The organism is Aliiroseovarius lamellibrachiae (assembly GCF_018599245.1).
Lineage (GTDB): Bacteria > Pseudomonadota > Alphaproteobacteria > Rhodobacterales > Rhodobacteraceae > Aliiroseovarius > Aliiroseovarius lamellibrachiae.
Window position 1 is genome coordinate 166,732 of the sequence record NZ_JAHEVJ010000005.1, and the last position, 57,016, is coordinate 223,747.

The following is a 57,016-nucleotide window of genomic DNA, read 5'->3' on the forward strand; positions in this document are numbered from 1 at the left end:
CGTTCACGCGCGCGGTCATGATGCGGTCAAATTCGCGCATCGCGCCCAGCGCACGGTCAGCGGCCGCCGCCTTTTCGCGGGCTTCTTGCGCCTTAAGATACAGGGTCAGCGCGGTGGACACGCGGTCATTGGTGTCAATCGACAGGTTCACCGCAGCCGCTTCCACGTCCGCACGGGCGAATTCGCGTTCCGCTTTTTTGCGCCCGTTGTCAAAGATCACCTGGTCGATCACCAAGCTCGCAACCAGATCGCCCATGCTGGAGAGGGACACTTTTGGCCCCAAGGTGGGCAACCAGTTTTTATCCGCCGCCCGTGCGCGCAATTTCGCCGCCCTTAAATCCGCTTCTGCCGGACGGGCCGACGCCTCAAGCGTGGAACGCGCCACCTTGTCATAGCTGGTATCCGATTGCAGCACGCTTTGACGCATGAGCAATTTCGTAATTGTTTCAGATGGCTCTTTGCCAACCGGCTGCGCAAAGCTGTGCGGCGCCGATCGTGTGACATCGGGGTCGCCCGAACCATTTGATTGGCCCAGCCTGTCACCGATGTTGCCCATACAGCCTGCCAGGCTGATCGCCATTGCGATCAACAGGGGCACGCGTGAAATATCCCGCCCAAAAACCAAAGTACTGCCTCGACTTTGTGTGTTATGTGCAGGCCGCGGTCGTTTGGCGCCGCGACCTTGCTTTACTCGTATTAGATAACGGTAACGACGTTGACATCCTCTTGGATGTACAGCGTGCCGCCGTCAGTACCCAGGGTATAGACGTGATAGTCCGCCCCATCGATTGCCACGGTTTGTCCGGTTGCGGACGCGCCATCAGCGGTCACCGTGTCGCCGCTTCCGCCATGAATGGTCAACTCGTTTGAGTTGTCCGACAGGTCCAAAAGTTGCTGTTCGGTGATGGTGATCGAATTGTCTTCTGTCACCTCGATCAGATCAATCGCCTCGACATTGTACCCACTTAGCCCAGCGGCTGAGAGGTCAAGGTTTTGCGCGCCGTCATTGGTGATAAAGAGCGTGCTGGTTGCGTTTCCGGCCGCGTCCTCTTCGGTCAACACAAGCTTGGATCCATCCGGAAGCGATCCTGCGTTAAACGCGTTCAGGTCAAAGCCGCTCACCTGCGAGACAGACCCATCTGGGTTCAATTGGTCAAGGGACAGATCCGCTGGATCACTGTCCACAAACAGGCCTTTGATCCCTTGTGAGCCAAGGATCAAAAGATCCCCATCTGGCGCATCCGGGGCCACGGTATCGACATCGAATGTGTCGCTGACCGTGCCCACGTTGCCAGCGGCATCCGTTGCGGTCACCGTCATGGTCACTTCTTTGTCGCCGGTTGGGATTTGGCCTTCAGCAAAGTCCACGGTCCAGTTTCCATTTGCGGCAACCGTTGCCTGCACTGGCGTACCGCCATCCAATGAAACCAACACGGTAGAGCCCGGTTCGGTGGTGCCCGTAAAGGTCAGGCCCGCTTCGATCTCTGTGGCGTTCACAATATCGTCGCCCGCAACCGCCCCTGCCGAGATCCCAAGGTTCGTCACAATCGTGTCGATCTTGATGTCCTTCGAGATGTCCGCCGTGTTGCCAGCCGCATCTGTGGCCGTCACAGCAACTGCGCTGGACAATTCACCACCGGCCACGTCCCCCGCATCCACGGTGATCGTCCAATTGCCAGACGCATCCACGGTTGCGGATTGCGCAGGGTTGGTGCCGATTTTCACTTGTACCGTTGAGCCCGCTTCCACCGTACCCGACAGCACCACGCCATCAGACAATTCCTGGGCGTTGATCACATTGTCGCCCGCCACCGGATCGGTGGTCATGGCGAAATTGGTGACCAGCGTGTCCACTTCGACCGTGTCACTGACGGATTTTGAGTTGCCATGCGCATCGGTGATCGAAGCCGATACATTTGCCGTATATTCGCCAGACGCCACTTCGCTGGACAAGAACGGTGCAGACCATTCGCCGGTTGCCGACGCGGTCACCACTTTCGACACACCATGCAGCGTGACGGTCACATCCATAAACGGTGTCGCGGTGCCCGAGATGATCACACCATCAGATGCTTCTTGGGCGTTGATCACGTCATCCAGCTCAACCGGTTGCGACGACAAGGCCACGTCACCGGCGACCGTATCAACGGTCACGCCTTGCTTCATTTCCTTCACGTTCCCGGCCTGATCGGTTGAAGTGATGGTCATGAAAGTTGCGTATTCACCGGCCGGAATATCCGAAGACGAGAAGTCCACGGTCCAATTTCCGCTGCCATCTACGGTGGCGTCTTTGGTCTCATTGCCAATTTTTACCTGCACGGTTGCGCCCGGTTCGGTTGTCCCGTTCAGGGTCAGGCCGCCGTCAACTTCGCTGCCATTCAAGACGTTGTCGGCAAGTTGGCTGTTGGCATCAAGGCCGAAGGGCTGAACCAATGTGTCCACGTCCAGCGCCAAGGTCGAGGTCGCAACATTGCCCGCCGGGCTGGTCGCCGTCGCGGTGAAGGTTACGTCATATTCACCGGCGTTAAAATCGCCGCCGGGGATGTTTACCGACCAGCTGCCGTCTGCGGCAACGGTTGCGTTATAGCTGCCGCCACCGGACATCGCGATCGACACAGTCGCACCCGGCAGGGCCTGCCCGGTCAGAACCACGCCGTCTGCAACTTCGGTCGCGTTGATAACATTGTCACCTTCCACCGGCGCGGAAGAGAAGGTCACGCCCGCGGTTGTATCCACATCCACCGCGCTGTTGATGGTTTTCGTATTTCCATGTGCGTCCGTGGCTGTGACCGAAATCGCGGCCTCGTATTTGCCCTCTGGAATACCGGTTGAGGACACATTCAGTGTCCAATTGCCGTTCACATCCACTGTCGCGGGCATATCGGTGCCGTGGAAATTGACCATAACGGTTGATCCCGGCTGCGCCGTCCCTGTCAGGGTGATCCCGGCAGAAGCTTCGCCCATATTGATCAGATCGTCACTGCCCGCAAAGCCGCCGTTCAGCGACACTTCGGCCACCGTATCAACCACCAAGGTTTCAGTGACCGTAGACGCATTCCCAAAGCTGTCCTTTGAGGTGATCTTTACGTCGGTTTCATATTCGCCGGTGGTGATTTCAGTTGAAGAGAAGGTCACCGTCCAGCTGCCATTTTCGCCAACGGTGGTCGAATGGGTTGTGCCGTTGATCTCGACATCAATGGACGCGCCCGCTTCGCCGTTTCCGGAAATCTCAACACCGTCGCTGTGATCATCCGCATTCACGGTCACGCCAACAGATTGGGTGCCACCGGTGACTTCAATCACTGGTGGGGTGGTGTCGATTGTTACGCTCGGCGCGTCAGGGTCATGGACCGTGCCGTCTTCATCTGTCACCGTGACGTCGACGTCATAGTTGCCGTCACCGGGGAAATTATCGCCCTCAAAAACCGCTTCCCATGTGCCGTCTTCCCCGACGGTGGTGGTGACGGTCTTGTCGCCAATCGTTACCTCGACAGTCGCACCCGGTGTTCCGGTTCCTGTAATGGTAATGCTTTCGTCGTCTGGACCGCCAACCGATACGGGCGTATCCGGATTGTCGACCGTCGCACCGCTGTCGCCGTCACTGCCGCCAATCAATGCGCCACCCGCAACAACCGCACCAGCAGCAGGCAGGATCCCAGCCGCAGCGCCACCACCGGCCCCCAGCAGGCCCAAGCCCAACGCTTGCGTCACGTCTTCGCCCTCAGCCGCCACGATGGTCTCTGCGACGATCGGGCTTTCAGGGAACACCATCGCGTCCAGGTGGCTCCATTTGCCCCATGTGGCCGCCTCGGTAAAGGTCACATGACCGCTGGCATCCAAGGATGCCTCGATCAACGTTCCGTCCTCGTTCAGGTACAGTTTGTTTTCCTGGACACCGTTTTCGGCAAAAAAGCCATCGAGTACGATTTTCCGGCCATCTGCCAGATAAAGTTCAAGGTTTTCGCCCGCACGCAGATATTCGCGCACGTCCGCCCGTCGCATGTTCAAAGACACCGCGCCGTCGTCACCAAGATTAAGAGTATCAGAAATTCCGGATTCAATCAGTGATCCATGCTGGACAAAACCAGTATGGTCACGGACGATAAAGTCAATCGCCTGCATAGCTACCGCCTACCTCAAAATATACTTCGACCTTGTTTTTTATGGCCGATTTGTTGCTCTAAGCACGTAGCTACCTTATTTTCGCCATAATTTCTAGTCGCAAACCCCCGCCAACACACAAAATGTCGCGTACAACTGGACATGTTGTAAAACAGCACTAATCCTTTCGGCGGGCATTTGGGCGAAGTTTAGGTGCAATTTGCCTGTAGATGCGTCGTTCAAGTTTGATTGAATCAACCTATTTCGGAAGTTTCCCAACTTTTTCGCTTTTCACTCTTGCGCCCCCCTGCCCAACTCGCTAAATCCCCCTCACCGCGCTCTGGTAGCTCAGCTGGATAGAGTACCTGACTACGAATCAGGGGGTCGGGGGTTCGAATCCTCCCCAGAGCGCCATTCCAAACAAATGTCAGACGACACATAGTTCTTCCATTTGGCACTCATAGTCGTTCCATTGGCGATATCTACTTGCCTTTGCGCCGCATAGCTTTGCCTTCGAACATGTGGTGGCGTTGATTATGCTTCCCCTTTCAAAACTGGTTTTGAACGAAGCCCTTCAGGACACTCGTCTCTAAAACCTGCTCCCGGCGAGGGTTGGGGGTAGCAAGTGCAATATAATTCGATGGGGTTGGTGCGGCCCGCAGGCACGCGCCGAGGACACGGTCCCGTCTAATTGTATTGCAGGCGCGTGGGGACAACGCCCCCTAGCTCTTTGGGTTCGGTTGGTCGGGGCGAATTTTGTTGAAAAACTCTTGTTGATTTGATGCTTGGCCATTGATTCAATTGTCCTTAGCAACGGGGGTAATTTCGATGTTAGGACCAAAGCAAGAGGCGCAAGGCACGTTGTTTTATGAGTTCTCGATTGATGGTCACGTGCCTCAAGATCACCTACTGCGCTCGATTGACCGGTTTGTAGATCTCAGCAGCATTCGGCCCCATCTCGCAGAATTTTACAGTCACACAGGCCGTCCCTCGATTGATCCAGAACTACTTATCCGGATGCTGCTAGTTGGGTATTGTCTCGGCATCAGGTCAGAACGCAGGCTTTGTGAAGAGGTGCACTTGAACCTCGCTTATCGTTGGTTCTGTCGCCTCGATTTGTCTGATCCAGTGCCGAACCATTCGACCTTTTCCAAGAACCGTCACGGACGTTTCCGCGATAGCGACCTGCTGCGGCATCTATTTGAAGCGACTGTGGCGCGCTGCATTACGGATGGCCTTGTCAGCGGCCAGCGCTTTGCGGCAGATGCCAGTTTGATCGAGGCAGATGCGAACAAACAGAACTCCACATCGAAGGACGATTGGGACGCCGCTGCCATCTTGCCAAAGGACGCGCCGCGCGCTGTGCGGGAATATCTGGACGTTCTCGATGATGCCGCCTTCGGCGCGGCATCCGAGGTGGAACCCAAGTTCACGTCCCATTCTGATCCTGCAAGCCAGTGCCTCTCGGGACATTGTTTGGCAATGCCCTGCCGGTAACAGACTGCAGCACGCAAAGGCCCAGCTTTCTTTGCCTATTCAACCAATTATCTGATCGATACTGACTATAGTGTCATCGTCGACGTTGAGGCGACAAGGTCGATCCGGCAAGCTGAAGTTGGGTCCGTGCGAACGATGCTGGATCGGGTTAAAGACACGTTCGATCTGCATCCTGAACGCATCATCGCAGACACGGCTTACGGTTCAGGCCCGATTCTGGGTTGGCTGGTGGATCGCAATATCGCGCCACACATCCCGGTGATTGACAAACCGGCCCGCACAGACGGGACCTGGAGCCGAGTTGACTTCGAATGGGATGCCGAGAACGACCAATATGTTTGTCCAGAAGGACAATCACTCAAACAGTTCCACCGCAACTACTCTGACTCCAACAGAGGCCCAGACGGCAAAGGCGTTGCGAAGTATCGTGAATTGAAACTGACGTGTCAGGCGTGCCCATCAAAAGCCAAATGCTGAGAAAGGTGCTCGGCGCGCTTTCAAAGAAGTGCTTTCCGCGCCTGCAACACGTTGTTTTTCCACAGAATCGGCGGAGAGCGGCCCTTCGCTGCAGTTGCGAAGGCACCTCATCAAATCAATGGAAGCTGCCATCTATAGACCACCCATGTTTGACAGCCATACTGCCTCGCACTCCTTGGTCGGGAATGGGCAGAATGAGACTATCTCAAATTCTGATCAGAGGCATATGCAGAATTCCCAGTGCTCGGCTGCTAGCATACTTGCACAATACAATTGGGCCTAAAGCTCATCCCGCCAGGGTGGGTTTGCACCCGCGCGGCCGACATTGATGGCGGCAACGCGCGCACCGAAAGTGATTGCATTTACAAGGTCACTTTCTGACATCTCTTGGATTGCGGTTTTGCTAAGACGTCCTGCATCAGACAGGTTCGCAAGCACACCTGCGTTGAACGTGTCGCCGGCGCCAACCGTATCAACGACGACTGCTTTCTGGCTGGCAACAAAGATCGAGTGCCCATCCGGCAACCACGCCTGGGCACCTGAACTGCCGCGCGTCAAAATGACAACGGATGGCCCAAGCGCTTGGAGTTGGGAAACTTTTTCTTCCAACGCGCGTGTGTCTGGCATGATCCAATTCAGATCTTCATCAGAGACTTTCACAATATCTGCCAAGCTCAGCATGCCATTGATGCGGTCACGGAAGCTGGGTTCGTCGGTGATAAAACTGGGGCGAATGTTGGGGTCAACCATCACAACAGCATCGGGCGCATGGGCTTGAGCAAAATGCATATATGTGTCGGCGCCCGGGGTGCAGGCCAGACTGATGCCGCCGAAGTAAAGCGCGGAAATGCCGTCTATTGTGGTGGGCAAATCAGTGGGGGCGATCATCCGTCCCGCCGAATTTTCATCAAAGAATGAATATGATGCGTGACCATCGGACAGTTTCACAAACGCCAGTGTCGATGGGCGGCCTGATCGTATGACATGGCGGGTGTCCACATTGCTGGCTCTCAGATCGGCCATAAGTTGATGCCCAAACATATCTGTTGAGATGCCGCTCAGAAGGCCCGTTCGACACCCCAACCGCCCAAGGCCGATGGCGGTATTAAAGATCGCGCCACCGGAGCGCGGGACGTATCCTTCCGATCCCTGAACGGTTTGTTCGGGGATCATGTCGATAAGGGCCTCTCCACAGCAAAGGATCATAGGGCTTCCTCAATAAAAAACTGGCGCAAAAGGGCGTTGCATGCTGGGTGGTTTTTGCCTTGTTTCATGGCTCCAGATAAGAGGCGATCGCGGTGTCTAGCCCGTCTGTCCAAATCATGTTGAGCCACCTTGTAAAGCTGCCGGCAAACCGCGGTTCGTCAGCAAGATCTCCGTATATCTGACGCATCTCAAGCCACATTTTCGGGTTTTCGCGGGCTTGTTGCGCCCGGGCATTCAAATCGTCCCAATATGGATCATTGGGGTCAATTTTGCTGCCGTCCTCACGCGTCCCTTCACACATGCGCGCCCAGGCGGCTTCGACCAAGGCAAGCCCCTCGACCGGGGTTCCTTGCGCCAGCCCGTCGCGGATTGAGGGGATGATAAAGCCGGGGTGACGGGACGACCCATCAAAGGCCACGCGGCGCGTTGTGTCGATGATTTTCGGGTTGGAAAACCGGCTGTGGATCCGTGCGATATAGTCCTGAGTTGTCATATCCCTGACAGGTTTGACCAGCGGAGCAATCTCTGTTTCGGCGACTTTTGTGAACAGCCGACCGATCAGGTTATGCCCCATGCAATCTGCTATTGTTTTGACCGAAAGAACCTCGCCCGGCACCGAAATCACCTGATGCCCACCGTTCAGAATGCGGATTTTCATGGCTTCATATCCATGCACATTGTCGGTGAAGGTGGCACCGACTTTGTCCCAGTCAGGTCGCCCCGCACAAAATGTATCTTCGATCACCCACTGGCGAAAGTTTTCATGCGTTACGGGGACCAAATCGTCGATGCCCAATTGATGCGCCAACGCCAGCTCGCTTGGACCGGTTGCCGGAACGATACTGTCGACCATGGAGTTTGGAAAACTGCAGCTGGTGTTGATCCAATCCGCGAGCTCCGGGTCAGACAGTCGCGCCAAAGACACAACTGTTTGCCGCATCACATCCCCGTTGCCCAATAGGTTGTCACAACACAGACAGGTAAAGGGGCCGATCCCGTTTTCGCGACGTGAGCGAAGGGCCGCAACAATCGCGCCGAACGCGGTTCTTGGTGTATTGGGGTTGTGACCGTCATGGACAATATCTGGGTGGGTTTTGTCAAAACCTTTGGTGGCAGGGTCAATGAAATACCCCCCCTCGGTCACGGTCATGGCGACAATGCGAATATCGGGCTGCGCCATCCGGTCGATCAAAGGTTGGTTGCCCTCTTCGATCGGCAGGTAATCTATCATCGAACCGATGACCTCGGCAGATAAAGAGTTTGGGGCCAGTTCAATCAGCGTTGTCAGGCAATCCTGCGTCAGCAGTTTTTCCCGCATGGCGGCGTCATATTGTCGAACACCCGCCCCAATGATCGCCCAATTCTGCGCGTCACCCTGTTGCATCAAGCGGTGCAGATACCATGCCTGATGGGCGCGGTGAAAGTTGCCAAGACCAATGTGAACAATGCCCGCTGTCAGCTGCGCACGATCATAGTTCGGGCGCAAGACCGCTTTGGGAAGTTCATTCAGTGTCGCATTTCTCAGTTTCATTTGCCCGGTTCCTTGCGGCAGATCTTTCATCAACTCATCCAGTTTCCGCCATCAACATTGTAGGTCTGTGCAACAATGTAATCGGCGTCTTGCGAGGCGAGAAAAACCGCCATTCCCGTTAAATCTTCGGCGCTAGCCATCCGCCCAAAAGGGACAGCGTCACCAACTTCTTTTTTCTTTTGACCGGGGGCTTTGCCTTCGTATTTGGCAAAGAACGCATCCACACCGTCCCAATGTGCCCCGTCCACCACACCCGGGGCGATGGCGTTCACGTTGATGCCGTGTGTGATCAGGTTCAGCCCCGCCGATTGGGTCAGGCTGATGACTGCCGCCTTGCTGGCGCAGTACACCCCAACCAAAGGTTCCCCCCGGCGGCCTGCCTGACTGGCCATATTGATGATCTTGCCCTTGATGCCACGCACGATCATATGGCGCGCCACCGCCTGAAGGGTGAACAGGGTTCCGGCAACATTGACATCAAAGGCCCGCGCGTAATCGTCTTGTGTAATGTCCGTGATCGGGGCCGCCGTGAACACAGCCGCGTTGTTGATCAACACGTCAATCTGACCCAGCGTTTCGACCGTTTGCGCAACGGCTGCGTTGATGCTGTCTTGTTTGGTCACGTCGAGTTTCACGGCAATCGCGGCACCGCCAATCGCGGTCGCGGCGTCACAGGCCTGCTCATAATTGATGTCGGCTATGGCAACCCGCGCGCCTTCGGCCACATAGGCCTTGGCAAAGGCCAGCCCGATCCCGCGGGCTGCCCCTGTGATGAGCGCCGATTTGCCCCCCAGACGTTTCATGCGATCCGCTGTCCGTTGGGGTCAAATCTGTGGATTTGATCCGCCTGTGGGGTCAGAAAGATTTTATCCCCGTGTTTCACCGAAATATCGCCGGTGATGCGCACGGTGATCATATCCGCCAACCCGGTGTCATGGACGTGGATAAACGTGTCAGATCCCAGATGCTCAGCGACGCCGACACGGCCTTCCCAAGTCCCCTCAGTCATGCTGACATTGGTGTGCTCTGGACGGATACCAATGGTGTGCGCCCCAAGCTTTTCTGCCTCTGGTCCCGAAAAGATGTTCATCTTAGGCGAGCCAATGAAACCTGCCACAAACACATTCTGCGGCTTGTGATAGAGATCCAGTGGCGACCCCACCTGTTCAATCACGCCCGCCTGAAGCACCACGATTTTGTTGGCCATGGTCATCGCTTCGACCTGATCATGGGTCACATAGATCATGGTGGTCTGCATGCGTTCGTGCATTTCGCTGATCTCAAGCCGCATCCCGACGCGCAATGCCGCATCAAGATTGGACAGGGGTTCATCAAACAAAAAGGCAGACGGATCACGCACAATGGCACGCCCAATGGCCACCCGCTGCCGTTGCCCACCAGAAAGCTGGCCGGGTTTTCGATCGAGATAATCCATCAGGTTCAACGACTGCGCTGCGGTTTCAACACGTTTGTCAATTTCCGCCTGATCCATCTTTTCCATCCGAAGAGGGAAACCAATGTTTTTGCGCACCGTCATATGCGGGTAAAGCGCATAGGATTGGAACACCATCGCCAGACCCCGTTTGGATGGCGAGACCGAAGTCACATCTTCATCATCAATTTCGATGGCGCCCGAGGTCAGCTCTTCAAGCCCGGCAATCATGCGCAACAGCGTGGATTTCCCGCAGCCGGACGGGCCGACAAACACGGCAAATTCACCGTCTTCAATGGTCAGGTCCAGCGGTGGGATAACCTCCACATCACCAAAGCTCTTGGATACTTGATCAAGTACAATACGTCCCATGATCTTTCCTTATTTCACAGCGCCGAAGGTCAAGCCTTGGACAAGTTGTTTCTGACAGAACCAGCCAAGGACAACGATAGGTCCCACGGCTGCGGTTGAGACGGCTGAAAGGCGCCCGAAAAACAGGCCCTCTGGTGCCCGGTTGCCTTCGATAAGTTTAGAAAGTGTCGCCGCATCGATGGTGGTAAGGCGGACCGTCCAATAGGCTTCGTTCCAGCAAAAGATGAAGACCAGAAGCGCGGTTGAGGCGATGCCGCCCCAGGCAAGGGGAATAAGGATCTCTTTGATCTCGCCCCAAGTGTTCACGCCGTCCATCTTGCCCGCTTCGATGATGTCCTTCGGGATCTCTTTGAAATAGGTGAACAGCATCCAAATCGCGATCGGCAGGTTGATCAGGCTCAGCACGGTGATGATCAGAATATGGGTGTCATAAAGCCCGATGCCCTTGGCCAGAAAGATCATCGGATAAAGCACCGCCGCCGCCGGAAGCATCTTGGTCGACAGCATCCACATCAGTACGTCTTTGGTTGCACGGCTTGGGTTGAACGCCATCGCATACGCCGCAGGAACGCCAACAAAAAGCGTAAAGACCGTGGCCGAAACAGCGGTGATGACCGAATTCCGCGCAAACCGCCAATAGTCGTAATTCTCCGTCATATTCAGATAATTATCGAGCGTCGGCGTGAAGAAAAGCAGGTGCTCTGGTTTCACCGCATCGGCATCCGTTTTGAAACTTGTCAGAACCATCCAGAAGATCGGAAAGAAAAAGAGCAGCCCAACACCCCACGCCAGTATAGGCCGCCCATAGGTGCTAAACTTTGAAGATTGTGCAACGATTGCCATGGTATAGCCCCCTTATTCCATCAATGTCTTGCCAACCATACGCAGCAAAAAGATCGCGACGATGTTGGCGAGGATTACGGCGAAGATGCCGGTGGCGCTGGCGGCGCCGATGTTGTTGTTGGCGAATTCACCGATCAAATAGGGCAGGTTTTTATTGCCGTTGCCCCGGCTCACAATCTCAATCTCCGCATAAAGCGACAGGTGAAAAATCGCTTGGATCATCACCACAATCGCAATTGGGCGACCCAGATGCGGCAAGGTTAGAAAGCGAAATTGTGACCAGGTGCTCGCGCCATCCAAAACCGCCGCTTCTTTTTGCTGCTGGTCCTCAGATTGCAGTGAGGTCATGAAAATAAGCACCGCAAAGGGTGTCCATTGCCAGGTCACCATCATGATCACCGCAATGGCCGAGGTCTGTGTTGCGCGGAAAGATATCGGTTCAAATTCAGGCCAGAGCGAAAAGAAACCGCCCAGCACTGGCATTTGTCTGAGACCATCCAATATGTCGTTTGTCCCAGCCACGGCGATCCCTTGTAACCCCAGCACAGGATCAAGGATCATATTGATCCACAAAACAGCATTCACAGCAGGCATGACAAAGAAGGGCGAGATCAAAAGGACACGCACAATCCCCTGTCCCGGAAAACTCTTGTTGATCAGAACCGCAATCAGAATGCCCAATATGACGGTCAGGAACAGGATGCTGCACACAATGAACAGGCTGTTTTGGATGGCGAGAACGAAGTCTTTGGATTTCAGTACAAATTCGTAATTTCCGAAACCACGCCAGTTGCTCAGGCTTGGGGATGTCCATTCTGGGCGGCGCAGGCTGTTCAGCACATAGCGAATGAACGAGAAGTATAAGGTCATTCCAAGCGGGATCAGCATCCACACCAAAAGCAGCAAGACTGCAGGTGTTTGAAGAAGCCGCGGAAGCTTTCGATCAGACATAATCTATCTTTCCAGCAAAACGAAAACGACGTGTTGCTCGTGACGTAAAAGTTGCGATTTTCAGATATCAAGTGTCGCTAGGTTGGCTCAACATTACAAGCGACGGGATCGCGGGGTGAGGGCCCGAGTGTATCAGGCCCTCACAGAATGCGATTACTCGTAATAACCCGCTTCGCGCATGATCGCATCAGCGGCTTCTTGTGATGCAGCCAAAGCCTCTTCGACCGACTTGGCGCCAGACAAAGCGGCCGCCATTTCCTGTGCAACCGCCGATCCCACCTCTGGGAATTCGGGGATGGCTGCATACTGAACACCAACATAGGGTTTCAGATCAGTTGCTTCTGGTGCTGCGCTTTCAATTGCCGCAAGTTCTGCGGCTGCAAATCCTGCCACGGCCTGAAACTCAGGGATCGCATAGGTCGATGCCCGCTGACCGGTGGGAACGGATCCCCAGCCGAATTCGGCGTGGTTGCCAACAGCCTGGACATAGTCTTTCGACGTGGCCCATTCGATGAACTTACCTGCGGCTTCAGCATTCGGAGAGCCGGCCGGAATGGCCATTGCCCATGCCCACAACCAGTTGGCGCCAACCGGGTTCCCAGCATTGGGGGACTGCGCGTAGGCGACCCCGTCAACTTCCAGGAACGATGCCGCAATCGTCGCGTCGATCCATATACCGCACTTGCCTTGGTTATAAAGTGCAAGGATTTCGTTGAATGAATTGCCTTCCGAACCGGGAGGGCCATAGGTGCCCAGCAGGTCAACATAGAAGTTGATCGCGGCATTCCACTCTGGGCTGTCCAATTGTGGGCGGCCGTCCGCATCAAACCATGCGCCACCGAATGAGTTCACAACAGTGGTGATAAACGCCATGTTGTCGCCCCAGCCCGGCTTGCCGCGCAGACAGACGCCATAAACACCATTGTCCGGATCGTGGATCGCTGCGGCGGCGGTTTTGATGTTGTCCCAGCTGTCATTGTCAGCAATGGTCACGCCAGCCGCATCGGTCAGGTCTTTGCGGTACATGACCATCGAAGATTCACCATAAAACGGCGCCGCATAAAGTGTACCTTCATTGGACAAGCCGTTGCGAATGGCGGGCAGGATATCATCAACGTCATAGTCCGCGCTAAAGCTCAGCGGTTCAATCCATCCAGCCGCACCCCAGATGGGTGCTTCTTGCATGCCGATGTTGATGATGTCGTATTGGCCACCGCCTGTTGCGGTATCAGATGTCACCTGCTCGCGCAGAACACCTTCTTCCAGTGAGACCCAGTTCAGCTCAACGCCAGTTTCCTCTGTGTACGCTTTTGCAACGGTTTGCATGTTGATCATGTGGCCGTTGTTTACAATGGCGATGGTCAGGCTTTCAGCGGTCGCAGCAGCCCCCGACATAAGAGCAATAGCGCTGGCAGCGCAAAGTGCTTTTGTAAAAGACATCCGGTTCCTCCCTAGATTGGATGTGATGCACAAACGCTAGCAGTCAGCATTGCTTCGCGTCAATCATTAACTTTACGCGCGTAAATATTATTGCCAAAGTTAATTTATATCAATCCCTTACGCAGATCCGCGCATCACCAACTTTCCCTCGAACAATGTTTCTTCACGCCTCTGCATACGCTTTTCGGATTCGATTAACTTCAAAATTGTCTCAACCCCTCTTGCGGCGATGGCATCATAATCCTGCGAAACTGTCGTTAAGCTGGGGCATGTAAAGCGCGAAAAAGGGTGATCGTCGTGCCCTGCGATCCGAAGAGAGGCCGTCGCATCCAAACCGACTTTGATACCGTTTTCAAATGCCGCAGACAGCAATCCAATAGCGAGCCTGTCGTTGGAGCATAATATCGTGTTCGTTGGCAATTTCTGTTGGGTAAGGATCCGCGCACCTTCCCGAAAGCCGATTTCCTCAAAATCCCATCCCTGACCGTCCACCTGAATAAGGTGCGGCTCATGGCCCAAGCGCCCCATCGCAGCGATATAGGCCGTGCGCCGTTTGTAGGCGTTTGGGTTGATCGGCGTCTTCATTTCAAAAAACACGGGCGGCTCTCCCGAGCGACACAGATACTCAACAATCAAATTGATACTTTGGTTGTTGTCCGAGCCAAAAAAGGCCTCGCCGATCCCCTCAAGGTTCGCGTCAAACAGGACGGTTGGAACTTCGCTGGCAAATGCAGCAACTTGATCCTCAAACGAGGCGCGGCCGAGAGGTGCCAACAGCACACCGGCGGGTTTAATGGATCGAAGGCTTTCCAGGTTGGAAATCTCTTGTTCAGGTCCACCATGTGAACTGAGCAGCAACGGATTGAAACCGGCCTTAACAATTAGCCCCTCAATCGTGCGCGCAATGCCCGCAAAGAAGGGGTCCGTTAAATTTGGGACCACCAATCCTATATTTTTAGTCTGCCGCCGGTTCTGATTGACCGCATAAACATTCGGCCGATAGTCATGTTTTTTTAATGCAGCCTCGATTTTTTGGCGGGTGGATTTGCGAACACTGTCCGGGTCGTTGAAGTATTTTGAAAGCGTCGGACGGGAAATTCCGCTCACCGCGGCAAACCCCTCCATGTTCTTGATTTTTTGGTCGCTCATTGGTGAATACTTCCATTGGGCCGTGGTAATTCCTGCTTTCAGAGGCTGGTCAGAAACGGATGCTTTGTAAAGATATTAATTTCCGCGCGTAAACTTATTGCAACTGGAGTGGCAACAAACTCCACGATCACTCAAATTCCGACCACAACCGCTCAGGGGACGTCTGACAAGATCTACCAGCCGCTAACAATAGAAACATCAACCGAATCTCCGGTTTGTATGAGTGTCGGCAATAGAGCTCAACTGCTCGTCATACCAGCGATCATGGCACCGAGTGCAACGATGTGAACAAGCATCAAGGCTTTGTCATTCCACAACGCACCAACAGCAAACCATCCTAGGACACCAACCAGAAACAGGTATAGGTTCCAGGGCGTCCAGCCAAAGGCTGTCGCTGTATAGCCCATGATTTGAATGGCCGATGCCGCCCACTTAACCGCAAACACCAACCGTTCACGGGGCCCATTTCCAAGTGCAACATCAGACGGCACGGGTTAGCCCCCCGTCGATACGCAGGTTTTGACCTGTCATGTAACCACCCCCTTCCGAGGCGAGCCATGAAATGAGCGATGACACTTCTTCAGCCTGCCCATAACGCCCCAACGGAATGCGTGCCCTTCGGTCTTCGGTTTCAGGCAGGCTGTCGATAAATCCGGGCAAGACATTGTTCATGCGGATATTGTCCGCCGCGTATTTGTCGGAATAAAGCTTGCTGAATGCCGCCAATCCGGCACGGAACACGCCAGATGTCGGGAAAAGAGGGTCGGGTTCAAACGCGGCAAAGGTCGAGATATTGATGATCGCTCCACCACCCTGCTTTTGCATCAGCGGTGTGACCAACCGCGTGGGGCGGATCACGTTCATTAAATAGACCTCCATCCCCTGGTGCCAATCGTCATCACCAATTTCCAACACGGGACCCTTGGGACCGTGGCCCGCCGAATTGACCAGCACATCCACACGGCCCCACCGTTCCTGTGCACCTTGCACAAGGGCGGACAAATCATCGCCATTCAAATTGGACCCCGTGACGCCAAAACCACCAAGTACTGTGCCAAGCGCTTCGCCTTTACCCGATGATGAGAGGATACCGACCTTAAACCCATCTGCCGCAAGGCGCCGCGCGGCATCTGCGCCCATCCCACTGCCGCCGGCTGTTAAAAGGGCTACTTTTTCTACTGACATGCTTATCTCCAGTGCTGTTGATCCTCATAATACGTTAGGTCCAAAATTCTTTTGAACGAGATTTGATGTTTCATGACAGTAGAACTACTATTGCCAAATGACAGATCTTCCTCCCCTTAACGGGTTACGTGCCTTTGATGTTGCCGGCCGCCGCCTGAATTTTCGCGCGGCAGCCGATGAGATGGGTGTTACCCAAGGGGCTGTCGCCCAGCAAATACGGCAACTCGAAGCACATCTTGGGGTCACATTGTTTGAACGGTTGCCCAAAGGGCTGGCTCTGACATCCGCTGGACGCAGTTATCACGCGAGGGTCGCGGTTGCATTTGCAGAGCTGCGCGCAGCGACGCTTCAACTCAGGCCGGAACCCGGCAAAGTTATGATCAGTGTTACGCCAACCTTTGCCTCAAAGTGGCTTATCCCAAACCTGCCGGATTTTTCTGACAAGCATCCGGAGATTGATTTGCGTGTTCTGGCAACTGAAAAGGTCTCTAGTTTCTACAGTGATGGTATTGACCTAGCCGTTAGACAGGGATCGCCACCGTTTGGTGCGGCGCTTGATGCGACGCTCTTATTTAAACAAGATGTGATCGCTGTGGTCGCCCCTAGATTAGTGGAAAACCTACGACCTCCCTACATCCCTGAAATGCTATCGCACCTGCCGAAAATCCATGACACGCATGATCTCTGGCCGAAGGTGCTGACGGAATGGAATATCACTGACCAAAGCAAACGAGGTCTTCGTCTTAGCCAAACGGCACTTGCAGTGGATGCAGCCATTTCCGGACAGGGTGCCGCACTGGTCAGTCGCTTTCTTGTCGCTAGTGACATAGCCGCGGGAAATCTCCTGGAGATCGGGCCGCCGAATACCGTCGGTGCACAGGATTTCTACCTGATAACACTTCGTAAATCCGTACCAAATCCTGCGACTGAAAGCGTTGTGTTGTGGATAACATCACGCGCTAAGAACGTACATTAGATTAGAAGAGTCTTCTTCCATCACCTCGTCGCGAAGTGCAGACTTGATGTAACTGAGACGAAAACTCGGTTTGCTCCACAGATGGTGCATTTGAATCGATTGAAGTATTGTGACCTCAAGAATGTCCGCAATCCGGGCTGCAATTGCAGCATCTTCAAAGCCGCTCGAAGGTCTACAAAGGCCGTCTTTACTGGCAGCGGCGGCACCTAACGGGCCACATGCTGCAGCCGATCTAATGGCGGCTGCGAGCCCATTTTACCAGATGCTGCGGATAGCTCGAATGACCGCTATGAGTAATCTGAAAGAATAATGGCAAAGGTCCGATTGTTTAGCTCGGTTCTCAACGAAATGGGTTGATCCAATGATACAGTTTCGTTCGATCGAGCTCTCCGAGCTCGCGCATCACCAGAGCAATTTACCCGTAGCCACTATTTCCTAAGGCCACAGGCCTCCTATCCAATCTCTTGTCGGTCCTTAGGCATTGCACTGGCCTTTCCCATGAAGACTGAATAGCCCCTAGTTTCCTAGACACCTTCTTGGTTCACGTTTGGCTGTCTGTTTTCGAAATCGACGGGCGACAGCATCCCGTTTCTGACATGTTTGCGTCTCGGGTTATAGAACATTTCGATGTAGTCGAAGATATCCTGTCTGGCCTGTTCACGGGTCTTGTAGGTGCGGCGGCGGACACGTTCACGCTTGAGCAAGTTGAAGAAGCTTTCGGCAACCGCATTGTCGTGGCAATTACCGCGTCTGCTCATCGAATGTTCAATGTTGTGGGCCCGCAGAAATGCGGCCCAATCTCGACTGGTGTATTGCGAGCCTTGATCAGTGTGAATTAGCACGGTTTGCTTTGGCTTGCGCCGCCAGACAGCCATCAGCAGCGCTTGTAGGACAAGGTCGGTTGGTTGCCTTGATTGCGTGGCCCAGCCGATCACACGACGCGAGTAGAGGTCGATGACGACGGCCAGATAAAGGAACCCTTCGTAGGTTTTGATGTAGGTAATATCTGACACCCACGTCGTATCTGGCGCTGCCACATCAAACTGTCGATCTAGTGTATTATCGACCACGGCAGATGGTTTGCCGCTATCTTTCCGTGCACCTTTGAGCAACTTCGTCTGGCGCGCATCCTCACGCGCACGGTGGCTTAATGGGTTCTTAACCCATGCGTAGAACCCGCTAGGATGGATGTTGAGGCAGCGGCACATCCTGCGCATCGAAAAGGTGGGGCGATGCTCGGCCACAAACGCGTACTTCATTTTACATCCTTGGCGAAGTACGCGGCTGCCTTTTTTAAGATGTCGCGCGCCTCAGTCATTCGAGCTAGCTCACGCTTGAGCCTGCGGTTCTCAGCCTCATGATCCACAGATGATGCCTGTGACGCAGCCTTCGCGTAAAGCTTCATCCATTTGTAAAGTGAATAAGTGCTGACGCCCAATCGCTCTGAAACCTCGCGAACTGGATATCCACGCACCGTGATCTGATGCACAGCATCACGCTTGAAATCTTCACTGAAATTTGGCTTCCCCATAACGGCCTCCCTGCCTCAAAATTAGGGAAGAAAGTGTCTAAAATACTTGGGGCTATTCAGGGCAACCCGCCGAAAAAGGTTTGTCACTGAGCTTTTTGAGAGATGAGGTTCAATTTCAAATTCGGAATACCCCAGTGTTTATTGAACGCCCCGCTTTTTATCAGTCGGCGTAGAGCTCTTTCTTCTTGGCCGGGCTGGTGCGTTCGCATTCGAGCGCAAAGAAGCGATTGCCCTTTTGCTCACCCCCATCATACGCAATGCCGTAGAGTGCATCTGGGATGCCCGCCCCCCCCCCAGCGTTCCCTTTGAATAGAGCTTGCGCAGCAGGTTGCGCGTCAGCATCTGCAATATCTTCAATGCTGGGAATTGAAAACAAAGGTGCCTCATTTGCTGTCCCTACAAGCACCTGTTTATACACAAGATCCCCAATCTTATTTGAGATTGCATCCATCTCAGCGTCGGACAGTGTGTCGCCATAGCGTGCCAAGAACTGTGCCTTATTGTAGTCGCGAATAAACTGGCTTTGAGAGCCGGAATTCTCGTTCATCTCAGCGGCACCACGCAACCAAATCATCGACGCGTCATCAACCCCACTCTGGCCCTCGCCATAGTCTGCAAGCAGCCGATAAAAATCAGCCACCGGATGGGAACTGCCAGGCAACCCTGCATAAGCTGCTTTCAAAGCTAAGATCTGATTATCGGAAAGTGTGAACATGCTTTTCTCAATTCTTTATACTAACAATATTTATGTAGGTGTCTTGTTTGGCTGTGGCGGATTTTCAATGGATCACAAAAACCTGTTCCAACAATGCATCAAGCCGGCGCAAACTCTCTTGCCAATCTTGGATGTTTGCATCTTGCGTGGCGGGCCAACCGTCATTGAACGCGCCATTATTGTACCAGCGAGAGTATTCACATTGATGATAACCCCGATATCAGGGGCAATTTTGAACCGGAGCTTGCAGTTTTGCCCCCCAATCGCCTTTGACTGAGGGTTCAGCGATGGGTGGCAACCCAAATAAGCGGGGTGTCCAAGAATTTCGAGATTCAGGTCGGGAACCACGATCCCGTGCATATTTAGATCTTTAAATTGTGGAAGTGGATTGAAGTGATAAGTGGGTTTTTCGGGCAATATGCGGCCACGCCTAGTACCTATCCAAATATTCCCGACACCGTCAGGAACCGTGAAACCGTTACGACTTAGCCACTGTGCACTTACAGGTAGGCGCATATTATCTGCGATCTTGTGTGAAATTCGTGCACAAACCTTTGCGTAGGTTGACCCAAGATCAAACGACCCAACCGGACAGGAGAGTGTCACTGGTTTGGTTTTGCTTTCCTCACTTCCGGCGTCTGTATCATCTGCTTGACCTGCAGCCGGAAGCCAGCACGCCGCGCAAAACATCGCCTGCAATATGTAACGCCTCCAGCCCACTGAGCACACTCCCCACAATAGCTAAATCAACTTTTAGGTGAATTGCTAGCTGGGCTTGGTGAGCCTGTAAAGCATCACGTGAAGGCAGGTTATTTTGTAGTGAGGGGGGCAATGGGAACATCTATTTTTATGCATGCGGTATCCCTGTTTGGGAGCCCGCGTGCGCGGCGTCACGGGGCTGAGGGTTGTCGATGCGTCGACCATGCCGTCGATCACCGCCGGAAACACGAATGCCCCCACAATGATGATCGCGGAAAATGTGTCGGATATGATCTTGAGAACGTGAGACGCCAAGGCTCGCCAAGCGGCCCGAAGGATCTGACGCGTGCCTAAATCAGGTGTTCAAACGGCGTTGCCCCTATCCGTTTCCAATGGGCACCACTGTTTGATCGTCACCCTCGACCTCTTCAAAGTCGAAATTATCCAAGCGTTTCGCGCGATTGCCCGCTTTTTCGGCGGAAATCTTGATGTCCGAAATATCCTTGGACGCTTGATGAAAATGCCGGTCAAGGTTCGCCACACGATCGCCCAACCGCCCCACATCCCCTGACAACAGGTGCAGTTCTTTGCGAATGGCGCCCGCCTGTTCCCGCATCCGCGCATCCTTCAAAATCGCGCGCATTGTGTTCAACGTGGCCATGCAGGTCGTGGGTGACACGATCCAAACGCGGGCCTCGAACCCCTCGCGCACCAGCTCTGGGAAATTGGCGTGAAGCTCTGCATACACGGCCTCGGACGGCAAAAACATCAACGCCCCATCGGCTGTTTCGCCTTCCAGAATGTACTTTTCCGAAATCGCTTTGACATGCGCGCGAATGGCGACTTTCATCGCACGGCCCGCCTCAACCAAGGCGGCTTTATCCTCGGCCCGGCGCAAACCTTCGTAAGCTTCCAGCGGGAACTTACTGTCGATCACGATCGGACCGGGAGGGTTCGGCAAATGGATCAGACAATCCGCCCGTTTGCCGTTCGAAAGGGTCGCTTGCATCGTATAGCTGTCTTTCGGCAACGCCTTTGAAACAATGTCATGCAGTTGAATTTCGCCAAACGCCCCGCGCGTTTGCTTGTTCGACAAAATATCCTGCAAGGACAACACGTCGCCCGACAGCCGGGTGATATTGTCTTGTGCCTTGTCGATCACTTTCAGACGCTCTTGCAATTGCGTCAGGCTTTCGGTGGTTTTCACCGCTGATCCCTGAAGGGTTTCTTTCATCCGCTCTTGCATCTCAACCATGGAACGTGCGGATTTCATCGCGTTGTCATGCAGTCGGTCGTTCATTTGCTGCTGCACCGCGCCAAGGCGGGCTTCCATCGCCTGAAGCACCTGCGCCTGCCCCGACGCCTGCGCGTCCGACACTGTGCGCAACCCGCCAGACAGTTGATCTTGCCCGGCCCCCAGCACCTGAACCGCATGCCCCAGCCCACCCAATTGGCGCGCAAGCTCGGAACTGGCCCGCGCGGATTGCCCGGCCCGGCGCACGGAGACAATCAACAATACAATCACCAAAACCACCGCCAAGATAGCCGCCATCAGCGCAAATCCAGTGGCAGAATTAAGTGCGATTTCCATTTCACCAAACTTGATCATGTGCGTCCAAACAATCTTTCGATATCGCTGAGTTTCAGCTCTACATACGTGGGGCGGCCGTGGTTGCATTGGCCGGAATGGGGCGTGGCTTCCATTTCACGAAGCAAGGCGTTCATTTCCTCGGCGCGCATCCAGCGCCCCGATCGGATCGACCCGTGACACGCCACCCGCGACAGCACAGCCTCGATTTTGGCTTGCACCATATTGCTGTCACCCTGATCGGCCAACTCATCCAACACATCGCGGATCATCGCAGCGGCGTTCACCTCGCCCAAAATCGCGGGGGTTTCACGCACGGCGACGGCGGTGCCGCCAAAAGGTTCAATCACCAACCCAAGCGTCTTCAACGCCTCGGCGGCCTCCAGCAACCGGCCGATGTCACCCGCCGACAATTCGATGATCTCGGGGATCAACAACGCCTGCGACGCCACCCCGTTTTCCGCCATCTGTGCCTTGAGCTTTTCATAGACCAACCGTTCATGTGCCGCATGTTGGTCCACGATCACCATGCCAGTTTCCGTCTGCGCGATGATATAGTTTTCATGGACCTGCGCACGGGCCGCCCCCAACGGCAACTGGCTGGGGTGTGGCGCTTCCGGTAAAGCCTCGTCGATGCCGACCGACGGTTCAAACCGTGCCGATGGCGCGGCCATTTCCGCAAACCCAGGGGCCTCAACCAAGTGGTCAGGCGCCTGACCGTAATAGGCGCCTCGAAGGGCGCCCTGACTGGGCCGATCCATTTGATATTGACGCGGAAGACCCGAAGCGGTGGGCAATTCGGGCCGCATCGCGCCCAAGGTCGCCCCGGCCACGGTTGTGGATGCCCGATGCCCCGCCTCGGCCAGCGCATGACGCAGGCCCGACACGATCAATCCCCGTGCTAAACCGGGATCGCGAAAACGCACCTCTGACTTCGCGGGGTGGACATTCACATCGACGAGCTGCGGATCACAGGTGATGAACAATGCAGCGGCCGGGTGACGATCGCGGCTGAGAAAATCAAAATAGGCGGCGCGCAGCGCCCCTGTCAGCAATTTGTCCTTCACCGGGCGGCCATTCACAAACAGGAATTGCGCCACCGCCGCCCCGCGTGAGTAGGTCGGCAGGGCGGCATATCCCGTCAGGCGAAGCCCTTCGCGGGTGGCATCAATCGCCAATGCATTTTCGGTGAATTCGCGACCCAGAATTTGGCCCAACCGCCCGTAAAGCGCATCAAAAAGATCGCCCGTTTGCGCGTCGGCGCGGAAAGTCACACGCCCTTCGCCGCCACCGGACACATCCCGCAAGGTAAAGCCAACATGCGGTTCGGCCATCGCCAAACGCTTGATCACATCACCAATGGCCTGCGCCTCAGCGCGATCCGTGCGCATGAACTTTAAACGTGCGGGCGTGGCAAAAAAGAGATCGCGCAGCTCAACCACCGTGCCTTCGGAAAGGGCCGCGGGTTTGACCGGGCTCATCGCCCCGCCCGACACCCGAATGGTCGCCGCCTCATCCCCCGGAACGCGGGACGTGATGTCCAATCGCCCCACCGCCCCCAAGCTGGGCAAGGCTTCGCCGCGAAAACCAAAGGTGTGAATATCCAGAAGGTCAGAGCCATCAATTTTCGACGTGGCATGGCGCGACAAGGCCAATGACAGATCATCCGGCGCAATTCCGCAGCCATTATCCGTCACGCGGATCAGTGTCTTACCCCCATCCGCGTAGCTTACATCAATCCGCGTGGCCCCCGCATCAATGGCGTTTTCCACCAGTTCTTTGACGGCCGAAGCAGGGCGTTCCACCACTTCCCCCGCGGCAATGCGGTTGATGGCAGCATCGTCCAATTGGCGAATAACGGGCCGTTTCAGGCTTATATGGGGGGTATCATCAGGCATACCACAAAACTTAGCACGCTCTGATCCGATTCGACCATGCTCAAACCAATGCCCTGTGCGGCGATCAGAGTTAATTCGCGACGGCGGGTTCTGCCAACCCAACCGGTTGCCCAATCACCACAAATGTCAGGGCCGCTGGGTCAAAAATCCGCTTCGCAACACGGTTGGCGTCTTCCAACGTCACCGCGAGAACTTTGTCATTCCGCGTGCTGATATAATCAATCGGCAGCCCTTCCATTTGCATCCCAACAAGGATGCCGGCGATGGTTGAATTGCCGTCGAACCGCAAAGGATATGAGCCCGTCAGATAGGTTTGCGCGGCGGTCAATTCCTGTTCGGTGATGCCATCCCGCGCCATTTTTGCCCATTCTTCCCGCACAACCTGCACCGCCTCCGCCATGCTGGCATTTTGGCTGGAAAACTGCCCCATGACGCCTTCGGCATGATCCAGTTCGAACAAAAATGCACTGATCCCATAGGTCAGTCCGCGCTTTTCACGCACCTCTTGCATCAATCGCCCATCGGACCCCAGCCCGCCCATGACCTGACTGACAATATAGGCCGGGAAAAAATCGGGATCCTCGCGGCGCAATCCTTTATGGCCAAATCGCGCGATAGATTGCGGAGTGTCGAAGGGAATGATGGTTTGCGCGCCATCCAGGGCAAGCTCGACCCGATCTGGCAAATCGCCCCCGGTGGCTGGCAGGCCCGACAGCAGTTCGTCCAGCAAGGTTGCCAACTCCGTTGCGGTGATGTCGCCGACGGCCCCGATGTACATCTGGTCGCGCGCAATCGTATCGGCAAAAGCCGCAAGCAGATCGTCGCGGGTTAACGCCTGAACGCTCGCCTCAGTGCCCCCATCATAGCTGCCATATGGATGGTCGCCAAAGGCCATCTTATCCCATGTCTCCGACAGGATATCGCCGGGATCAGCCGCCCGTGACTTGAGGTTTGACAACAGCTGTCCACGCACCCGTTCTATCGCGTCTTCGTCGAACCGGGGCGCAATCAAAGCGGCGCGCAACAGTGCCGCCGCCTTATCGCGGTTTTCGGTGAGGAACTGGGCAGAGATGTTGATTGCGTCACGGCTCGCGTGGAATCCAATCGACGCCGCCATCGCCTCACGGGCTTCGGAATAGGCGCGCGCGTCCATGTCGCCAGCACCTTCCTCAAGCAAAGATGTCATCAGTTCGACTGATCCGCGTTTGTCCGGACGATCAAGGGATGTACCGCCCCTAAAACTGATTTCAAGCGCCACAAACGGCAGGCTGTGTTCCTCGACCAACCACGCTGTATGGCCGCCTTGCGAGGTCACATTTTGGATCGCAACCTCCGCCGAGGCCGGCAGGGCAAACAGGATCAGGGCAATCAACGCATGTCGCAACATCACATTTCCTCTCCGTTTTCCGGAACAAGCCAGCCGGTCACAGATTGGCGTTTATCAAGCACGTTTCTGGCCACACGCATCACATCGTCGGGGGTGACGGATTGCAAAATCCCCTGCCACTGGTCGATATCCTCAAGCGTCAGGCCGGAACTGAGCGCCCGACCATAGCGATCCGCCCGGGAATAAGCATCGTCTTGGGCATAAATCTCGCCCGCCCGGATTTGGAATTTGATCCGCTCAAACTGCTCCGCATCAACGCCCTGTTCAAAGAAACTGGCGATTTGCGCATCTAATGCTTCCTCGGCGTTTCGAAGGGTGACGCCCTCTGCTGGAACGACAACAAATCCAAAGCCGCTGTCGTCCATGGCCACGGATGAATAGTTCGCGCCAACATAAACCGCAATTTGCTGGTCAAATTGCAACGCACGCCCAAGCACCGATGTCGCGCCCGATCCGCCCAGAATTTCCGCCAAATACACCAGTGCCGCGGCATCCTCTTGCGCACCGGAATCACGTTCCGGGGCCAGATAGCTGCGCATCAAATAGGGCTGTGCCACCCGAGGGTCCGCCATGCGCAGGCGCCGCGCCGCCAATTGCGGTGGCTCTTCCACACGTTTTCTGACGCCAAGATCAGCGGTGGGCTTAAGGGGCCCATAATGGGTTTCGGCCAGGCTGCGCACCTCATCCGGTTGCACATCCCCCGCGACGACAAGCGTTGCATTGTTGGGGGCGTAATAGCGGCGGTAAAAGTCCAACGCATCTTGCCGAGAGAGGGTTTCCATTTCATGACGCCAGCCGATGACCGGAATGCCGTAAGGGTGGTTTAGGTAAGACGCCGCACGAAACTGTTCGTAAAAAAGAGCACCGGGGTCGCTGTCGGTTCGCTGGGCGCGCTCTTCCAAAATCACCTCACGCTCGGTCAGGATATCCTCTTCGCTCAAGCGAAGATTACGCATCCGGTCCGCTTCCATTTGCATGATCAACCCAAGGCGATCGGCCGCAATACGTTGATAATAGGCGGTATAATCTTGGGTGGTGAACGCGTTGTCAGATCCGCCGTTTTCGGTGACCACCCGCGACAATTGCCCAGCCGCCATCGTGTCGGTCGCCTTAAACAGAAGATGTTCGAGGAAATGTGCCACGCCAGAAACGCCCGGCTTTTCATCCGCAGCCCCCGCCCGATACCACAGCATTTGCACCACAACCGGCGCCCGGTGGTCTTCGATCACGACAACTTGCAAGCCGTTGTCCAGCTTGAACTCTGTCACCCCTTTGGGGGTGGCGAAGGCAGGTAGCGCCACGCAAGCGGCAAGGGCAGCGAGGAATAATCGCATGAGGGTCTCCCGTGAATATGCGACCAAACTAGACACTGTGGCGCGGGCCGCAAGCCTCACCCACGCAAAGTTGAAGACCAGTTAACGGATCATTCTCAGTTCACGACTTGCGGCGGGGCCGATGGTGTCCAGACACCAAGGCGGCGCAGGCGTTCCAATTCATGGTTCTGATCCAGGTGCATGTTCGTATATGCGCGATAATAGACATTCACATTGAACAAACGTTCCAGCAAGCGCCCTTTATTATCACGGCGCCATTCCAGATCCTCGGCGGCCAATTGGTTGCGAATGGATCCAGAAACACCATGGCGCGAGGCATAATTCACCACGCCCGCTTCACCAGAGCGAATGCCGGTACGATCCAGACGGTCGGGACGCCCGCCCAATGCCGCCACCGCATCTTTCATCGGGGTCACATCCGAGCGGTTTGCGCCACCGGGGGTGGGCGCAGGCAATGCCTTATAGCTTTCCGGCTCCTGCAACGGTTTGGTTGGCAGGATGGAAAATTCATCCGGCCCCGATTGCGTTGCCTTAAGGTTCATAAGCTGAGGCTCTTTGTCGCCACAGGCTGACAAGGTCAGCACCATTGCAAACAAGGCCAGAGTTTTTACCGTGATGTCACGCATTAGACGCAAAACCCCCATTTCCTACTGCTTCTTAGCCCATCTGGAAACGCGCGTCACGGGGTCTTGTTCGTATCGGCGAAAAGCACCAGGCCAAACGCCCCCGCAAAGACGAAAATATCCGCGACATTAAAGGAATACGGGTTGTTTATGCCGCAGCACGACATGTTCAAAAAATCAACAACGGCCCCGTAAACCAAGCGATCAATGATATTTCCAACCGCGCCACCAACCAAAAGACCGGCACTGACGAATGCCAGTGCGCGCGATTGGCTGCGTCGCACCCAAATGATAACCCAAGCAGAAATCACCAGCCCCAACGCAATAAGCACCCAGCGCATAATGTCCGTATCGGACCCAAACAGGCCAAAATTCACACCCCTGTTCCACGCCATCTGAAAATTAAGATAGGGCGGGAACACCTCGACCCAGCCGCGATTGGCCAGCTCGAGGGATTTGAGCACAAAGATCTTGCTGCCCTGATCCAAGGCAAGGGCGAGAACAGCAAAGATCGTGATCAGTTTCATGGGCAGATCAGTGTTTAAAGTGGCGCATGCCGGTGAACACCATGGCAAGGCCTGCGTCATTGGCGGCTTTGATCACTTCGTCATCGCGCATGGATCCACCCGGCTGAATGACGCAAGTGGCGCCCGCAGCGGCCGCTTCCATCAACCCGTCGGGGAAGGGGAAAAACGCATCCGACGCCACGGCAGATCCTTTGGCAAGGCTTGCATCCAGTCCCAATTCATCCGCCATACGCTGCGCTTTTGACGCGGCAACATTGGCACTGTCGAGGCGGCTCATCTGACCCGCGCCAACGCCCACTGTGGCATGGTCTTTCACGTAAACAATCGCGTTGGATTTCACATGCTTGGCAACTTTCCAAGCAAACAAAAGATCCTCAAGCTGTTCATCCGTTGGCGCCTTTTCGGTGACGACCTTCAGATCATCCAACCCGATGTACCCAACATCTTTGTCCTGCACGAGCATCCCACCGGCGACCTGCTTATAAGACACAATCGGCGCGCGCGTATCCGGCAGAGCGTCTGTCAGCAAAAGGCGCAGGTTCTTCTTGGCTGCAAAAATCTCTTTCGCTTCATCGGACGCACCGGGGGCAATCACAACCTCGGTGAAAATCTCTACAATCTTGGTCGCGGTTGCCGCGTCCAGCGGTTTGTTCAGCGCAACAATGCCACCAAAGGCCGAGGTGCGATCGCAATCAAACGCCTTTTGATAGGCCTCTTCCAAGGTCGCGCCCTTGGCCACACCACACGGGTTGGCGTGTTTGATAATCGCAACAGCAGCCGTTTCAGCGGGATCAAATTCCGAAACCAGCTCATAGGCGGCGTCGGTGTCATTGATGTTGTTATAGCTCAGCTCTTTGCCCTGCAACTGGGTCGCGGTGGCCACGCCAGGGCGGTTAGACCCATCGGTATAAAACGCCGCTTTCTGGTGGCTGTTTTCGCCATACCGCAGGGTTTGCTTCAACTCACCAGCAAAGGCCCGGCGCTTGGGCGCGTCCAGCGACAGCGCATTTGCCATCCAGTTCGACACAGCCGCATCATAGGCTGCGGTGCGCGCATACGCTTTTTGCGACAGCTTGCGACGGAATTTCGGGCAAGTGGCCCCACCGTGCTGATCCATGTCGCCCAAAAGCTTGTCGTAATCCTCAACATCCACAACCACATTCACAAAGGAATGGTTTTTCGCCGCGGCACGGATCATCGCCGGGCCGCCAATGTCGATGTTTTCAATACAGGTGTCATAATCAGCACCCTTGGCCACGGTCGCCTCAAACGGATAGAGGTTCACAACCAACAGATCGATCGCGCCAATGCCATGCTCATCCATCGCGGCAACATGTTCGGCATTGTCGCGCAGCGCCAAAAGACCCCCATGTACATTCGGGTGCAGCGTTTTTACGCGCCCGTCCATCATCTCTGGAAAACCGGTCACATCCGCCACGTCTTTCACCGCAACGCCCGCATCGCGCAGCGCTTTGGCCGATCCGCCGGTCGACAGAATTTCGACGCCGCGCGCCTCCAGCTCTTTGCCCAGCTCAATAAGGCCAGTTTTGTCAGAAACGGAAATAAGCGCACGGCGCACAGGATGAAGATCGGTCATTGTGGTCTGGCCCCCCTTAGGCCCAGAAATGGCAGTCACTGAATGTCTCAGCAATTCTCTACGGCAATTCGCGGGCGTCACGCTCAAGATCACGCAAGACCGAGGGGGTCTCTTGTGCCTTTGCCAACGACCAACGGATGCGCGTCGCATAATCCATTGTGACCGCGCTGAGAACCACCTGTTTCGTCGCACGGGGCTTTAATCGCGTTTTTTCCATGTAAACGCTGTTTTCCAGCGTCATTTCCACCCGACCTTTGGCCCGGAACACCCAAATCTCGCCAGACCGCAGCGCCATCGACACCGCGGTCCCCCCAAGGTCAAGTTGCGCGTCAACCTCGGGGTGCAAATGAAAACGCACCGTAAAAGGAATACCCTGAAGCTTGTGTTCATCCATCACACGGTTAAAACGTTTTTGGTTCTCGATGCCCAGCGCGGCAAGTGTCTCTTCCCCCTGAACCTCCCGCCCATCCACGCTCAAATCCAAGCGGCGCATGTGCAAAAGGCCGTGACTGTTCAAATACCCATCGTGATCGGCAAACAATCCCGATTTGCCCGGTTCCGTGGTCAGCTCCACCTGAACCTCGCGTGGGGTTTGCTCCAAATACGTGCGTTGCGATTTGCCGGGCGTCCCCAACCGAGACGACGACAGCCCCGCCAGACCCAACGTCGAATGCGACGGGGTGGCCCGCCCAGCCTTGCGCCATTCTTCACCGAATTGCGCACCGGACCCGCAGTTTACGATCAATGGCCGGCGACCCGACGTAAGCTCAAAGGCCAGCGTCGACGCATGCGCATTCGCCGAGGCCCGGCCCGTTGGAGGAATGGCCGCATCCACGATCATACTGGTGCGCCCCGCCGCCAGTCGCGCAAACCCCATCGACAAACCGGACCGCGCCGGCCCTTTGATGCCAGAACTCGCCAAAGCATGATCCAAACGACCTTCAAGCCCACGCCCGCCACCATGAAACCGCGCCAAAGCCCCGTCCGCATGGCGCAGGGCGCGCAGGGTTGGGGCGATGCGTTCGATCGCGGCCAAATGCTCATGCGCGGCCATATCACCGCTTTCGGATAGGGCTTGGGCGGCCCAGTTCAACAGCGTGAACACCTCTAGCAATTCTTCCGGGTTTCGGGTCGGAATGCCCCCATCCACGTCAATTTGTTCACGACATTCGCGCGCCAGAGCTTTGATCGCCGGGGCGACATGCTGCTCCATGCCCGTCAGGCTGAGCCCGGCATAAATCATCCCGGTCAATGCCTCAAATCGTGGCAATCCGGGGCTGGCGGCTTGCCAGCGCCGCGACAGGAAAATCGTTTGCTGGGCAAGGGATTGGAAAATCCGAGCGCTGTCTTCTCTGGGCATTCCCGCCATTAAAAACAAAGCGTGATTGATCCAGCGGATCAGGCGACGACCGGTTAAATCCGGCGTCCAGCCCGGCCCTTTTCCATTGCCAAAATTGTCAATCCAGCCCAACAGCCACGCTTGCCCACGTTTGCGCGCCGCAAGGTCGCCAAAGCTTGCAAGATCGTCAAGCCAGATGAAACCCTGAAGCTCTTGCGCATATTCCGCGCTTGGCGGAGCAATCTCCCAAATGGATTGATCGGGGGCATTCACCAAATGGCCCGCAAACAAAAAATTGCCCGCCACCAACTGTTTGCCACGCGCAAAAGCGCCAATCGTTCGGGGTTCGGGTTGAGACACAAAACCTGTGGCCGCAGTTGCCCGCGTCGCACGCCATGCGTGCCAGCGGTTCGCCAGCCGGGTGCGAAATTCAGAAGGGTTGCTTTCGTGCGCCACGCGGGGCCTCACCTCGATCTGCCAATTGGCGGCACAGCGCCGCGTTACGCCCCTCTTTCGGGAGCCTTGGCCAAATCATACAACCCTAGAACCAAGGTGTCATCCGGCGATTTTACGCCTTGCGAAATGAGGTGATGAAAAAGCCGTCCATCCCGCCCTGATCCGCAAGATAGTTTGGCAAAATCCGCAGGCCCTCTGGCCCAATCCACTCTGCATCAACACCCGGAAGGCGCAACGCCTCCAGATCAAGGCTGATGTTGTTATGGCGCGTCATTGCATCGCGCACCTGCTCTTCGCCCTCATCAATCAGCAAGCTACAGGTGCAAAACACCAACCGACCGCCGGGCTTTAACAGGCCAATCGCACGGTCGATCATGTATTCCTGCAACTCAAACAACCCGGGAAATTCGCTTCCGTCCTTGGCGCGGGGCAGGTCTGGGTGGCGGCGGATCGTACCTGTGGCGGTACAGGGCGCATCCAGCAAGATCGCATCATAGGGCCCGCCTTCATGCTCAAGCGCGTCGCCGACAAGGCAATCCGCCGTCAGGCCCGTACGGGCAAGATTTTCACTGACCCGCTTCATCCGAACTTCGGACACATCCAATGCCGTAACCGTTGCCCCACTTGCGGCCAATTGCATGGTTTTCCCGCCGGGGGCGGCGCAAAGATCCAAGATCGCCTCGCCAGCTTTGGGGGCCAGCACCTTGGCAGGAAGGGCCGCGGATGCATCCTGAACCCACCAATCCCCGTCACTATATCCGGGAAGGGCTGTGACTTGCCCCGGATCCATCAGCCGCACCGACCCGGTGGTTAGCAGCGCACCTTGCACCGCATCAGCAAGCGCTTGTGGATTTGATTTCGCGGTCAGATCAAGCGGCGCACCGGCAAAATGCGCCGCCTCAATCGCTTCAACCGTGGGCTTGCCGTAATCCGCGATCAACGGTTTGCGCAGCCATTTTGGCAAGCGCGGAATTGGCAGCTTGTCCCATTTATCCACCTCACCGGCCACTTTGCGCAAAATCGCATTCACAAGGCCGGACATGTTTTTGGTGGTGAAATCGGTGCGGGTTGCCTCGACACAGGAATTCACAATCCCATGCGCGGCGCCCCCTTCGCAAATTTCAGCCACACCAAGACGCAGGATGTTCAACACCCGTTCCGGCGGGCGTTTTTGCAAATGCGGCCCAAGCATACGGTCGGCGCGGTCCATGACCCGCAAGGTCAAAATGGTCAAACGCTGCACCCGCGCGCGCACATCCGGGGACTGGCGCGCCAGCCGTTTGGGCAGCGCTTCTGACAGCAGCCGTTTTTCCACAAGCACGTCATCCAGCAGGTCCACAACAATGTGACGCGGATCTATTGCGGTGGTTTTTGCCGGTTTCTTCGCCTGCGCCATGACAGCTCCTTTGCCTTTCCGATCTTCGCGGCCTATATCATCCTTACCCAAGCGACAAGGATATCAACATGTCCGATGACAAACGAGATCTTCCCCCCGCCGCCAAACGCGCGCTGGCCGAAGCAGAAGAGCGGCGCGAAAAGGCGCGGGCCGAGGGCAAAACCCTTCCAACCGAATTGGGTGGGCGCGACGGCCCAGAGCCGGTTCGATTTGGGGATTGGGAAAACAAAGGCCTCGCGATTGATTTCTAATCACCCGCCCTTTTAATCCTTCGTGTTGTTGCTTTGCGGCATGTTTGCATGGCTGAGCAACAGCCCCAGTTTTACAGGCCCAACACGTCCAACATATCATACTCGCCGGGCTTTTTACCCTGCCCCCACAGCGCGGCCTTTAACGCACCGCGCGCAAAAACGCTGCGGTCACTGGCCACATGGCGCAGGGTGATCCGTTCGCCGTTGGCGGCAAAAAGCACATCATGTTCGCCAATAATGTCACCGCCGCGGATGGCGTGAAAACCGATATCGCCACGTTTTCGCGCGCCGGTGATGCCGTCCCGACCACGGTCTGAGACGTCGGACAAATTAACACCGCGCCCTTCGGCCGCAGCCTCGCCCAGCATCAAAGCGGTGCCAGATGGTGCATCAACCTTGTGATGATGGTGTGATTCGATGATCTCAATGTCGTAATCTTCGTCCAGGGCGGCCGCGACCTTCTTGGTCAGTTGGGTCAAAAGATTGACGCCAAGGCTCATGTTTCCGGCGCGCACAATGGTCGCGTGACGCCCGGCGAGGCTGAGTTTTTTCAGATCCTCATCGGACAAACCTGTGGTGCCAATCACATGCACGGCGCGGGCTTGGGCTGCAATTTCCGCCATCGCCACCGTTGCTGCTGGGGCCGTGAAATCAATCACCGCCTGCGCCTTGGACATCACCTCAAGCGCATCATCGCTGACCGTGACACCCATCGCCTGACCACCCATGCATTCGCCAACATCGCGACCAACCCAATCATGGCCCGTGCGTTCCAACGCGCCCACCAAACGGGCTTTATCAGAGGCCACAACTTCATTGATCAACATCTGGCCCATCCGCCCCGATGCGCCCATCACTACGATGCCCGGCAATTCGCTCATGTCAGTCTCCTTTGCTTGCCCGTTTCCTAGCCTGCCTTGACGCAATTGGCAAAGCCCCGCTTGCACAGACCCACATTTCGCCCTATGTGAGCGCCATGGCAAAGAACAGATTCAGTGAAAACAAAGGCCCGTCGCAGCGCCAGCTTCGTGTGGCAGAATTGATCCGCCGCACCTTGTCAGAGGTGTTGATGCGCGGCGAAATACATGATCCTGACTTGGCGCGGATGTCGATCACCGTGGGCGAGGTTCGGGTGACGCCCGATCTGCGGATCGCAACCGTTTTTGTGCTGCCGTTGGGTGGCGAAGGCAAAGACGAGGTTGTCGCCCTGCTTGCGCGCAACAAATATGAAATTCGCCGCGCGTTGAACAAAGCCGCCCAGTTGAAACATTCGCCCGACCTGCGATTTATGCTCGACGATACGTTTGATCAGATGGACGCGACCCGGAAGCTGTTTGAAAAAGACGAGGTTCGCCGCGACCTTGAAAAAGATGACGAAAGCGATCCAGAATAAACCGCCAATCCGGCGCAATTGATCCCCGAACCCCGGCCCTTTTTGGGTCGCCGCATTAGATTTGGAAGACGACATGGCACGCAAGCGCAAGGGACGTGACATTCACGGTTGGCTGATTGTGGACAAACCCGCGGGCATCAGCTCTAACGCGGTCGTCAACAAAGTGCGATGGGCGATGGACGCGAAAAAGGCGGGTCATGCGGGGACGTTGGACCCAGAGGCCACCGGTGTTTTGGCCGTCGCCTTGGGCGAAGCCACCAAAACCGTGCCTTACGTGACTGACACGCTGAAGGCTTATACTTTTACCGTGCGCTTAGGCCAATCCACCAACACCGACGACAGCGAAGGCGAAGTGATTGCTGAAAGCGATCTGCGCCCAACTGATGAGGACATCACCGCCGCGCTTGCCCAATTCACCGGGCAAATCATGCAGGTTCCACCCAAATTTTCCGCTGTGAAAATTGATGGGGAACGCGCCTATAAATTGGCGCGCGATGACGAGGACTTCGAAATCGCTGCCCGCCCGCTTTGGGTCGAAGAGCTAAAGATGTTGGACCGCCCCGATGCCGACCATGTCACGCTGGAAATGACCTGTGGCAAAGGCGGCTATGTGCGCGCCATTGCCCGTGATCTGGGCGAGGCTTTGGGCTGTCTTGGCTATGTGCGCGAGCTGCGCCGCATTTGGTCCGGCCCCTTTGAGGCCGAAGATGGCGTGACGATGGAACTGGTCGAAAGCCTTGCCAAAACCGGCGAGCTGGATCAGTATCTTTTGCCGCTGGAAGAGGGCTTGTTTGAGCTGTCAGAACTGCGCTGCACCGCCGAAGGAGCCACGCGCCTGAAGCATGGCAACCCCGGTATGGTCTTGAATTCAGACGTGGAATACGGCGACGAGGCGTGGGCGTCATATGACGGCAAAGCCGTTGCGGTCGGGATTTTCCGCTCGGGTGAATTGCACCCCAGTCGCGTGTTCAACCAGTAATCTGGTCAGCTGTCGACAATCAATCGAACCGGCGCTTCAACCTCGACTGCACCCCCAAACGTATAAGCCGCAAGGACCTGCGCTTTGGCGGTTTCCGCGCTGGTTTGGTCGTCTGCATGGATCATTGCAATCGGGTCGCCTTTGCTCACGGATACGCCCACGTCGAGCAATCCGGTCAGGCCAACCGATGGGTTTACGATATCATCTGCACGGCGACGACCACCGCCCAATTCAACAACCGCAAGCCCAATCTCACGGGTGGAAATCGCGCTGATCTGCCCCGCTTCTGGTGCCTCAACCGCCAACGTCAGCTTTGCGCTTGGCAGGATTTGATCCATCCGCTCGATCAAATCAGATGGCCCGCCCAGCGCGGTTACCATTTGCCCAAATTTCTCAGCGGCAGCGCCCGTATCAAGCGCGGCTTGCGCGGCGGCCACGGCGTGTTTCCGATCTGAATACAGACCCGCCGTCAAAAGCATCTCACCACTTAAAGCGACGGTCACCAACTCCAATCGTGGGTCCCGATGGGCACCGGTCAAAAACTCCACCGCGTTTCGCACCTCCACCGCATTTCCCGCTGCACTCGCGAGCGGTTGGTTCATATCCGTGAGCAAAGCATGACACGGCAAGTTGGCCGCGCGCGCCACACCGGTGATCGAGCGCGCCAGCTTTTCAGCCTCATCAAAGCTGCTCATAAAGGCGCCATTGCCGAATTTCACGTCCATCACAAGGGACTGAAGCCCCGCCGACAGTTTTTTTGACAAGATCGACGCGGTGATCAGGGGGATGCTTTCTACTGTCGCTGTGACGTCGCGAATGCCGTAAAACCGTTTGTCTGCCGGGGCAAGATTGGCGGTTTGTCCGATCACCGCACAGCCAACCTCCGCAACCACTTTTGCGAACAGGTCATTGTCCGGCGTCACGGTATAGCCGGGGATCGCCTCCATTTTATCAAGGGTGCCGCCCGTGTGCCCAAGCCCACGCCCGGAAATCATCGGGACATACCCACCGCAGGCGGCAACGATCGGGGCGAGCATCAAGCTGACGTTGTCCCCGACCCCGCCGGTTGAATGTTTATCCACCACGGGGCCGGGCAAATCGGACCAGTTGAAAACGTCACCGCTGTCACGCATTTCGCAGGTCAGGTTTGTGGCTTCGGCCCGTGTCATACCTTGGAAAAATACCGCCATCGCAAAGGCAGCAACCTGCCCTTCGCTTGCGCTGTTGTCAGAGATACCAGCGACCATGGCCGAAATTTCTTGCGGCGACAGCTCTGCCCCGTCGCGTTTCTGGCGGATAATCTCTGCGATCAACATGGTGGATCCTTTCTTGAAGAGATCAGCTTTTACCTTTTGGACAAAAATTGCAAGAGGCTTGCATTTGGGCCCTTCAATGGATCACAAACCAAGCATGATTGAACGAGAATTTCAAAAAGGCGATGCCGCCTCTGTTGCGATCTATTCTGACTGCGAACGCTACCGCTATGCCTTACGGCGCGTGTGGGATGCGCAGGGCAAGAAGGCTCTTTTCATCATGCTGAACCCGTCAAAGGCGACAGAACAACAAAACGATCCAACCGTTGAACGCTGTGAACAGCGGGCACGTCGGCTGGGGTTCGGGGCGTTTGGTGTGGTGAATATCTTTGCTTGGCGTGAGACACATCCCAAGTTGATGCGCTTGGCCGCCGACCCCAATGGACCAGAGAACAACACCCAGCTGCTCGAGGCATGTAGATGGGCGGATGTGGTGATTTGCGGTTGGGGCACGCATGGTGTGCATCTCGGTCGCGGGCCTGAGGTGGCGATTTTATTGCGCCAAAATGGCGTCAAGCTCCACCATCTGGGCCTCACCAAAGATGGGCATCCCAGACACCCATTGTATATCTCATACGCCACACAGCCCACCCACTGGGAGCATGGCGGATCTGTCGACTGTTGACATGTATTACGGTGTTCGCATCACATCCGCTTCAGCTAACACTGTCGGACTCGATGGTTTCACAGCGCGGGCTGATACATGATGCTTCACGGCAAACTCGGGCCGCTTTAGGTATAAATGTCTTGAGCGACCTCGACATAGACGTCAGCACTGGTTGCATCTGGGGCACCTTCCAGAACAGCAATGATCTCGCCATTCACCACAACCACACCATCAGCACCATCCTCAGAGGCCTTGACCTCCAACGTTACATCATCCGGGTCTTCATCCGGGTCCAAGGTCACCTTAAGGAAGTCTTCACCCGGAACAAAATCGGTAACATCGGCATGCCCTTCACCTGAATCATCGTCAAAATAGAGGTGGAAATTGTCCGCCCCGACACCGCCCGTTGCTGTGTCTGCGCGGTCGAAGATAATGGTGTCATCGCCTTCGCCACCATCCAGTGTGTCGGCTTCATTATCGATATGCCAGTCAAAGCTGCTGCGTTCCGCCCCGCTTTGTTCCATGGCATGTCCAAGGTGGTTCAGAACATCGTTTCCTTCATCGCCTGCAATAACATCGGCGCCATAACCGCCATTGATTTGGTCATCCCCGGCGCCACCAGACAGCGTGTCATCATCGGGGCCTTCGCCATTGTCGTCATGCTGCCCGCCAAAGATCAGGTCGATCCCTTCACCACCGCGCACGAGGTCATTTCCGATGCCCCCGTCAAGATAGCCAGAGTATTCATCACTTGCCGCTGTATAGGCCCCAATGATTTCATCATCGCCTTCACCGCCGAAAACAGCAGCGGGGGCAGCCCCAACCGTGATCTTGTCGTCGCCTTCACCACCAAACGCAAAGCTGGCATTGTCACCGGTTGTGATTGTATCGTCGCCGCCCTGACCATCAATAACGCCAACCAATCCATCTTCTTCCATTTCGACAAAGGGTGTGCCGTTGAACAGTTTTAGCGCGGCGTCTGCTTTGATGCCATCGCTGGTCCCCGTATAGCTGTCATCGCCATCACCAAGCAGCATCGGGTCTGTTTCGCCCATGACATGCTGGTAATCTGGCAAGCCGTAAATGGCATCGCAGTTTTTACCCAGAAGCCCGTCCAAAAGCGTTGCATCAGAGCCGCCCGGTGCGCCTTCGCCGGGTTGATCAATTGGGTTCAGGACATCATCGGGATCTGCGGTATCATCAGTTGAGGTATCAGGATCATCGGTTGAAGTATCTGGCGGCGACAAGAAATCGCCTGTCCCGTTGTCACCTGTCCCGTTGCCAGGGGGCAAGTCGTCAGAAGGCGAATCCTGCCCCTCATCCGGTTCCACTTCGTCCCGGCCATCCATAAAACCGTCTGCCAAAAACACAGCCGGAACCATCCCGAGAAATAACAAACCAAACAACATGTGGCACCTATTTGTTAATGGCCAACTGACATACGATACCCGAACGAGGGGTGAGTAGACTCACACAAACGCTTATGGGCATTTTACCAAGAGCTCAGAAAACTCCCAGAAGAATATACCTACAACTTTCTCTAATAGCATATAAAATCGGGGAAATGGTTAACGGAGGCCACTTTGCAAAATCTTGATTCTGACCAACTGAGCCAAGAGGTCGCGGCCCTGCGAAACGAGGTGCATCGGCTGAATTCCCACCGCTTTATCCTGTTGCATGACAGCCTGTGGAAACTGGGTTTATTTCAACTTTATCGCGGACTGGCCTTTGGGTTGGGCTCTGTTCTCGGCGCCACCATCCTCGTCGCCTTTGTGGTGCAAATGCTGTCATCGGTGAATTTCATCCCCGTGATTGGTGATTGGGCGCAACAGGTCATTGACCATCTGGACATCGCAGATCAGCCCTAGCGCGCCTTTTCCTTTGCCTTTTCGCAAGAATCCCCCTATGAGCGCGCATCGGCTTGCATTCCGCAGGCCGTCTTCTCCATGGGCCTTGCTGGACGACGTCCCGGCATGTGCCATCACTCTAACCTTGTTAAGGAGACCCCGATGTCGATTACACCTGAAGAAAAAGCTCGTCTGATCAAAGAGTTCGGCACCAAAGAAGGTGACACTGGTTCGCCCGAAGTTCAAGTTGCCATCCTCAGCTCGCGGATCGCGACTTTGACCGAGCACTTTAAAACCCACAAAAAAGACAACCACGGTCGCCGTGGCCTTTTGAAAATGGTTGCTCTGCGTCGTAAGCTTTTGGATTACGCCCGTGCGAAAGATGAGGCCCGTTACCAGGACCTGATCAAACGTCTCGGCCTGCGCCGCTAACGTATTTCCAGTTTTTGGAATTCAGAACGCCCGTCTTGCAAAAGGCGGGCGTTTTTCTACTTAAGACTGGTAGTGATCCGCCAGCGAAATCGCGCCCTCTGGCGTGAAGCAGATGAAAAAACTGTCGTAATCTAGGCCCAGTCCGCTACACGCGCCCAATGAATAAAAAACGCAGTCGCGTACATCCTTGTCACCTGTGTAACGCTCAAATTCACCTAAAAAACTTGGCGAACCAAGCAGATCCATAACAAATGTTTTATCGGCGCCTTCTTTAGACAGGTGATCATTCATAATTGAACCAACCATCGAAGCTCTGATACAATTACCCTCACTGTCAGGCCACATTACGCCAGCCATCCAGTCATCCTTCACAAAAGTCTCCTTTTGGAACGGCCATTCATGAAGCGCAAACCGTACAAACGACAACTCGCTTCGGGAAAAAGCACTGAAAAACGGTGAGACCCACCAAACGATGACCAAACACACCAAAGCATAGCTCAGCAGTGCGATAGAAACGCCTACTCTTCGACTAATCTGAAATTTGGGTTTGTTTTCCACTTTGTAATGTATCCCTCTCTCGTGAGTTCTAGTGAAGACTCACCGCCCCTGATCCACCCGCCTAATCAAATCAACCACCCGCGCGCCAATCGCCGCACTGCCTTTCGGGGATGGGTGGATCATGTCGCCACCATGAAAGCTACGATCCCCGTGGGGCACAAGGTCAGCGTTTGAGATGAAATAGACCCCCTCCAACGCATCCGCCATCGTCCCCAGCCGCGCCTCATAGGCGTCGCCATCATCTTTACAGCTTTCGATGACGGATCCCACACCGGGGCTGCGCAGATAGCCGATCATCACCACTTTGGCGCCAGAGTTGCGGATCCGTTTCACCAAACCCGGCACCATGCCTTTGCGTCCATCCGCCGAGACCATTTTCCCAATGCGCCGATCACACCGCGAACAGCCACAGCCAAACCACAGATCATTACCGCCGCCGGACAGGATCACCCAGTCCCATGCGCCGACAGGAAGCTGCCGAGGGATGCTCAGCCCAAGCGCCCCCGTGACCGGCAGGTTATAGATCATCCGCGCGCCCCCCACTGATCGGTTGCGCACCGGTTCATTCAGCGATTTGGCCACAACATCCGCAATCGAACGCCCGCGCCCTTTGTGCCAAGCCATCAAGCTGTCGCCAATCGCCAGAATGCGCGGCGAAGGCGATTTGGTTTCGGCCTGGAGCGGCGCGATAAAACACACCACCACAAGAGCAATAAGAGAGAGGAAAGATTTCATAATAAACTCGTTTTGAAAGACGGTTGGCCACAAGACAATACTGCACATGTATATCTGTCATAAACGTATATAAATACCACAGCGAAAATCCACGGCGTTTTTGCGCGACACTCGCCTGCAAAACCACACCCTCTTCCCAAACCTGCCCATTTCCTGTATGGCGCAAAGGTCTGAGAATGCGCCCCGACCCCGGCGCACAGAAATGATATGCGGGGTCGGCGGCATGGGGCCGCCATTGAAACGGGAGACCCGGAGGGCCGGGACCACTCCCAACTAGGAAAACATGATGTTTGACGTAACTAAGAAATCAATGGAGTGGGGCGAAGAAACCCTCACTCTGGAAACGGGCAAAGTTGCCCGTCAGGCTGACGGTTCGGTGATCGCCACTTTGGGCGAAACCTCTGTCATGGCCAACGTAACCTTCGCGCGCCAACAAAAGCCCGGTCAGGACTTTTTCCCGCTGACGGTTCACTACAACGAGAAATACTATGCCGCCGGTAAAATTCCGGGTGGCTTTTTCAAACGCGAAGCGCGTCCGACCGAAAAAGAGACGCTGACATCGCGTCTGATCGACCGTCCGATCCGCCCGCTGTTTGTTCCCGGCTTCAAAAACGAAGTTCTGGTGATCTGTACCGTTCTGTCACATGACTTGGTCAACGACCCTGACATGGTTGCGATGATCGCGGCCTCGGCTGCCCTGACCATCTCTGGCGCACCGTTCATGGGCCCGATTGGCGCATGCCGCGTTGGCTTTGAAGGTGGCGAATACGTTCTGAACCCAACTTGCGATGACATGCACAAGCTGCGTGACAACCCTGATCAACGCCTTGATCTGGTTGTGGCCGGCACCAAAGATGCGGTTATGATGGTTGAATCAGAAGCTTACGAGCTGACCGAAGAAGAAATGCTTGGCGCGGTAAGCTTTGCTCACGAGCAAATCCAGCCCGTTATCGACCTGATCATTGATCTGGCCGAAGACGCCGCGAAAGAGCCGTTTGACTTCCAGCCTGCTGACTACTCCGAGCTTTACGAAGCTGTGAAAGCCGCTGGCGAAGACAAAATCCGCGCAGCTTACGGCAACACCGACAAGCAAGAACGCGTTGCTGCTGTTTCGGCCGCAAAAGCTGACATCATTGCGTCCCTCACTGAAGAGCAACAAGAAGATGCGAACCTTGGTTCCGCTTTGAAAAAGCTCGAAAGCGCAGTGGTTCGTGGCGACGTTGTGAAAACCGGCAAGCGTATCGACGGTCGCGCGCTGGACACTGTTCGCGCCATCGACAGCTCGGTTGGTATCCTGCCGCGCACCCATGGTTCGGCCTTGTTCACACGCGGCGAGACCCAAGGTCTGGTTGTGACCACATTGGGCACCGGCGACGACGAGCAAATGATCGACGCACTGACCGGCACCTATAAGTCGAACTTCCTGCTGCACTATAACTTCCCTCCCTATTCGGTTGGTGAAGTGGGTCGTTTTGGCCCTCCCGGACGCCGTGAAATCGGTCACGGGAAACTGGCATGGCGTGCGCTTCAGGCTGTTTTGCCGGCACCAACTGACTTCCCTTACACCATTCGTTTGGTGTCTGAGATCACCGAATCAAACGGCTCGTCCTCAATGGCGTCTGTTTGCGGCGGCTCACTGTCGATGATGGACGCGGCTGTGCCGCTCAAGGCCCCAGTTGCGGGTGTGGCCATGGGCCTGATCCTGGAAGACGACGGGTCCTATGCGGTTCTGACCGACATCCTGGGTGACGAAGATCACTTGGGCGACATGGACTTCAAAGTGGCAGGCACCGAAGACGGTATCACCTCGTTGCAGATGGACATCAAAGTTGCCGGCATCACCACCGAAATCATGGAAAAAGCATTGGCCCAAGCGAAAGCTGGCCGCCTGCACATCCTTGAAGAGATGTCGAAAGCCTTGACCGCTGGCCGGACCGAATTCTCGGCCCACGCCCCACGCATCGAAACCATGAACATCCCAACCGACAAGATCCGTGAAGTGATCGGGTCCGGCGGTAAGGTGATCCGTGAGATCGTTGAAGTGTCGGGTGCCAAAGTGGACATCAACGACGACGGTGTGATCAAAATCGCATCCGCCAACGGTGAAGCCATTCAGAAAGCTTACGACATGATCCATTCGATCGTGGCAGAGCCAGAAGAAGGCGCAATCTACAACGGTAAAGTTGTGAAGATCGTCGATTTCGGCGCCTTCGTGAACTTCTTCGGGAAACGTGACGGCCTTGTGCACGTCTCGCAAATCGAAAACCGTCGCCTGAACCACCCGTCGGACGTGTTGAAAGAAGGCCAGGAAGTAAAAGTGAAACTTCTGGGCTTTGACGACCGCGGTAAAGTTCGCCTGTCGATGAAAATGATCGATCAGGAAACTGGCGAAGAGATCGTACCTGAGAAAAAAGACGAAGCGTAACCAACGCCTCTTTGACAAACGAAAGCCCCGGTGGAAACGCCGGGGCTTTTTTGCTTATATGACCTGATCAAAACTTGCCGTTGTCATGCGCCATCTCGTCAGGAATGGCAGAAATTGTATCCCAGTGTTCAACGATCTTTCCCCCTTCCACGCGGAAGAGATCAAAGAATGCCGTGTGCTGATCGCCTAAAGTGCCCTCTGATGCCGTGAAGACAAAATTTCCATCTGCCACCACCATATGGGTGTCGGTATAGGCCATGGCCTGTCCGGCTTCAGCCATTGCCGTCAGCGCGGTCCCAAGACCCTCCAGCCCATTTCCAACCATCGGATTATGCTGAATATAGGTCTCGGTTGAGATGTAATCCGTGATTTTTTCGGGTGCCGCACCATGCAACACATCTGCCACAAACCCCTTTACCAATGCCTTGTTCTCGGCGGTTTTTGCGTGATCCGTGATTTCGGTCACCCCATCGGTCATCGTGTTGCCCGACGCGGTCTGATCCGCTGACACCGCAACCTGTAAGTTGTCCCAATGCTCGGCGACCTTACCATCTTCAATCCGAAATACGTCAAATGCCACAAGGGTTTCGCCACCAAAGGCCTGTGCATTATGTAGCGTCGAATGGAGGACTACCAAATCCCCCTCTGCAATAACACGATGGGGCTCAGCGCTCAGGCCGCTTTCTTTAAGCGTCGGCAGAAAACCCAAGATCGGTTCAGCCCCGGTAGGCACCGCCGGATTGTGTTGGATATAATCCTCGTTCAAAAGCTTGCGCCCGGCCTCTGGATCAAAATCCACAAACAGGGCGGTGACAGCAGCAAGAACAGTTTCAGTCGGGGTCATTTCGTATCCTTTCGAATCAATTGTTATTCTGTGCTGCAGTAAGTATCATTTACGCACCTAGTATCAATTACGCACCTTAAAGGAACCAAGTATGGTAAAAGTAACCGCACTGACAAAAGAAGAGGCCGCAAACTGCCCGGTTCGGCAGGTCCTGTCGCAAGTCACAGGCAAATGGCAAATGCTAATCTTGTTCGCGCTGGATGATGGCAACCTGCGTTTCGGCGCATTAAAACGCTCGGTTGGGGATATCACGCAACGGGTGCTCACCGAAAACCTGCGTAAAATGGAACGGGACGGTTATCTCAATCGTAGCGTTGATGCAGGCCCGCCAGTCTCTGTCACCTACGCGTTGACAGAAATGGGAGAGGAGCTTTGCACGCATCTCAAGCCGCTTTTGTTCTGGGCAGCCGAGCGGCATGAAGCAGTAATCAGCTCTCGAGAAGCCTATGAGGCAAATGCGTGATACTGGTCAAAAGTGAGATAATTGGGTCTCGAGCTTGACATCCTTCCGCCCACCAGCCCGCAAGTTCCAAGCCTCGCGCCCTTCGATCACCACGACACCAATGTCTTTGCCATGCCCGGCCCCGGTGTCAATGTTCAACCGATTGCCGTAATGCGTGACCTCATCCACAGGCGTGTGCCCATGTACAATAAGCGGCCCGTGGTCGGTATTTGAGTTATGAAACTCCTGCCGGATCCAGATCAGGTCATCTTCCACTTGATCCTCAAGCGCCACACCGGGGCGGATGCCCGCGTGTACAAAACACAGATCGCCCACGCGGTGCATCACCGGCAAGCCCTCAAGAAAATCGCGGTGTGCCTTGGGAACAGCGGTTAGAGCGGCAGCATGAAGCTGATAGGTTCGGATACCTTCAGGCACCTCAACCCCGTAGCTCGCCATCGTCTCAATCCCGCCGAGGCGTGGATGGAACCAGTTGAAATCATAGAGTAACATGTGATCCACCATCGGAGTGTCGCGCAAAAACATCGCCGCCATCCGGTCATGATTGCCCTTGAGCACCACCCAGTTTTCACCACCGGCTTGCCCATCCATCAGATATTGGATCACCCCGCGACTGTCCGGCCCGCGGTCGACCAAATCGCCCACATGCACAATCGGCGCATCCATGTCACCACAGCGCGCGCGATCCTCGGCAATCAATGCATGCACCGCCTTCAGCTTGTCCAAATGCCCGTGCACATCCCCAATAGCGTAAACCCGATCCATTTCGATGCCTCATCCTGTGTGGTGCCAAGCGCGCCCAAATTCCCCGCGACCCAAAAAGGTCAGCCCGGCACAATGAGCGGTATAGAAAACGTGTAACAGGGGAAGACCTTATGAAACAAGCAATTGCCGAGTTTATTGGCACCATGACATTGGTGCTGTTTGGGTGTGGCGCGGCCGTAATTGCGGGCGGCGATATTGGGTTAACTGGGATCAGTTTCGCCTTTGGCCTTGCGCTGATTGGCATGGCCTATGGGATCGGGAGCGTTTCTGGCTGTCACATCAATCCGGCCGTCACCATTGGCGCGGTGATCGCAGGGCGGCTCGATCTGTCCAAAGCAAGCACCTATGTTTTCGCGCAAATCGCAGGGGCAGTTGTAGGCGCCGGTCTTTTGTTTGTGATCGCCAGCGGCAAAGGCGGCGGCTTTGATGTGGCAACGTCCGGCCTTGGTCAAAACGGTTGGGGCCCTGGTTATTTGCACGAATACAACATGACCTCAGCCTTTGTGTTTGAACTCGTCGCAACCTTCCTGTTTGTGGTGGTGATTTTGGGATCAACCGGGGTGGGCGCACCGGGTGCTGTCGCCGGGATCGCGATTGGTCTGACGCTGGTGGTGATCCACCTGGTCGGCATCAATGTGACAGGCGTCTCGGTGAACCCCGCACGGTCCATTGGGCCTGCGTTGTTTGTAGGCGGTCACGCGATTGGTCAGCTGTGGTTGTTTATTCTGGCCCCTGTGTTGGGGGCTGTGGCCGCTGGATTGCTGTTCAAAACCGGGCTTCTGGACGCCCAGTAAACTTTGGCCAAAACAAAGAAAGCCCCGAGAACACTCGGGGCTTTCTCAATTCCATTACAACGACTTAGACGTCAAATTGCAAAGGTGTGATCGAGTTGAACAACCCGGTGCCTTTCAGCTTTTCACGCACATCTGTCGGCACAGGCGCATCCACATACAAAAGCGCAATCGCGTCCCCGCCTGCCTCTTTCCGGCCCAAGGTAAAGTTCGCGATGTTCACCCCGTTTTCACCCATGGTTTCCCCCAAGGCGCCGATAATACCCGGCACATCGTTGTTGGTGGTGTAAAGCATGTGGCTGCCGATTTCCGCGTCAATGTTGATGCCTTTGATCTGGATAAACCGTGGTTTCCCGTCTGAAAATACCGTCCCCGCGATCGAGCGTTCGCGGTTGTCCGTGACCACAGTCACCTTGATATATCCGTCAAATGTGCCGCCCTTGGATTGGGTGGTGGTTGAGGTTTTGATGCCCCGATCCGCCGCCACAACCGGGGCCGAAACCATATTCACATCAGGGGTTTGCGGCTTCATCAGACCTGCGATCACTGCGCAATCCAGCGCCTTCAGGTTCATCTCTGACGCAACACCGTCATAAAGGATGTTCACCGCTTTGATCGGCTCGTCCGTCATCTGGCCGACAAAGGCCCCAAGGTGTTCCGCCAGTTTGATCCACGGGCCCATGACCTTGGCTTCTTCGGCTGTAACCGATGGCATGTTCAGCGCGTTTTGCACGGCGCCTGTCAAAAGGTAATCTGACATTTGCTCGGCCACTTGCAGCGCCACATTTTCCTGAGCTTCGGTTGTCGCCGCCCCAAGATGCGGGGTGCAGACAACATTTGGCAAGTTGAACAAAGCGTTTTCTTTGGCGGGTTCCTCGGCGAAAACGTCAAAGGCCGCACCAGCCACATGACCCGATTTCAACAGGTCAGCCAGCGCCTCTTCATCGACCAAGCCACCACGGGCACAGTTGATAATACGCACGCCTTTCTTAGTCTTTTCAAGGGCTTCACGCGACAGAATATTCTTTGTCGCCTCGATCATCGGCACATGCAACGTGATGAAATCCGAACGGGTCAACAGCTCGTCCAGCTCAACTTTTTCAACGCCCATTTTGTCAGCCTTCTCTTCCGGCAGGAAGGGATCATAAGCGATGACCTTCATTTTCAGCCCCAGCGCGCGGTCGCAAACGATGCCGCCAATGTTGCCCGCGCCGATCACGCCCAGCGTCTTATTGGTCAACTCAACACCCATGAATTTCGACTTCTCCCATTTGCCCGCATGGGTCGAGGCAGACGCCTCTGGGATCTGGCGGGCCACTGCAAACATCATCGCAATCGCGTGTTCCGCGGTGGTGATCATATTGCCGAAAGGTGTGTTCATAACGATCACGCCTTTCTTGGAAGCTGCTGTTTTATCAATGTTATCCGTGCCAATTCCGGCACGCGCGATCACTTTCAGATTGGTCGCGGCCTCCAGAATGGTGGGGGTCACTTTGGTCGCGGACCGAATGGCAAGACCGTCATATTCGCCGATCAGCGCGGCCAATTTTTCTTTGTCTTTTCCAAGCTCGGGCATGAAATCCACATCAATGCCACGGTCGCGGAAAATCTGTACGGCGGTTTCCGAAAGCTTGTCGGATACGAGAACTTTGGGGGCCATGTGCTGGGCTCCTATTCTTTAAAGTTTTGAAAGACCGCGGACCCAAAACTTTAAACTCTTTAAAGACCTCAAGGGGCAAAGTTTAAAGTTTTCACAGGGTCCAGCGGGGAATGTTTAAAGTTTTTGGGCGCCTTAAAGCGCTGCGATTTCCGCGTTGAACGCCCAATCAAGCCACGGCATTAACGCCGCCACATCGGACGCTTCCACCGTGCCACCGCACCAGATGCGAAGACCGGCCGGCGCGTCGCGATAGGCACCCACATCCAGGGCCACGCCTTCGGCTTCCAATCGCTTGGCAACCGCTTTGGCAAATGCCGCCCCATCGGTGATGCGCGCGTCGTTGAACTTCACGCAAACCGAGGTGTTGGACCGGGTCGCCGGATCATCGGCAAGAAAGTCGATCCAATCGGTGGCCTCGACAAATTTGGTGACCTCCGCCGTGTTGGCATCGGCCCGCGCAATCAGCCCCTGAAGCCCACCAACCGAGCGCGCCCAATCCAGCGCAAACAGGTAATCCTCAACCGCCAGCATCGACGGCGTGTTGATGGTGGCGCCGGTAAAGATCCCGTCGATCAGCTTGCCACCTTTGGTCATGCGAAAGATTTTCGGCAGGGGCCATGCAGGCACGTAAGTTTCAAGACGTTCAACCGCGCGCGGTGACAGGATAATCACCCCGTGCGCCGCTTCGCCGCCCAGCACTTTTTGCCAGCTAAAGGTGGTCACATCCAGCTTGTCCCACGGCAGATCCATCGCAAACGCGGCGGATGTCGCATCGCAAATCGCCAGACCCTCGCGGTCGGCGGGGATCCAATCACCGTTGGGCACCCGCACACCAGATGTGGTGCCGTTCCAGGTGAAAACGACATCATTGTTGAAATCAACCGAGGCCAAATCCGGAAGTTGGCCATACGCCGCCACCTTGGCCACCGCATTCAGGTTCAGCTGTTTGTTCACATCCGTGACCCAGCCGGACCCGAACGATTCCCAGGCCAGCATTTCCACACCGCGTGCGCCCAAAAGCGACCACATCGCCATTTCCATCGCGCCCGTATCAGAGGCGGGGACAATGCCGATTTTGTAATCTGCGGGAATGCCAAGCACCTCACGCGTGCCTTCGATTGCTGCCTTCAACTTGTCTTTGCCGATGGCGGCGCGGTGCGAACGGCCCAAGGCAGCGTCCGACAAAGCATCCAAAGTCCATGTGGGGGGTTTGGCACAGGGGCCAGAAGAAAAACGCGGATTTGCCGGGCGCGTGACCGGTTGCTGATTAGCCATTTCTGCTATCCTTACAGATAAATGCCCTTCGTTGGGGAAGGGTGTCCCACTGACCGAAATAAGCGGCGCGGTTGGTGCGCACAAGTGAGAAAATGTCGGATTTACCGCAAGGGACGTCGAATTTGGGCGCAAAATGACCACGATCGGAAACTTTTGTCACCAACGGGTGCAAGGGTTTTGCGGGGCAAATCCGGATTTCACCTTGCGAAGGGGTGCAAAATACCTCCTTTTGGGCGCAACACCTGCCCCTTGAGGAAAGCTGACTTATGTACACCGCCACACTTCTGACCGCCCCGACCGCTCGCAATCTGGATGCCGCTTTGGTGGACAGTCTGCGCAATGCGTGGGGGGGTGGCGATGCGATCTGGTTGTCCCCGGATGAGGCAGCAGAGTTTGCGTTGCCCAAGATGCCCGACAATCGCTGGGACGTCTGGGCGGACCTTCAGGACATGGGCGTCGACTTGGTGATCCTGCCATCTGATACGCGGCGCAAAAAGATGCTGCTGGCCGACATGGACAGCACGATGATCCAGCAAGAATGCATTGATGAACTGGCGGATGAAGCGGGCGTGGGCGCGCGTGTGAAAGACATCACCGCCCGTGCGATGAACGGCGAGCTCGACTTTGACGGGGCGCTGAAGGAACGCGTCGGCCTGTTGAAAGGCCTGCCTGAAAGCGTGATTGGCGATGTCATTGAGAAACGCATCACCTTCATGCCCGGCGGCGCGGCGCTTTTGGCGACAATGAAAGCAAACGGTGCTTATGCGGCGCTGGTGTCCGGCGGGTTCACCGCCTTCACCGGCCATGTGGCAAATGCGCTTGGCTTTGATGAAAACCGCGCCAACACATTGCACGTTGAAAACGGTCAGCTGACCGGCACCGTGGGCCTTCCCATCTTGGGGCGCGAAGCAAAGGTGCAAGCGCTAAAAGAGATCTCCAGCCGCCTTGACCTAGCCCACGCCGACGTCATGGCCGTGGGCGACGGCGCCAATGATTTGGGCATGTTGGGGCTGGCCGGCGCGGGGGTTGCGCTGCATGCCAAACCGTCTGTCGCGGCCGAATGTGACATCCGCATCAACCACGGCGACCTCACCGCGCTTTTGTATATCCAAGGCTATTCCAAAGACGAATTTGTCGATGTTTGAGGGGCTGTTTCAAGTCTCAGCCGAGCTTTTGATGCTCCTCTTGGCGGCAGGGTTTGTGGCTGGCTTTGTTGACAGTATCGCAGGCGGCGGTGGGTTGATCACCGTACCCGTTTTGCTGTTGGCAGGTGTGCCGCCGATCACAGCACTCGCCACCAATAAAATACAAGGGCTGTTTGGGGCCGGGATGGCCGCAATCACCTATGCACGCGCGGGGCATGTGAATTTACGGCGGCAAATCCGCCCGGCTATTTTGGCATTTTTCGGGGCTGTTCTGGGCGCGTTGTTGGCATCCACCCTACCGACAGATGTGATCCGCCTGGGCCTGCCCATCCTATTGATCGGCGTTGCGGTTTTCTTTGCCCTCAAACCCGGATTGGACGATGTGGACAAACAGGAACGCCTCTCACCGTTCGTCTTTTCGCTCACCTTTGTCCCGGCCATTGGCCTTTATGACGGTCTGCTTGGCCCCGGTGCGGGCGCGTTTTACATGCTTGGGTTTGTCAGCCTCGCGGGCTACGGCATCCTGCGCGCCACGGCCCACACAAAACTGTTGAACTTCGCCTCTAATGTCGGGGGTCTCGCCGGTTTCATGCTGGTCGCCTCGCCGCTTTGGGCGCTTGGCTTGGCGATGGGGGTTGCGCAGATTGCCGGGGCTTATGTGGGGTCCACCCTCGCCTCGCGGATCGGGTCAAAACTGATCAAACCGGTGCTGGTCATCGCCTCAACCGCGCTTGCGATTAAGTTGATGACCGCCTGGTTCTGACCTTTTCCTCTTTCCAAAAATATCCCCGCCGGAGGCAAGACATTCTGTGTTACGCAGACCAAAGCGCTGCTGACGGCCGAATTTCACCGGTGTCCAACCCTGCGAAATTCAGCACCCGTGGGTTCAGGCGCTTCTTGATCATCGGATCCGCGGCATCCGCCACGCCGAGCCGCGCAAGAATGGCCGCAATGGCACATTCAGATGCGCGGGTAGAGCCGTCGTTGATTTTCAGCGCCACGCCCAAACCTTGTTCGGGCAGGATTGCGATGAAAAACGCTTCGGCCCCGGTTTTTACCGCCACACGGCCCGGCAGGGCGCGCATAATCTCGGTGCAGGCGCGGCCCTCTCCAGCGACCAATTCTGGGTGCAACATCATCGCCTCGCGCAGCCGCACCATGGCGGTGTCGCGCGTCGACCGACCGGATTGCGCGCCCGCAAAGCTCGCCATCGCCCGTGCCATGCCGTGCAAGGATGTCGCGTGGTTCGGGGCCGAACAGCCGTCGATGCCGTAACCCGGACTGTCCATGCCCGTGACCTCTTCGAACGCCAGTTTCGCCGCTTGTTGCACCGCATGATCCGGGTTCACATAATCGGCCTGATCCGCGCCAAGATGCTGTGCCAAGGTCAAAAACCCTGCGTGTTTTCCAGAACAATTGTTGTGGATTTTGCAAGGGCTTTCGTCCGCACAAATCAGCGCCTTTTTCGCCGGGCGATCATCGGGCATTTGCGGACCACAGCACAGGTCATCATTGCCCAGCCCCAGATCCCCAAGCCAAGCGCGCACGCGGTCGGTGTGAATGGCGGCCCCTTGGTGGCTGGCGCAGGACAGTGCCAATTGCTCGGTGGTTAGGCCCGCCGCATCCGCGGCCCCGCTTTCCACCAAAGGCAGCGCTTGCAGCATCTTAGCCGAGGATCGTGGCAGGATCACCTCATCCGGGTTGCCCCAGCTTTCAACAATCTCACCTTGGGTATTGCACACCACGGCGTGCCCCAGATGTTGCGATTCCATGAAATCGCCACGCCATATTTCGACCAGCCGCTCCGCCGCATTCACATCTTGCACCACGATACTCTCCCTTTACTGCGACACCGCTTTGGGGTGCGCGCGATTTTCCGCCGCATAATCCAGTTCTGGGGCTTTCACAACACCCACATTTCACGTTAGACTAGGCGGCAAAGGAATAAAACGCTTCATGCGGCGCGATTTAATAAGAAGAAAACCGCTTTAGATGGTTGGGCTTCGCAGGGGCAAGAGGCAGAGACAGCTTGGAGGCTGTAACGGACATGAAACGAGTGATCACAGGGGCAATTTGTGGCGCGTTCTGCGCAATGGCCCTCAGCACATCTGGTGCTCTCGCACAGGAAAGCACCAACCGGGTAGCGGCAAACACGGATTGGAGTGTTTTTGTCGAGGACAATCCCACCGAATGTTGGAGTGTTTCCAAACCCAAGGAAACCGTAAACACACGCGATGGCCGGGCTGTGGCCGCGAAACGTGGTGATATCTTGCTGTTTGTCAGCTATCGCCCCGGATCCAAAGTCAAAGGTCAGGTGTCATTTACCGGTGGCTATCCTTTTGCCAAGGGATCTACCGTGTCTTTGACGGTTGGCAGCAACGCCTATCAGATGTTTACAGATGGCGAATGGGCCTGGGCGGCACCCGCGGATGACGCCAAGATTGTATCCGCGATGAAGCGTGGCGCATCCGCCATTCTTCGCGCGCAATCGTCGCGTGGCACCAAAACCAAAGACACATTTTCGCTGTTGGGCTTCACGGCGGCTGTGGACGAGGCTGGCAAGCGCTGCGGCGGTTAAGCTGTTTCAATTCTCATACGTGCCGAACACCCAAAGAGCTGTTTCAACCATATTCGACTGTCGCCCCCGGACCGCACTCGCGGGCGGGGTTGTGGCGCGTGGCCTGATGGGGTGACAAGCCCTGCCCCTTGGGCTATAGACTGCGACCCTGCGAACAAAGGACGCGCGCCATGGAACCGACTGCCCCGATCACACAAGATGTGTTGACCCTGCCCCGCAAGGATGACCCATCCGCCAAGCCAAATCTGGTGGGTATGACGCGCGATGCGATGCGCGCGGCACTGATTGACATGGGCACCAAGGAAAAACAGGCCAAGATGCGGGTGAACCAGATCTGGCAATGGATTTACCAATGGGGCAAGCGCGATTTTGACGCGATGACCAATCTGTCCAAGGATTATCGCGCCCAGCTGGCGGATCATTTTGTGATCGAAATCCCCGAGGTGGTCAGCAAGCTTGTGTCGGATGACGGCACCCGAAAATACCTTGTGCGCATCGCTGGCGGGCATGAGGTAGAGGTCGTGTATATCCCAGAGGACGGGCGCGGCACGCTGTGCATTTCGTCCCAAGTTGGCTGTACTCTGACCTGCACTTTTTGTCATACAGGCACGCAGAAACTGGTGCGCAATCTGACCGCCGCTGAGATTATCGGTCAGGTGATGATGGCGCGTGATGATCTGAATGAGTGGCCCGAACCCGGCACCCGCACCGATCAAAACCAGCCGCGTCTGTTGTCGAACATCGTGCTGATGGGCATGGGCGAGCCGCTTTATAATTTTGAAAACGTGCGCGATGCGATGAAGATCGCGATGGACCCGGAAGGCATCCAACTGTCGCGCCGCCGCATCACGCTGTCGACTTCTGGCGTGGTGCCGGAAATTGCCCGCACGGCGGATGAGATTGGCTGTCTTTTGGCGATTTCTTTCCACGCCACCACCGATGAGGTGCGCGACAAGCTGGTTCCGATCAACAAGCGCTGGAATATCGAAGAGCTGCTGGCCGCGCTGGCCGCCTATCCAAAGGTCTCAAACTCTGAACGGATCACTTTTGAATATGTGATGCTGAACGGGGTGAATGACAGCGTTGAAGATGCGCACCGCCTGGTGGACCACATCAAACGCCATGAAATCGCTGCCAAAATCAACCTGATCCCGTTCAACGAATGGCCGGGTGCGCCCTATAAACGGTCGTCAAACAACCGGATCCATGCCTTTGCGGACATCATCCATGAGGCCGGGTATGCCAGCCCCATTCGTCGCCCGCGTGGCGAAGATATCATGGCCGCCTGTGGTCAGCTGAAGTCCGCAACCGAGCGCGCGCGCAAGTCGCGCAAGCAAATCGAAGCCGAGGCGGGGATGGGGTCATAAGGCGCCATTCCTTTTGGTTAACAATTCCCTAAAATTGCCACGATTGCGCACAATTTGTGCCACGTCCTCGCGCGATCCTGCCTTTGAGGTAAATGAAACTCAAAGGAGCCTATCGTGACCACCTGCGATCTTGACCATGTTGAAACCGAAAGCGTGCTGCGTTTCTTGTCGCGCGAGCGGAAAAAAGTACTGAGTTTGTTTGAGTTTAAACATCGGCTGCGGAACTACGGCTATTGCCTTAAACGCTCCGAAGGGGTGTTTTATGTGTTGACCCTGCCGCATCGCAAGCGGGTCTGTGCCCTGCCACGCGAGCTTTTGTCGTAAAAAAACCCCGGTCCATTGGCCGGGGTTTCGCTTTTGTTACCCAACCTTACCGGCCCGGCAAATTCTCACGCAGTTCATCTGCGCAATCCCAGCAATCAATCGCTTCTATCGCCTCTTCGGCGGTTTCAACAAACCGGAACAGGTCCAGATCTTCGGCGCTGATGGTGCCCGCATCCGACAGCGCGTCCCAATTGACAATCTTGCGCCAAAAGTCGCCGCCAAACAGCAGGATCGGTACTTTTTTCATCCGCCCGGTTTGCACCAAGGTCAGGGTTTCAAACAACTCGTCCAAGGTGCCAAAACCGCCGGGGAACACCGCGAGCGCCTCTGCGCGCATCAGGAAGTGCATCTTGCGGACGGCGAAATAGTGAAAGTTGAAACATAGGTCAGGCGTCACATATTCATTGGGCGCCTGTTCATGTGGCAACACGATGTTCAAGCCGATGGAAACGCCGCCCGCGTCCTGCGCGCCGCGGTTTCCCGCTTCCATCACGCCGGGGCCACCACCGGTAACCACCACATGTTCTGTGCCGCCAGTCGCCTTGGATCGTTCGGTCATCAGCCGGGCAAAATTGCGCGCTTCGTCATAGAATTTCGACAGATCCGACAAGGTTTTGGTCCGTGCGCTGTCTTTCTTGGCAGGCTCGGGAATACGCGCGCCACCAAACAGAACCACGGTGCTTTGCACGCCATATTCGGTCATCATCAATTCGGGCTTCAAGAGCTCAAGCTGCAAGCGGACCGGGCGCAGGTCTTCTCGGCACATGAAATCCTGATCATCATACGCCAGCCTATAGGCGGGCGCGCGGGTTTGTGGCGTATCAGGCGTGTGGTGTGATGCTTCGCGGTCTTGGCGCGAACGGCGCAGGGGATGCCGAGGGGGGGGCGTTTGGTCGGTCATGAATAAATCCTGTTCAATGCTCGTTTTCACCTATTGTTAGCGCTTGCGGCAGGGCGTGACCAGTCACACCGCGTCACCTTTTGGTGCAAAGGCACGCAGTCCGACACGATCCCCTGGTGGCGCGCCTGTCAATTCGGATCACCCGCGGATCACGGTTGCCCCCTTCCCCGCGTCCGCGAGCGTGTTGAACATTACCTCTTGCGCCGGATGGTGCCCGACAGTGTGGTCGCCCCGGCCAACGTGTTGTAGATGGTGCCGTATTTTTGCAAGTTGCGATGCAGCAGGTCGATCCGCTGATCGCTTTCGTCGGTGTCGACCACGATCTCATAGTCGATGCGCACCATCTTTGGCGGGCTGTCCTGTCTTTGCCCCTGCAGGCTGACCTCGATCCCGCGCAGATCGAAGCTCAACATCGGGATCAGGCGCTCGGTCCCCTTCAGAATACAGGCGGCAAGGCTTGCCAGTAACATCTCGGCCGGATTAAAGGCATCCGGCCGCCCCGCCATATCCGTATCAAGAACGATTATGGCGTCTTTTGTCTGGGCTTGCGAACCATGACCGTCAATGCGACGGGCAGTGACGTGATAGTCCAACATCATTCCCACTCCATCTGCTGGTATGCGGTCTGTGCGTTGCGTCCGGCGAGACTGTCGAACTGTTCGAGATAGGAAAATGCCGATTGATCGACGGCCGGGGCATCCATGATGTCGCCGCCTTCGTCCAACAGCGCCCCAATCTTCCCGCGCAGGTTCATCAGATAATCATATGTGTCCGCACGGGCCTGATCCAATGTCGTGGCATGGCCGTGACCCGGCACCAGATGCGTCGCACCAGTGGCCTCCATCGCTTTGAAGGTCTCCGGCCATTCGGCAATCGAACTCTGTTCGCCGACACCGAGAATGCGTTCGACATAGACAATGTCGCCTGTGAACACCGTGCCGCGTTGTGGCACCCAGACAAAGCTGTCGCCCGGCGTATGGGCGGCACCCGGATGCACAATTTCGAACGTCATCCCGCCGAGATCCAGCGTGTAGGTATCGTCAAAAGTGACGCTCGCATAGGCCGGTTCCGTCCCCTCCAGCTCCGCGCCCAGAAACTGCGCCAACCCCGTCATTTGGATCGATCCGCGGTTTTGGTGATCAGCAACAGCATCTTCAGAGGCGATCACAACCGCCCCCTGCGCTTGCCAATAACCATTGCCGAGCCAGCGATGGTCCTGCCCGCCGGTATTGACCACATATTTAACGGGCTGGTCCGTCACGGTTCGAATGGCGGCATGAAGCGCCTCTGCCCCTTTCCAGGATCCACCCGGATCAACCAGAACCGCGCCATCCTCTGTCGCGATAAGCCCGAAGGTGGCGTTGTTCGCGAGGTTTTCCGGGCTGCGCTGCTGTTTTTCACCAACGATGGCCCAGACACCATCGGTCACGGGCTGGATTTCGAGGGCTTGCGCGGTCGCAAGACCGGGCAAAAGCAACGTTGCGGAAACGACGAGTGTACGGATCATGTGGACAGCCATCCTTCGAGTTTTGCCGCATCTGGCAGACCGCCAGCATGGACGAGCTTTCCGTCAAGCGAAATTCCCGGCGTGGACATCACACCCGCCATCGCGATCTCGCGCGGGTCGCTCACCTTGGTCACATCGACCTCGACGCCCAGCTTGGCAGCCGCATCTTTGACCATGGTTTCAGTGGTTTCGCATCGTTTGCAGCCGGGGCCGTAGACTTTGATGGTTTTCATATTTTCCTCCTTCAAAGGTGGGTTTTGGGTTGAGTGTTACGAAATTGTGGTGCCAAACAGCGCGCCCACAAGGGCCGTCGCCGCCATTGCCGCAGCCCCCCAGAACGTGACCCGCATCACGGCGCGGGTGATGGGGGCACCCCCTGTCGAGGCCGACATACCGCCCAGAAGACCCAGAGCGATGACCGATGCGACCGTCGTGTTGATTGTAATCCAGGACTGCGGCGATAGGACCACTGCGGCCAGGGGCAACGCCGCGCCCACCGTAAAGGAGGCCGCTGACGAAAGCGCAGCCTGAATTGGCCGGGGCTTTGACGCCATTGTAATGCCCAGTTCGTCGCGGGCATGGGTGGCCAGCGCGTCCTTGGCCATC

52 protein-coding genes, 1 tRNA gene and 3 pseudogenes (2 of these 56 running past the window's edge) are annotated in these 57,016 nt (G+C 55.9%); 18 read left to right on the forward strand and 38 right to left on the reverse strand.

The window, feature by feature from the left end:
* Nucleotides 1-580: the beginning of a TolC family protein gene (locus KKW20_RS10435; protein ID WP_214567817.1), read on the reverse strand. It extends 698 nt beyond the left edge of the window; the window shows 580 of its 1,278 coding nt (coding positions 1-580); the start codon lies at nt 578-580; the stop codon falls past the left edge of the window.
* 116 nt (nt 581-696) lie between these two features.
* Entirely contained in the window at nt 697-4,122 is a 3,426-nt protein-coding gene (locus tag KKW20_RS10440; protein WP_214567818.1) for an Ig-like domain-containing protein, read from the reverse strand.
* 316 nt (nt 4,123-4,438) lie between these two features.
* On the opposite strand from KKW20_RS10440, the gene KKW20_RS10445 reads away from it, so the two are divergent.
* Together KKW20_RS10445 and KKW20_RS10450 are read left to right on the forward strand one after the other, a co-directional pair.
* Nucleotides 4,439-4,515 (forward strand) — tRNA-Arg (locus tag KKW20_RS10445).
* Nucleotides 4,516-4,929: 414 nt separating this feature from the next.
* Nucleotides 4,930-6,072: pseudogene (locus KKW20_RS10450) on the forward strand (transposase); the annotation flags it as partial.
* Between the two features lie 282 nt (nt 6,073-6,354).
* Here the strand turns inward: KKW20_RS10450 and KKW20_RS10455 are convergent.
* The 10 genes from KKW20_RS10455 to KKW20_RS10500 form a co-directional block, all read right to left on the reverse strand.
* A complete protein-coding gene (locus tag KKW20_RS10455; protein ID WP_214567819.1) occupies nt 6,355-7,281 on the reverse strand; it encodes a carbohydrate kinase family protein in 927 nt (308 codons plus the stop codon).
* A gap of 64 nt (nt 7,282-7,345) precedes the next feature.
* On the reverse strand, nt 7,346-8,812 hold the full coding sequence (locus KKW20_RS10460) for a mannitol dehydrogenase family protein (RefSeq protein WP_214567820.1): 1,467 nt from the start codon (nt 8,810-8,812) through the stop codon (nt 7,346-7,348).
* A gap of 29 nt (nt 8,813-8,841) precedes the next feature.
* On the reverse strand, nt 8,842-9,615 hold the full coding sequence (locus tag KKW20_RS10465) for an L-iditol 2-dehydrogenase (protein ID WP_214567821.1): 774 nt from the start codon (nt 9,613-9,615) through the stop codon (nt 8,842-8,844).
* Complete coding sequence (locus KKW20_RS10470) at nt 9,612-10,616, reverse strand: ABC transporter ATP-binding protein (RefSeq protein ID WP_214567822.1); 1,005 nt, start codon at nt 10,614-10,616, stop codon at nt 9,612-9,614. Before KKW20_RS10470 ends, KKW20_RS10465 begins: the two co-directional genes overlap by 4 nt.
* Before the next feature lie 9 nt (nt 10,617-10,625).
* Entirely contained in the window at nt 10,626-11,459 is an 834-nt protein-coding gene (locus KKW20_RS10475) for a carbohydrate ABC transporter permease (RefSeq protein ID WP_214567823.1), read from the reverse strand.
* 12 nt (nt 11,460-11,471) lie between these two features.
* A complete protein-coding gene (locus KKW20_RS10480; protein ID WP_214567824.1) occupies nt 11,472-12,410 on the reverse strand; it encodes a carbohydrate ABC transporter permease in 939 nt (312 codons plus the stop codon).
* Nucleotides 12,411-12,563: 153 nt separating this feature from the next.
* Complete coding sequence (locus tag KKW20_RS10485; RefSeq protein WP_246534568.1) at nt 12,564-13,805, reverse strand: ABC transporter substrate-binding protein; 1,242 nt, start codon at nt 13,803-13,805, stop codon at nt 12,564-12,566.
* 162 nt (nt 13,806-13,967) lie between these two features.
* Complete coding sequence (locus KKW20_RS10490) at nt 13,968-14,999, reverse strand: LacI family DNA-binding transcriptional regulator (protein WP_214567826.1); 1,032 nt, start codon at nt 14,997-14,999, stop codon at nt 13,968-13,970.
* Nucleotides 15,000-15,238: 239 nt separating this feature from the next.
* A complete protein-coding gene (locus KKW20_RS10495; protein ID WP_214567827.1) occupies nt 15,239-15,490 on the reverse strand; it encodes a DUF6552 family protein in 252 nt (83 codons plus the stop codon).
* Nucleotides 15,480-16,184, reverse strand: a complete 705-nt coding sequence (locus KKW20_RS10500; protein WP_214567828.1) for an SDR family oxidoreductase — start codon at nt 16,182-16,184, stop codon at nt 15,480-15,482. Before KKW20_RS10500 ends, KKW20_RS10495 begins: the two co-directional genes overlap by 11 nt.
* Nucleotides 16,185-16,281: 97 nt before the next feature.
* Between KKW20_RS10500 and KKW20_RS10505 the strand changes: the two genes are divergently transcribed.
* Nucleotides 16,282-17,160, forward strand: coding sequence for a LysR substrate-binding domain-containing protein (locus tag KKW20_RS10505; RefSeq protein ID WP_214567829.1), 879 nt, complete (start codon nt 16,282-16,284; stop codon nt 17,158-17,160).
* Between the two features lie 524 nt (nt 17,161-17,684).
* Here the strand turns inward: KKW20_RS10505 and KKW20_RS10510 are convergent.
* Nucleotides 17,685-18,691, reverse strand: a pseudogene (locus tag KKW20_RS10510) (IS3 family transposase).
* A 160-nt stretch (nt 18,692-18,851) separates the two neighbouring features.
* Nucleotides 18,852-19,406, reverse strand: a complete 555-nt coding sequence (locus KKW20_RS10515) for a hypothetical protein (RefSeq protein ID WP_214567830.1) — start codon at nt 19,404-19,406, stop codon at nt 18,852-18,854.
* 877 nt (nt 19,407-20,283) lie between these two features.
* Between KKW20_RS10515 and KKW20_RS10520 the strand changes: the two are divergent.
* Nucleotides 20,284-20,412 (forward strand): annotated as a pseudogene (locus KKW20_RS10520) (GMC oxidoreductase); the annotation flags it as partial.
* A gap of 72 nt (nt 20,413-20,484) precedes the next feature.
* Here KKW20_RS10520 and KKW20_RS10525 read toward each other — a convergent pair.
* From KKW20_RS10525 to KKW20_RS10565, 9 genes are all read right to left on the reverse strand, one after another.
* Nucleotides 20,485-21,714: a DNA recombination protein RmuC gene (locus KKW20_RS10525; protein WP_214567831.1), complete on the reverse strand. Its 1,230-nt coding sequence runs from the start codon at nt 21,712-21,714 to the stop codon at nt 20,485-20,487.
* The gene (gene mutL, locus KKW20_RS10530) at nt 21,711-23,591 is read right to left on the reverse strand and encodes a DNA mismatch repair endonuclease MutL (RefSeq protein ID WP_214567832.1); all 1,881 of its coding nucleotides are present in this window, start codon (nt 23,589-23,591) and stop codon (nt 21,711-21,713) included. Before mutL ends, KKW20_RS10525 begins: the two co-directional genes overlap by 4 nt.
* A gap of 70 nt (nt 23,592-23,661) precedes the next feature.
* Complete coding sequence (locus KKW20_RS10535) at nt 23,662-24,978, reverse strand: M16 family metallopeptidase (protein WP_246534552.1); 1,317 nt, start codon at nt 24,976-24,978, stop codon at nt 23,662-23,664.
* The gene (locus tag KKW20_RS10540) at nt 24,978-26,312 is read right to left on the reverse strand and encodes a M16 family metallopeptidase (RefSeq protein ID WP_214567834.1); all 1,335 of its coding nucleotides are present in this window, start codon (nt 26,310-26,312) and stop codon (nt 24,978-24,980) included. The genes KKW20_RS10535 and KKW20_RS10540 overlap by 1 nt, the downstream gene beginning before the upstream one ends.
* 95 nt (nt 26,313-26,407) lie before the next feature.
* Nucleotides 26,408-26,938, reverse strand: a complete 531-nt coding sequence (locus KKW20_RS10545) for a DUF3035 domain-containing protein (RefSeq protein ID WP_214567835.1) — start codon at nt 26,936-26,938, stop codon at nt 26,408-26,410.
* A 53-nt stretch (nt 26,939-26,991) separates the two neighbouring features.
* The gene (lspA, locus tag KKW20_RS10550; RefSeq protein WP_214567836.1) at nt 26,992-27,462 is read right to left on the reverse strand and encodes a signal peptidase II; all 471 of its coding nucleotides are present in this window, start codon (nt 27,460-27,462) and stop codon (nt 26,992-26,994) included.
* 7 nt (nt 27,463-27,469) lie between these two features.
* Entirely contained in the window at nt 27,470-29,059 is a 1,590-nt protein-coding gene (purH, locus tag KKW20_RS10555; protein WP_214567837.1) for a bifunctional phosphoribosylaminoimidazolecarboxamide formyltransferase/IMP cyclohydrolase, read from the reverse strand.
* 58 nt (nt 29,060-29,117) lie between these two features.
* On the reverse strand, nt 29,118-30,854 hold the full coding sequence (locus KKW20_RS10560) for a heparinase II/III family protein (protein WP_214567838.1): 1,737 nt from the start codon (nt 30,852-30,854) through the stop codon (nt 29,118-29,120).
* 112 nt (nt 30,855-30,966) lie between these two features.
* Nucleotides 30,967-32,250, reverse strand: coding sequence for an RsmB/NOP family class I SAM-dependent RNA methyltransferase (locus KKW20_RS10565; protein WP_214567839.1), 1,284 nt, complete (start codon nt 32,248-32,250; stop codon nt 30,967-30,969).
* Nucleotides 32,251-32,318: 68 nt separating this feature from the next.
* Between KKW20_RS10565 and KKW20_RS10570 the strand changes: the two genes are divergently transcribed.
* Nucleotides 32,319-32,501 (forward strand): DUF1674 domain-containing protein, encoded by a 183-nt coding sequence (locus tag KKW20_RS10570; RefSeq protein WP_214567840.1) that lies wholly within the window; start codon nt 32,319-32,321, stop codon nt 32,499-32,501.
* A gap of 71 nt (nt 32,502-32,572) precedes the next feature.
* On the opposite strand, the gene dapB is transcribed toward KKW20_RS10570, so the two are convergent.
* A complete protein-coding gene (dapB, locus tag KKW20_RS10575) occupies nt 32,573-33,382 on the reverse strand; it encodes a 4-hydroxy-tetrahydrodipicolinate reductase (protein ID WP_214567841.1) in 810 nt (269 codons plus the stop codon).
* 95 nt (nt 33,383-33,477) lie between these two features.
* Here dapB and rbfA point away from each other — a divergent pair, with 95 nt between their 5' ends.
* Complete coding sequence (gene rbfA / locus KKW20_RS10580; RefSeq protein WP_214567842.1) at nt 33,478-33,894, forward strand: 30S ribosome-binding factor RbfA; 417 nt, start codon at nt 33,478-33,480, stop codon at nt 33,892-33,894.
* A 73-nt stretch (nt 33,895-33,967) separates the two neighbouring features.
* Nucleotides 33,968-34,873, forward strand: a complete 906-nt coding sequence (gene truB, locus KKW20_RS10585; protein ID WP_214567843.1) for a tRNA pseudouridine(55) synthase TruB — start codon at nt 33,968-33,970, stop codon at nt 34,871-34,873.
* Nucleotides 34,874-34,878: 5 nt separating this feature from the next.
* On the opposite strand, the gene deoA is transcribed toward truB, so the two are convergent.
* Complete coding sequence (gene deoA / locus KKW20_RS10590; RefSeq protein WP_214567844.1) at nt 34,879-36,189, reverse strand: thymidine phosphorylase; 1,311 nt, start codon at nt 36,187-36,189, stop codon at nt 34,879-34,881.
* A gap of 94 nt (nt 36,190-36,283) precedes the next feature.
* Here deoA and KKW20_RS10595 point away from each other — a divergent pair, with 94 nt between their 5' ends.
* A complete protein-coding gene (locus KKW20_RS10595; RefSeq protein WP_214567963.1) occupies nt 36,284-36,811 on the forward strand; it encodes a DUF1643 domain-containing protein in 528 nt (175 codons plus the stop codon).
* 107 nt (nt 36,812-36,918) lie between these two features.
* Here the strand turns inward: KKW20_RS10595 and KKW20_RS10600 are convergent, their stop codons facing one another.
* Nucleotides 36,919-38,202: a calcium-binding protein gene (locus tag KKW20_RS10600; RefSeq protein WP_214567845.1), complete on the reverse strand. Its 1,284-nt coding sequence runs from the start codon at nt 38,200-38,202 to the stop codon at nt 36,919-36,921.
* Nucleotides 38,203-38,376: 174 nt separating this feature from the next.
* On the opposite strand from KKW20_RS10600, the gene KKW20_RS10605 reads away from it, so the two are divergent.
* Both KKW20_RS10605 and rpsO read left to right on the forward strand, forming a co-directional pair.
* Complete coding sequence (locus KKW20_RS10605; protein WP_214567846.1) at nt 38,377-38,661, forward strand: DUF5665 domain-containing protein; 285 nt, start codon at nt 38,377-38,379, stop codon at nt 38,659-38,661.
* Between the two features lie 141 nt (nt 38,662-38,802).
* Nucleotides 38,803-39,072, forward strand: coding sequence for a 30S ribosomal protein S15 (rpsO, locus tag KKW20_RS10610; RefSeq protein ID WP_214567847.1), 270 nt, complete (start codon nt 38,803-38,805; stop codon nt 39,070-39,072).
* 60 nt (nt 39,073-39,132) lie between these two features.
* On the opposite strand, the gene KKW20_RS10615 is transcribed toward rpsO, so the two are convergent.
* Both KKW20_RS10615 and KKW20_RS10620 read right to left on the reverse strand, forming a co-directional pair.
* Entirely contained in the window at nt 39,133-39,630 is a 498-nt protein-coding gene (locus KKW20_RS10615; RefSeq protein WP_214567848.1) for a hypothetical protein, read from the reverse strand.
* 39 nt (nt 39,631-39,669) lie between these two features.
* Nucleotides 39,670-40,365 (reverse strand): SGNH/GDSL hydrolase family protein, encoded by a 696-nt coding sequence (locus KKW20_RS10620; protein ID WP_214567849.1) that lies wholly within the window; start codon nt 40,363-40,365, stop codon nt 39,670-39,672.
* 286 nt (nt 40,366-40,651) lie between these two features.
* Between KKW20_RS10620 and pnp the strand changes: the two genes are divergently transcribed.
* Nucleotides 40,652-42,790 (forward strand): polyribonucleotide nucleotidyltransferase, encoded by a 2,139-nt coding sequence (gene pnp / locus KKW20_RS10625; protein WP_214567850.1) that lies wholly within the window; start codon nt 40,652-40,654, stop codon nt 42,788-42,790.
* Nucleotides 42,791-42,857: 67 nt separating this feature from the next.
* Here the strand turns inward: pnp and KKW20_RS10630 are convergent, their stop codons facing one another.
* Nucleotides 42,858-43,634 carry a nuclear transport factor 2 family protein gene (locus KKW20_RS10630; protein ID WP_214567851.1) on the reverse strand — a complete coding sequence of 259 codons (777 nt, stop codon included), beginning with the start codon at nt 43,632-43,634 and terminating at the stop codon, nt 42,858-42,860.
* A gap of 91 nt (nt 43,635-43,725) precedes the next feature.
* On the opposite strand from KKW20_RS10630, the gene KKW20_RS10635 reads away from it, so the two are divergent.
* Nucleotides 43,726-44,097, forward strand: coding sequence for a winged helix-turn-helix transcriptional regulator (locus tag KKW20_RS10635; RefSeq protein ID WP_214567852.1), 372 nt, complete (start codon nt 43,726-43,728; stop codon nt 44,095-44,097).
* A 6-nt stretch (nt 44,098-44,103) separates the two neighbouring features.
* On the opposite strand, the gene KKW20_RS10640 is transcribed toward KKW20_RS10635, so the two are convergent.
* A complete protein-coding gene (locus tag KKW20_RS10640) occupies nt 44,104-44,862 on the reverse strand; it encodes a metallophosphoesterase (RefSeq protein WP_214567853.1) in 759 nt (252 codons plus the stop codon).
* 110 nt (nt 44,863-44,972) lie between these two features.
* Here KKW20_RS10640 and KKW20_RS10645 point away from each other — a divergent pair, with 110 nt between their 5' ends.
* A complete protein-coding gene (locus KKW20_RS10645; RefSeq protein ID WP_214567854.1) occupies nt 44,973-45,656 on the forward strand; it encodes an aquaporin in 684 nt (227 codons plus the stop codon).
* 64 nt (nt 45,657-45,720) lie between these two features.
* On the opposite strand, the gene serA is transcribed toward KKW20_RS10645, so the two are convergent.
* Nucleotides 45,721-47,313 (reverse strand): phosphoglycerate dehydrogenase, encoded by a 1,593-nt coding sequence (serA, locus tag KKW20_RS10650; RefSeq protein ID WP_214567855.1) that lies wholly within the window; start codon nt 47,311-47,313, stop codon nt 45,721-45,723.
* Between the two features lie 132 nt (nt 47,314-47,445).
* Nucleotides 47,446-48,588 carry a phosphoserine transaminase gene (locus tag KKW20_RS10655; RefSeq protein ID WP_214567856.1) on the reverse strand — a complete coding sequence of 381 codons (1,143 nt, stop codon included), beginning with the start codon at nt 48,586-48,588 and terminating at the stop codon, nt 47,446-47,448.
* Nucleotides 48,589-48,854: 266 nt separating this feature from the next.
* Here KKW20_RS10655 and serB point away from each other — a divergent pair, with 266 nt between their 5' ends.
* On the forward strand, nt 48,855-49,733 hold the full coding sequence (serB, locus tag KKW20_RS10660) for a phosphoserine phosphatase SerB (RefSeq protein ID WP_214567857.1): 879 nt from the start codon (nt 48,855-48,857) through the stop codon (nt 49,731-49,733).
* Between the two features lie 4 nt (nt 49,734-49,737).
* Nucleotides 49,738-50,496 (forward strand): TSUP family transporter, encoded by a 759-nt coding sequence (locus tag KKW20_RS10665; protein ID WP_214567964.1) that lies wholly within the window; start codon nt 49,738-49,740, stop codon nt 50,494-50,496.
* Nucleotides 50,497-50,545: 49 nt separating this feature from the next.
* Here KKW20_RS10665 and KKW20_RS10670 read toward each other — a convergent pair whose 3' ends face one another.
* Nucleotides 50,546-51,562: an asparaginase gene (locus tag KKW20_RS10670; protein WP_343207578.1), complete on the reverse strand. Its 1,017-nt coding sequence runs from the start codon at nt 51,560-51,562 to the stop codon at nt 50,546-50,548.
* Nucleotides 51,563-51,780: 218 nt separating this feature from the next.
* Between KKW20_RS10670 and KKW20_RS10675 the strand changes: the two genes are divergently transcribed.
* The 3 genes from KKW20_RS10675 (at nt 51,781) to KKW20_RS10685 (ending at nt 54,002) form a co-directional block, all read left to right on the forward strand.
* A complete protein-coding gene (locus tag KKW20_RS10675) occupies nt 51,781-52,311 on the forward strand; it encodes an invasion associated locus B family protein (RefSeq protein ID WP_214567858.1) in 531 nt (176 codons plus the stop codon).
* A 170-nt stretch (nt 52,312-52,481) separates the two neighbouring features.
* Nucleotides 52,482-53,678 (forward strand): dual-specificity RNA methyltransferase RlmN, encoded by a 1,197-nt coding sequence (gene rlmN / locus KKW20_RS10680; RefSeq protein ID WP_214567859.1) that lies wholly within the window; start codon nt 52,482-52,484, stop codon nt 53,676-53,678.
* A gap of 114 nt (nt 53,679-53,792) precedes the next feature.
* Entirely contained in the window at nt 53,793-54,002 is a 210-nt protein-coding gene (locus tag KKW20_RS10685) for a hypothetical protein (RefSeq protein WP_214567860.1), read from the forward strand.
* A 46-nt stretch (nt 54,003-54,048) separates the two neighbouring features.
* On the opposite strand, the gene KKW20_RS10690 is transcribed toward KKW20_RS10685, so the two are convergent.
* From KKW20_RS10690 to KKW20_RS10710, 5 genes are all read right to left on the reverse strand, one after another.
* Nucleotides 54,049-54,903, reverse strand: coding sequence for an LOG family protein (locus KKW20_RS10690; RefSeq protein WP_214567861.1), 855 nt, complete (start codon nt 54,901-54,903; stop codon nt 54,049-54,051).
* Between the two features lie 191 nt (nt 54,904-55,094).
* Complete coding sequence (locus KKW20_RS10695; RefSeq protein ID WP_214567862.1) at nt 55,095-55,499, reverse strand: OsmC family protein; 405 nt, start codon at nt 55,497-55,499, stop codon at nt 55,095-55,097.
* Nucleotides 55,499-56,410 carry an MBL fold metallo-hydrolase gene (locus KKW20_RS10700; protein ID WP_214567863.1) on the reverse strand — a complete coding sequence of 304 codons (912 nt, stop codon included), beginning with the start codon at nt 56,408-56,410 and terminating at the stop codon, nt 55,499-55,501. The genes KKW20_RS10695 and KKW20_RS10700 overlap by 1 nt, the downstream gene beginning before the upstream one ends.
* Nucleotides 56,407-56,643: a thioredoxin family protein gene (locus KKW20_RS10705; RefSeq protein ID WP_214567864.1), complete on the reverse strand. Its 237-nt coding sequence runs from the start codon at nt 56,641-56,643 to the stop codon at nt 56,407-56,409. Before KKW20_RS10705 ends, KKW20_RS10700 begins: the two co-directional genes overlap by 4 nt.
* A gap of 36 nt (nt 56,644-56,679) precedes the next feature.
* Nucleotides 56,680-57,016: the 3' portion of a VIT1/CCC1 transporter family protein gene (locus KKW20_RS10710; protein ID WP_214567966.1), read on the reverse strand. It continues 374 nt past the right edge of the window; the window shows 337 of its 711 coding nt (coding positions 375-711); the start codon falls outside the window, past its right edge — the gene reads right to left on this strand; the stop codon is at nt 56,680-56,682.

Excerpts from the sequence above, each read along its gene's own strand:
- KKW20_RS10540 (WP_214567834.1), bottom strand. The coding sequence starts at position 26,312 with ATGCGATTATTCCTCGCTGCCCTTGCCGCTTGCGTGGCGCTACCTGCC.
- KKW20_RS10465 (WP_214567821.1), bottom strand. The coding sequence starts at position 9,615 with ATGAAACGTCTGGGGGGCAAATCGGCGCTCATCACAGGGGCAGCCCGC.
- KKW20_RS10475 (WP_214567823.1), bottom strand. The coding sequence starts at position 11,459 with ATGGCAATCGTTGCACAATCTTCAAAGTTTAGCACCTATGGGCGGCCT.
- rpsO (WP_214567847.1), top strand. The coding sequence starts at position 38,803 with ATGTCGATTACACCTGAAGAAAAAGCTCGTCTGATCAAAGAGTTCGGC.
- KKW20_RS10645 (WP_214567854.1), top strand. The coding sequence starts at position 44,973 with ATGAAACAAGCAATTGCCGAGTTTATTGGCACCATGACATTGGTGCTG.
- KKW20_RS10460 (WP_214567820.1), bottom strand. The coding sequence starts at position 8,812 with ATGAAACTGAGAAATGCGACACTGAATGAACTTCCCAAAGCGGTCTTG.
- rbfA (WP_214567842.1), top strand. The coding sequence starts at position 33,478 with ATGGCAAAGAACAGATTCAGTGAAAACAAAGGCCCGTCGCAGCGCCAG.
- KKW20_RS10640 (WP_214567853.1), bottom strand. The coding sequence starts at position 44,862 with ATGGATCGGGTTTACGCTATTGGGGATGTGCACGGGCATTTGGACAAG.
- truB (WP_214567843.1), top strand. The coding sequence starts at position 33,968 with ATGGCACGCAAGCGCAAGGGACGTGACATTCACGGTTGGCTGATTGTG.
- KKW20_RS10705 (WP_214567864.1), bottom strand. The coding sequence starts at position 56,643 with ATGAAAACCATCAAAGTCTACGGCCCCGGCTGCAAACGATGCGAAACC.
- dapB (WP_214567841.1), bottom strand. The coding sequence starts at position 33,382 with ATGAGCGAATTGCCGGGCATCGTAGTGATGGGCGCATCGGGGCGGATG.
- KKW20_RS10525 (WP_214567831.1), bottom strand. The coding sequence starts at position 21,714 with ATGATCAAGTTTGGTGAAATGGAAATCGCACTTAATTCTGCCACTGGA.
- KKW20_RS10515 (WP_214567830.1), bottom strand. The coding sequence starts at position 19,406 with ATGTTCACACTTTCCGATAATCAGATCTTAGCTTTGAAAGCAGCTTAT.
- KKW20_RS10440 (WP_214567818.1), bottom strand. The coding sequence starts at position 4,122 with ATGCAGGCGATTGACTTTATCGTCCGTGACCATACTGGTTTTGTCCAG.
- serA (WP_214567855.1), bottom strand. The coding sequence starts at position 47,313 with ATGGCCCCCAAAGTTCTCGTATCCGACAAGCTTTCGGAAACCGCCGTA.
- lspA (WP_214567836.1), bottom strand. The coding sequence starts at position 27,462 with ATGAAACTGATCACGATCTTTGCTGTTCTCGCCCTTGCCTTGGATCAG.
- KKW20_RS10480 (WP_214567824.1), bottom strand. The coding sequence starts at position 12,410 with ATGTCTGATCGAAAGCTTCCGCGGCTTCTTCAAACACCTGCAGTCTTG.
- KKW20_RS10690 (WP_214567861.1), bottom strand. The coding sequence starts at position 54,903 with ATGACCGACCAAACGCCCCCCCCTCGGCATCCCCTGCGCCGTTCGCGC.
- KKW20_RS10630 (WP_214567851.1), bottom strand. The coding sequence starts at position 43,634 with ATGACCCCGACTGAAACTGTTCTTGCTGCTGTCACCGCCCTGTTTGTG.
- KKW20_RS10535 (WP_246534552.1), bottom strand. The coding sequence starts at position 24,978 with ATGTTGCGACATGCGTTGATTGCCCTGATCCTGTTTGCCCTGCCGGCC.
- mutL (WP_214567832.1), bottom strand. The coding sequence starts at position 23,591 with ATGCCTGATGATACCCCCCATATAAGCCTGAAACGGCCCGTTATTCGC.
- KKW20_RS10655 (WP_214567856.1), bottom strand. The coding sequence starts at position 48,588 with ATGGCTAATCAGCAACCGGTCACGCGCCCGGCAAATCCGCGTTTTTCT.
- purH (WP_214567837.1), bottom strand. The coding sequence starts at position 29,059 with ATGACCGATCTTCATCCTGTGCGCCGTGCGCTTATTTCCGTTTCTGAC.
- KKW20_RS10620 (WP_214567849.1), bottom strand. The coding sequence starts at position 40,365 with ATGAAATCTTTCCTCTCTCTTATTGCTCTTGTGGTGGTGTGTTTTATC.
- KKW20_RS10635 (WP_214567852.1), top strand. The coding sequence starts at position 43,726 with ATGGTAAAAGTAACCGCACTGACAAAAGAAGAGGCCGCAAACTGCCCG.
- KKW20_RS10455 (WP_214567819.1), bottom strand. The coding sequence starts at position 7,281 with ATGATCCTTTGCTGTGGAGAGGCCCTTATCGACATGATCCCCGAACAA.
- KKW20_RS10700 (WP_214567863.1), bottom strand. The coding sequence starts at position 56,410 with ATGATCCGTACACTCGTCGTTTCCGCAACGTTGCTTTTGCCCGGTCTT.
- KKW20_RS10485 (WP_246534568.1), bottom strand. The coding sequence starts at position 13,805 with ATGTCGGGGGCTGCTGCGACCGCTGAAAGCCTGACCATCGCCATTGTA.
- serB (WP_214567857.1), top strand. The coding sequence starts at position 48,855 with ATGTACACCGCCACACTTCTGACCGCCCCGACCGCTCGCAATCTGGAT.
- KKW20_RS10675 (WP_214567858.1), top strand. The coding sequence starts at position 51,781 with ATGAAACGAGTGATCACAGGGGCAATTTGTGGCGCGTTCTGCGCAATG.
- KKW20_RS10490 (WP_214567826.1), bottom strand. The coding sequence starts at position 14,999 with ATGAGCGACCAAAAAATCAAGAACATGGAGGGGTTTGCCGCGGTGAGC.
- KKW20_RS10500 (WP_214567828.1), bottom strand. The coding sequence starts at position 16,184 with ATGTCAGTAGAAAAAGTAGCCCTTTTAACAGCCGGCGGCAGTGGGATG.
- KKW20_RS10695 (WP_214567862.1), bottom strand. The coding sequence starts at position 55,499 with ATGTTGGACTATCACGTCACTGCCCGTCGCATTGACGGTCATGGTTCG.
- pnp (WP_214567850.1), top strand. The coding sequence starts at position 40,652 with ATGTTTGACGTAACTAAGAAATCAATGGAGTGGGGCGAAGAAACCCTC.
- rlmN (WP_214567859.1), top strand. The coding sequence starts at position 52,482 with ATGGAACCGACTGCCCCGATCACACAAGATGTGTTGACCCTGCCCCGC.
- KKW20_RS10595 (WP_214567963.1), top strand. The coding sequence starts at position 36,284 with ATGATTGAACGAGAATTTCAAAAAGGCGATGCCGCCTCTGTTGCGATC.
- deoA (WP_214567844.1), bottom strand. The coding sequence starts at position 36,189 with ATGTTGATCGCAGAGATTATCCGCCAGAAACGCGACGGGGCAGAGCTG.
- KKW20_RS10565 (WP_214567839.1), bottom strand. The coding sequence starts at position 32,250 with ATGGCGCAGGCGAAGAAACCGGCAAAAACCACCGCAATAGATCCGCGT.
- KKW20_RS10545 (WP_214567835.1), bottom strand. The coding sequence starts at position 26,938 with ATGCGTGACATCACGGTAAAAACTCTGGCCTTGTTTGCAATGGTGCTG.
- KKW20_RS10505 (WP_214567829.1), top strand. The coding sequence starts at position 16,282 with ATGACAGATCTTCCTCCCCTTAACGGGTTACGTGCCTTTGATGTTGCC.
- KKW20_RS10570 (WP_214567840.1), top strand. The coding sequence starts at position 32,319 with ATGTCCGATGACAAACGAGATCTTCCCCCCGCCGCCAAACGCGCGCTG.
- KKW20_RS10470 (WP_214567822.1), bottom strand. The coding sequence starts at position 10,616 with ATGGGACGTATTGTACTTGATCAAGTATCCAAGAGCTTTGGTGATGTG.
- KKW20_RS10600 (WP_214567845.1), bottom strand. The coding sequence starts at position 38,202 with ATGTTGTTTGGTTTGTTATTTCTCGGGATGGTTCCGGCTGTGTTTTTG.